The following is a 45636-nucleotide window of genomic DNA, read 5'->3' on the forward strand; positions in this document are numbered from 1 at the left end:
TTTGAATTGTTGTGAGATCGACTTTGCAGCCTGAAATAGCCTCAATGGCGCGAACATTCCGACCGTATTCTTCGGGAAGGATCACCAATGTTTCATTCAGGGTTGGGCGGTTGGCCACTGCTTGCCATGTATTGCCGCGGTTTGGGATTTGCCGGACCATATATTCTTTACCGTCAATCTTCACGACTTTTGCCTCCGCGAAAAAATCTGACGTGGTGCAAGCTGAAAAAAACAAGAAAACAGAAAAACCAGTGGCGATTAGCGTTGTGCGCATTTCTATCTACCCCTTCACCGCTTTCACAATCTTCTCTGCCGCATCCGACAAATTATCCGCTGCGATCACATCCAGACCTGATCCGTTGATAATGGCTTTGCCCTCTTCCACTTTGGTGCCTTCAAGGCGCACCACGAGGGGCACTTTCAGGCCGACTTCTTTGACTGCAGAAACGACGCCTTCGGCGATCACATCGCAGCGCATGATGCCGCCGAAGATGTTGACCAGAATGCCCTTCACTTGCGGGTCCGAGGTGATGATTTTGAATGCTTCAGTCACCTTTTCGGTGGTGGCGCCGCCGCCCACGTCCAAGAAATTGGCGGGGGAGGAGCCGTAGAGTTTGATGATGTCCATCGTGGCCATCGCCAGTCCCGCGCCATTGACCATGCAGCCGATTTCACCGTCCAGCGCGATATAGTTCAGGTCGAACTTCGACGCCGCCAGTTCTTTGGGGTCTTCTTCGGTTTCATCGCGCAGGGCCGCGATGTCGGCGTGGCGATACGTGGCGTTGGAATCGAATGCCATTTTGGCGTCGAGGCACACCAGATCACCATCGTTGGTGACAACCAGCGGGTTGATTTCCAGCATCTCGGCGTCTTTGTCGGTGAACAGTTTATAGAGCGTGCCCATCAAGGCGACGCATTGTTTGACCTGCTTGCCGGATAGCCCCAGTGCAAACGCGATGCGGCGGCCGTGGAAGCCCTGGTAGCCAGTCACGGGGTCGACGTTGAACGACAGGATTTTTTCAGGGGTTGATGCCGCGACTTCCTCGATGTCCATGCCGCCCTCGGTCGAGCAGACGAACGAGATGCGGGACGAGCCACGGTCCACCAGCAGGGCGAGGTAGAATTCTTTGTCAATCGCCGCGCCATCTTCGATATAGATGCGGTTGACCTGTTTACCAGCGGGGCCGGTTTGATGGGTGACCAATGTGCGGCCCAGCATTTTGCGGGCTTCATCCGCGGCCTCGGACACCGATTTGGTGATGCGCACGCCGCCCGCATCGCCTGCATCAGCCTCTTTGAATTTACCCTTGCCACGGCCACCTGCATGGATCTGTGCCTTGACCACCCAGACGGGGCCATCCAGTGCGCCCGCAGCGGTTTTGGCGTCTTCGGCTTTTAGAACGGCGCGGCCATCGGATACGGGGGCACCATAGGTGCGCAGAAGTTCCTTGGCTTGGTATTCATGAATGTTCACTGATTTGTCCCATCATTGTCTACTGTTCTTATGTAGTAAGCATGAAGGATGTAGGTAAAGAAACGGTTTTTCGTGGTTTCACGGTGAAATAATCGTGATTAATGGATTTTGTGATCACACTAACAATAAGTGTGATCACAAAGTTTTAATTCGATTCGTTTTCCAGCTTTCCAAATCAGTTCAGCAGGAACGACATCATGAAAATATTCCCGCCGGTCATATCTTCAAACCGGCTCAGGCTGTCCCCTGTTATGATCGGGCCGCGCTCCAGATAAGGCAACAGGCCAGAGCCTTGCACCCAAGTGACGATATCGACGATGGGCGGATCCATGAACATCTTTTTGACGTTCACGCCGCCAGCAGGCGAGATGCGCCAGTATTCGATCAGCAGGTCACCGTTTAGCAGGGCTTCGGCGTCGGCAAGCACGGCCTGCCAAGCGTCGCCGGTCCCAGGGGCCAATTCAAAGCCAAGAGCGGCGGTTTGGTTGTCATTCGGAATCCACTCCCGCTCGTTATCGGTTTCTAGTGCGAGCGTGGCCCAGAAGGTTTTATTTTCGGTAATCATGCTTAGAAAATGCGCGTGGGCGGCGCGGGTGTGGGTGGCGTCGGGTTGCTGGTTCAAGGCACCGTAAGCCATGGCGAACTGGTCAACCCAGCCACCGAACTGCATGTCCCAGCCGAAATCCTGCGGGGCGTCGCCGCGCAGTTCGATCATTTTGGCGTTGGCATCCATCACGTTGGTGATTGCTTCGGTCGGGTCAAACGCGACGACCATTTCGCCAGCCGCCGATACCATATGGGTATAGGCTGTGAGCCATGCCACATCGGCAGTGTCAAAGCGCACGTCCATGGGCGGAATGCTATCCGCATCACCCAGGTCGGGGCTGCCCATCAGGGTAAATGCGCCGACTTCGATCACGCCTTCGCCCAGATCACGGGTGCCGTTCATGTTGATGTCAAACCACAGGTCGGCAAGGTTAAGGTCCAGCGACACTTCAGATCCTTCGGGGACGCTGGCAAGTGCTGTGCGGCTGGCATCCATATCGGTCAGAATTTCGGTGAAAAGGCTGGTGATCAGATCGGCGCGGAATGGTTTGGCGTCCGGATTTGATGGCACGGGCAGGCGCAGAACGGGGATGTCGAGGTCATCCAGAACCGCGTTATGTTCCCATCGGACTTGCAAGGTTTTTTCGACCCCGCGCAGGAAGTGGACAGCCCCAAGGGCGAACTGGTCGGACGGGGTTTTGTCGGCTTGGGCAGACAGCTGTTCGAGCGCACCGGCAAGGCCGTTTTCAGCGATGAGGCTGTTCGTGTCGGCCAACGCAGGTGTGGCGAGGAATGCAAGGGTGAGGGGAAGGGCTAAGCGCATGAAATTACTCCTAGTAAAACAAAAGGCACCCCATAAGGATGGGATGCCTTTTGTCTGATTACAAGTAAGGAAAACCTAACCCAGAGAGGAATCAATCGCTTTGCAGGCATCAACTAGACCTTTGACCGCGTTGACCGAGGAGTCGAACATTTTCTGCTCGTCCTTGGACAGCTGGATGTCGATCACCCGTTCAATGCCGCCAGCACCGATCACGGTGGGCACGCCAACGTAGAACCCGTTAAGGCCAAGGGCGCCATCAACGTAAGCGGCACAAGGCAGCACGCGTTTTTGGTCTTTGAGGAAGGCTTCGGCCATTTCGATCGCGGACGTGGCGGGCGCGTAAAACGCCGATCCGGTTTTCAGCAGGCCAACGATTTCGGCACCGCCATCACGGGTGCGCTGCACGATGGCGTCGATTTTTTCCTGTGTAGACCAGCCCATTTTCACCATGTCGGGCAGCGGGATGCCGCCAACAGCGGAATAACGGGTCAGCGGCACCATGGTGTCGCCATGGCCACCCAGAACAAAGGCGGTGACGTCGCGCATCGAGACACCGAATTCGAGCGACAGGAAATGGCGGAAACGGGCGCTGTCCAGAACACCTGCCATACCACAAACCATATTGTGAGGCAGGCCGGAAAATTCGCGCAAGGCCCAAACCATGGCGTCGAGCGGGTTGGTGATGCAGATCACAAACGCGTTTGGCGCGTGTTTGGCGATGCCTTCGCCAACCGATTTCATTACTTTCAGGTTGATGCCGAGCAGATCATCGCGGCTCATCCCGGGTTTGCGGGCCACACCTGCGGTGACGATGCAAACGTCGGCGCCCGCGATGTCGGCGTAATCTGTGGTGCCCTTCATGGTGGCGTCAAAGCCTTCGGCAGGGCCTGCTTCGGCGATGTCGAGTGATTTGCCTTGCGGCACGCCATCGGCGATATCGAACATGATAACGTCGCCGAGTTCTTTCATTGCTGCGAGGTGGGCAAGTGTGCCGCCGATTTGTCCGGCGCCGATGAGGGCGATTTTGGCTCTGGCCATTGTGTGATCTCCTGATCCGATTATTTCGCTGTTTGCGTATCTATTCCTGCCGTCGCGCGCAAGGCATTTGAACAGGCAAATCGGGTGGCGTCAAATCCGTTGATTTGAATGTGATCGGTTGGCATAGACGCCCGCGCCTTATTGGAGGGCATCTATGCATAAATTCAGGCGTCGCTTTCGCTGTCCGGGATCAAGCGTTCGGCCATTGCTTCAAAGGCCTGGCCCGAGGCGACAAGACAGGTCATGCCGTCGGTTGTGGTGACCGTGATTGTCCATGTGCCGGTTTCATCCGAGGCGAACACCTCGATCACCGCGTTGTTTGCACCCAGCCCCATGCTGTGGCGGGTTTCGCCGTAAGCTGTCGCCAGGCGGGTCACAACGGCGTCGCGTTTGGCGCAATTGGCGCTTTGGCTATAGGCGTGTTGGGTGGTGAGCAGGATTGCCCCGATGCCCAGTGAAAGTGTCAGCAGTTTCTTGTTCATGTTCCATACCTTTCCTCAAAAGCCCTCCTCTTGCTGTTTCAACCTGCGCCGAGAGGTGAAAAGATATGGTTAATTTGGGGGGCGTTTTGGTTAATGAGAGGTAAAGCGTGATTGCAGGGATTGCGCCGCGCAAGCGCGTCGCCCCAAGCGCGTCGCCCCTGCGGGCCAAAGCGCGAATGCCTCCGGCGGGGATATTTGAGCAAAAAAGAAACGGAGGGACGGGGTCATAAAGGGCTTGCGGGTTGGTGCTGAAATGTTGCCTTCTGCGCAAGATTATTACCAAGAGGCAGAATCATGGATCAGCTCGCACATCCCTTTCGTTCCGTTTTATACATCCCCGCATCCAAAGAGCGCGCACTGGAGAAGGCGCGCGGGCTGAATGTGGATGCAATTATTTTTGATCTGGAGGATGCCGTTGCGGTCGAGGAAAAGGTGGCGGCGCGGGGGATGTTGACGGCGGCATTGGCGCAGGATTACGGCGCTCGGTTCAGGATTGTGCGGATCAATGGGCTGGATACCGAATGGGGGGCTGCTGATATTGCGGCGACCAAGGGGGCGGATGCGGTTTTACTGCCGAAGGTGAATCGTGCTGCGGATGTGGAGGCTTTGGCCGGATTGGTTGGCGACATGCCAATCTGGGCGATGATGGAGACGCCGCGGGGTATTTTGAATGCAGCCGAGATTGCCGCGCATCCACAACTGGCGGGCATGGTAATGGGCACCAATGATTTGGCCAAAGATCTGAATTGCCGGTTCAGGGCGGATCGTGAGCCATTGTTGGCCAGTTTGCAGATGTGTCTGCTGGCGGCGCGGAGCCACGGCGTGGCGGTGATTGACGGGGTTTATAATGCGTTCAAGGACGAGGACGGGTTGCGCGTGGAGTGCGAGCAGGGCCGCGATATGGGGTTTGATGGTAAAACCCTGATCCATCCGGCGCAATTGGCGGTGGCGAATGCGGCGTTTGCACCGAGTGCAGAAGAGGTGGATTTGGCGCGGCGCCAGATTGAAGCGTTCGAGAAGGCCGAGGCGGCGGGGCAGGGTGTGGCCGTGGTGGATGGCAAGATCGTTGAAAACCTGCATATTGTGACGGCACGCCAAACATTGGCCAAGGCCGATATGATTGCAAAACTGGAGGGTTAGGGATGACATTACTGATAGCAGGGGTGGCGCTGTGGATTGCGGCGCATTTTTTCAAGCGGGTGTTGCCGGGTGTTCGGGCCTCAATGGGGAATGCAGGCAAGGGGCTGGTGGCGGTTCTGACGGTGGCGTCAATTATTATGATGGTGATCGGGTATCGCGCTGCGGAGACCACGGCGGTTTACACACCGATGGCCGGAATGGGGCATCTGAACAACCTGCTGATGGTTCTGGCGCTGTTTATGTTTGGCGCGGGCACCTCAAAGGGGTGGGTCGCGGCCAAGGTTCGCCACCCGATGATGTGGGGCATGGTGATATGGGCCATCGCGCATTTGCTGGTGAATGGCGATAGCGCGTCACTGGTGCTGTTTGGCGGGCTGATGGTTTGGGCATTGGCGCAGATGGCGCTGGTGAACCGTGGCGAGGGGGCGTGGGACCGCCCCGAAGTCGGTCCGTTTTCAAAGGACGCAAAAAACCTGGTGATTGCGCTGGTTTTGTATGCGCTGATCACAGGGGTGCATATCTGGCTGGGGTATAGCCCGTTTCGGGGGACATACGGATGAAGCTGTATCGATTGCTGACCGAAGATGACACATCGGCCTTTTGCCACAAGGTTTCCGAGGCGTTGAGCAAGGGGTGGGAGCTGTATGGATCACCTACTTACGGCTTTGATCAGGCCAACGGGGTGATGCGATGCGGGCAGGCGGTGACCAAGGACGTTGAAGGTGAATACACGCCTGAAATGAAACTGGGGGCGCAGTAGATGGCCAAGACAAGTGCGGGGCGATTTTTCGAGGATTATGCGCTGGGCGAGGTGATTGACCACGCGGTGCCGCGCACGTTGTCGGGGGGCGAGCGGGCGCTCTATCATGCGCTGTATCCTGCGCGGCATGCGCTGGCCTCATCCGATGAATTTGCGCGCAACTGTGGGTTGGAAGCGTCACCAATGGACGATCTGATCACATTTCATGTGGTGTTTGGCAAAACCGTGCCGGATATTTCGCTGAATGCGGTGGCCAATCTGGGCTATGCCGAGGCGCGGTGGTTAAGGCCGGTTTATGCGGGCGATACGTTGCGATCCTCTAGCGAAGTGATCGGGTTGAAGCAGAATTCCAGTGGTAAAAACGGCGTGGTCTGGGTGCGGACAACCGGCACAAACCAGCGCGGCGAAGTGGTGCTGGAATATGTGCGCTGGGTGATGGTGAAAAAGCGTGATCTGGATGTGCCTGCACCTGACACTGTGATCCCTGATCTGGCCAATGTTGTGCCTGCGGGTCAGTTGGTGTTGCCGGAGGGGCTGGATTTTAGCGGTTATGATTTCGGGCTGGCGGGCGAGGCGCATCGGCTGGGGGATTACGCGGTTGGCGAGCAGATTGACCATGTGGATGGGGTGACGATTGAGGAAGCCGAGCACATGATGGCAACGCGGTTGTGGCAGAACACTGCCAAGGTGCATTTTGACGCCACAGCACGCACCGATGGCAAGCGGCTGATTTATGGCGGGCATATCATTTCACTGGCGCGCAGCCTTAGTTTCAACGGGTTGGCCAATGCGCAGATGATTGTCGGGATCAATGCAGGGGCGCACGCAAGCCCTTGTTTTGCGGGCGATACGGTGCGGGCGTGGTCCGAAGTTCTGGACGTGGCGCAGGCGAATGCCCCCGGGGTCGGGCTGATCCGGCTGCGCACGGTGGCGACCAAAGGTGCTGCGTTTGAATTGCGTGGTGAGGACGGGAAATACTTACCAGATGTGCTGCTGGACTTGGATTATTGGGCGGTGATGCCGGTTTGATCAGGCGTTAGGGAAGGCCATGATACAGAAAAACTGGCGAAAGAAACTTAATCACCGGATTGGTGAGCGCATATTTCTGGATGCCCATAAGGATTATGTGAAGGGGGATGTCAGCCGTACGCCGTCTACGTTGTATCTGGCCAATGGAATTGCGGGTCTTATCCTAAAACGCCGTTTCTTTTGATTGCGGCGGGTGTGTGGATTTTTATGCTCGATTTTCCCAATATCCTGTTCATCATACTGGGGGTGGTTGTTTGCATGGCAGGGTGGGCGCTGGTGCCGCGCCGGATGCGAAACCATGAGAAAATCTTCCGGCGAGGTGATCTTCCGGCATTGTTCGGATTTTTTGATACCATATCGGACGCGCTGGGCGCGGCGCGGGTTGATGGTATCCAGATCACGGATGATTTGAACGGCTATTTGTGGGAAACCGGTTTGGGGCGCAAACGGGAGCGGATCATTGGCATCGGCATGCTGTTATGAGATAGCGCAACGCGGATGAGCGAATTGCCTTTGCCGCGCACGAGCTGGCGCATCAGGTCAACAATGATCCGGCACGTGGACGCTTGATTTCCATGGCGCTATATACGCTGGAGCAATGGGACTTGTTGCTGTCACCATCGCGCTTTATCGATTTTGAAGATGACATTGCTACGGGTGAAACGCTGGCAGAAATGTTGCTAGTGGTGCCGCGGCTCGGGGTTGAACTGATTTGGGTCGCAATGGTACGGTTGAGCTTTGTTGAGCATCAACGGGCTGAATATCTAGCTGACGCATGTGGGGCAGGGGTCTCGGGGGCTGAGCCAGCAATCGGGCTGCTTGAGAAGTCATCGCTTAGCATACTGTTGGACACGGAAATGGCGGAGCTTCATCCTTCGGGCATGCAAAGCGGAACAGAGGTGATGATGCAATTGGCGCGGGCGATCTGTCATGCGTCAGAGGGGGAGCGTGACAGAGCACTGGAAGCGATGCGGCAGGAAGAAAGCGCTGTGGATTCCACCCACCCGCCGACCGCATTCCGGATCGCTATTTAACGTTGCTTGGGGATGTAGCAACTACTGTGACACCTGATCATGTGGGTTTTGACAGGATCGAAGCCGAGATTGCGCCATTGCGTAATGCGATGGGGGGTGCGCTGCTTAAAGGGATGGAGGTTCAATAGTTTGAGCCTTGACTATTGGGCCGCGATACCGGTCTAAATCGGGTATGAAAAAACTATCGTATATTTTGTCGATTGCCCTGCTGCTGCCGATTGCAGCCGTTGCTGAAGGTGGCGTGAACAAGCAGGTTGATAAAATCGCAAAGGAAACGATTTCGCAGGCGGAACACCAGGACGGGAGCAAGCAGGGTAAACCTGATGAAATCGCGCTGGACCCTGAGGGGTTTGAGTTTGTGCGCACCAATCTGGTGTCGACCTTTTACCATGAACTGGCCCATGCGTTGATTGACACTATGGAGCTGCCGGTTTTGGGGCAGGAAGAAGACGTGGCTGATGTGTTCAGTGTGATCATGGTGGACCGCCTATTTGACGAGCAAGAGGCGCTTGCGATCAATGGCGGGGCTGCGCGCGGGTTTCAAGTGGACGCGGTCAAGATGAATGGCAAGGGGCGTGAATGGGACTGGGCGGACGAGCATGGCCCCGACATGCAGCGCTATTACAACATTGTTTGCCTGACCTTTGGGGGGGCACCGAAACGCCGTGCCGAATTTGCCGAGGAAATGGGACTGCCAGAGGACCGGGCCGATATTTGCGAGGATGAGTTCATTCTGGCCAAACATAGCTGGGATCCGATTATTAAGCGGATGGAGGATGCAAAATCGGGCGAGACAATGCACTTTAGCCAAAGTGCCAGGTCCGGCCTGCAAATACGGGCTGCTGAAGTCATCGAGGCCGAAGTGAAAACCGTGAATGAAAAGTATAATTTGCCAAGGCGCCTGCGGGTCGTCGTGAAGCGGTGCGGGCGTGGCAGTAATTTTTACGCATTCTATTCATCGGGCCGTGAAAAGATCACCGTATGCACCAATTATATTGATGAACTGTATCGTGATGCGCCTAAATAACGGTTTGTGATCACGCATTGCTTGACTGTGATCACAAAATAACAGCATCACGAAAATATTTGCGCTAACATTGCGCTAGATCACGTGACTCAGGGCAGAAATGCGGTTATTCATCATTGGTAAGTTGGATAATATTATGCTGACCACAGGCAATTGATCCTGAAAGGAAATACTTCATGGCAGACGCAAATCAGGGCAATCGCCCGCTTTCGCCCCATTTGCAAATATACCGTCCGCAAATCACATCGGTCCTGTCGATCCTGAACCGGCTTACCGGCATCAGCATGGCGCTGGCCACAGTGCTAATCGCGTGGTGGTTTTTAGCGGCAGCGACAGGGCCGGGGTATTTCAAACTGGTCGACGGGTTTTTGACTTCGTGGTTTGGCCTGCTGATCCTTGTCGCGTCATTGTGGGCGTTCTGGTTCCATTTTTTCAACGGGCTGCGCCACTTGCGCTGGGACGCAGTCAACGGCATGGGCATGAAAACGGTTCGGCGTTCGGGCTGGGTCGCGTTCATATTGTCACTTGTCGCCACGGTGCTGTGCATCGTCTGGGCGATGTGAGGGGGAAATAGATGTCATATATTACCGATCGTAAACGTGTTGACGGGTTGGGAACATCCCACAGCGGCGTGGGCCACTGGATGTCACAGCGTCTGACGTCAATTGCGTTGATCCCGCTTTCCCTGATGTTCTTATTTCCCTTCATACGCACGCTTGGGGCGGACCACAGCACCATGTTGCAAACCTATGCACACCCGTATCATGCGTTGGTGGCGGTGATGTTCTTCATCGTTTTGTGCAAGCATTTGCAGCAAGGTTTGCAGGTGGTGATCGAGGATTATGTGCATGGCCAACGCATTTTGTTGGCTTCACTGATTATGAACAAACTGATTTGGGGAGGTGTTGCGGTCACCGCCGTTTTCGCCATCGCCAAAATCGCCTTTAGTGCCTGAGCCGGAGAAGTAACATGGCTGCATATGAATACGAGACCCACGAATACGATGTTGTTGTTGTGGGGGCAGGTGGTGCTGGTCTGCGGGCCACATTGGGGATGGCCGAGCAGGGGTTGAAGACCGCCTGCGTCACCAAGGTTTTCCCGACGCGTTCGCATACAGTTGCGGCGCAGGGCGGGATTGCTGCAAGCCTTGGCAATATGGAGCCGGACAGCTGGCAGTGGCATATGTATGACACGGTCAAAGGGTCCGACTGGTTAGGCGACAACGACACGATCGAATATGTTGCCCGTGAAGCGCCGCGTGCAGTTTACGAATTGGAACATTATGGCGTGCCGTTTTCCCGCACCGAGGACGGGAAGATTTACCAGCGCCCCTTTGGTGGTCACACCACCGATTATGGCGAAGGCAAGCCGGTGCCCCGTGCCTGTGCCGCCGCTGACCGGACTGGTCACGCGATGTTGCACACGCTGTATGGTCAAAGCCTGAAACACAACGCCGAATTCTATATCGAATATTTCGCGCTGGATCTGATCATGGATGACAATGGTGCCTGCACCGGGATCATGGCATGGAAGCTGGATGATGGCACCATGCACCGCTTCAACGCCAAGATGGTGGTTTTAGCCACCGGCGGGGCGGGGCGCACCTATTTCAGCTGCACATCCGCACATACCTGCACCGGCGATGGTGGCGGCATGGTGGCGAGGGCCGGATTGCCGTTGCAGGATATGGAATTCGTGCAGTTCCACCCGACCGGCATTTACGGTATGGGTGCGCTGATCACCGAAGGGGTGCGTGGCGAAGGCGGGTATCTGACCAACTCGGAAGGCGAGCGGTTCATGGAACGTTATGCGCCCACCTTCAAGGATCTGGCCAGCCGCGATGTTGTCAGCCGTTGCATGACAATCGAAATACGCGAAGGGCGTGGCGTTGGGCCGCTTAAGGATCATATCCACCTGAACCTAAGCCATCTGCCCGCCGAGGTGATTTACGAGCGCCTGCCTGGCATCGCCGAAAGCGCGCGTATTTTCGCCGGTGTCGATGTGACCAAAGAACCGATCCCTGTATTGCCAACTGCGCACTATAATATGGGCGGCATTCCGACAAACTACATGGGCGAGGTGATCAACCCCGCCAAAGGCAACCCCGACGCGATTGTTCCGGGTCTGATGGCCGCTGGCGAATGTGCCAGTGCGTCACTGCATGGGGCGAACCGTTTGGGCACCAATTCATTGTTGGATTTGGTGGTTATGGGCCGTGCAACAGCGATCAAGGCAGGCGAAATCATTGATCGGGATGCGCCGGTTCCTCATTCTTCAGAAGACAAGATTGACGTGATTTTCGAGCATTTCGATAAAATCCGCAATGCTGACGGCAGTAATTCCACCGCCGAACTGCGGCTGAAAATGCAGCGCGCCATGCAAGAAGACGCGGCAGTATTCCGCACCAGCAAAACCCTGAGCGAGGGATGCAAGCGGATGAGCGCAATCTGGGACGATATGAAAGACATCAAAGTGACCGATCGCTCGCTGATCTGGAACAGCGATCTGATGGAAACGCTGGAGCTGGAAAACCTGATGGCCAACGGGCTGACCACGATCTACGGGGCCAAGGCCCGCAAAGAAAGCCGCGGGGCGCATGCACACGAGGATTATCCGGATCGTGGCGATAAGGATTGGCGCAAACACACGCTGGCAACTGTGGACGTAGCCGGTAAGGTCAAGATCAAATACCGCCCGGTTCACGTTGACCCGTTGACGACGCTGGATGAGGGCGGCGTCGATATGAAAAAGTTTGCACCAAAGAAAAGGGTCTATTGATGCAGGGTTTTGCAGTTCGGTTATTGTTAACAACGGGATTTGGACTTGCAGCATGCGGGTCGACAACAGGCAACGGGATACCCAGTTATGCCTTGGCTGAACGATGCGCAGATGCGTCAGGCTTTACAGCGCGCGCACAGCTAGATCCGGATTACAAAACCGGTAAGGTCCACGCGACGGCGCAAGAACTGGCCGATATTAACCGCTGCGTTGCGGCTGCGGGTGGCACCACACGGCCACAAGGGACTACCGTGCGGACAGCCGCCACTGCTGTGCTGGGCACAATGCCATTCCCGACAGGTTTTCCGGTGTTGGAAGGTGATGTGGCGCTGTGGGCGACATTGACACAAGAACAACGTCGCCGTGCAATTCTGTTCTTGCAGACGGGCAGCACGATCCAGTCGTCATTGCAGGGGGATTAGGACATGATACGCGGAATAGTAATTGGGCTGGCGATGATTGGCCTGTCGGGCTGTGTTACCGACGGGATTGTTCAGGACACATCGCGCGAAGCGGCCAAGCGGGTCGTTACGCCGATCATCGTTGATAAATTCCCAGGCCGCAACACCGAGGCCTACAGCAATTGCGTGATCGATAACGCCACCACGGAAGAGATTTTCAGCCTTGCCAAAGCGGCCGTGACAGGCGTGGACCAAAGCACCGTAAATACAGTTGTCGGGATCAGTACCCGCGGCGACACGTTGAAATGTTTCGTAAAGGCCGAGCTTGGCTCGGGTCTGGGATAGGACTTAGATATGGTTGAACTAACGCTCCCGAAAAATTCGCGGATGGTCACGGGCAAAACATGGCCCAAACCTGTTGGTGCGACCAACATCCGCAAGCTCAGCATTTACCGCTGGAACCCAGATGATGGCAAGAACCCGCAGGTTGATACCTATTTCGTCGATATGGACAAATGCGGCCCGATGGTTCTGGACGCGCTGATCATGATCAAGAACGAGATTGACCCGACCCTGACGTTTCGGCGGTCCTGCCGCGAGGGCATTTGCGGGTCCTGCGCGATGAACATCGACGGGATCAACACGCTGGCCTGTATTTACGGCATGGATGAAATCAAGGGCGACGTGAAGATATATCCGTTACCACACATGCCTGTGGTCAAGGATCTGATCCCTGATCTGACCAATTTCTATGCCCAGCACGCCAGCATCATGCCGTGGCTGGAAACCAAAACCAACCGGCCCGCAAAGGAATGGAAACAGTCAATTGATGATCGCAAGAAACTGGATGGGCTGTATGAGTGCGTAATGTGCGCCGCCTGTTCCACGTCCTGTCCGAGCTATTGGTGGAATTCGGATCGTTACCTTGGGCCGGCTGCATTGCTGCACGCCTACCGCTGGATCATTGATTCACGCGACGAGGCGACAGGCGAGCGGCTGGACGAGCTGGATGATCCGTTCAAGCTGTATCGCTGTCATACGATTATGAATTGCACCAACACTTGCCCCAAAGGGTTGAACCCCGCTAAGGCGATTGCCGAGATCAAGAAATTGATGGTTCAGCGGTCGATTTAGATCGGTACAGTTTGGGCCGTGATGTAATAACCGGAGTAAATCCTGACAATGGCCGATCTGGAGCGTAACAAAAAGAACGTCATAGCGTTTTACGACATGATGTTTAATCAATGCGAGCCAGCCGCTGCAGTCGATAAATATGTGGGTAGTACATATATCCAGCATAATCCGCATGTCACATCCGGTGTTGCTGGCTTCATCACCTATTTCGAGAAAATGAAGCGCGAGCATCCTGACAAGAAAGTTGAGTTCAAGCGCGTGATTGCCGAGGGTGATCTGGTGGTGCTGCATTGTCACCAAATTTGGCCGGGTGGTGAGGATTATGCCGGTATTGATATATTCAGGCTCGATTCAGATGGCAAGATTCTAGAGCATTGGGATGTGTTGCAGGTTTTACCACGGGAAAGTGCCAATCCGAACGGGATGTTCTGAGGCTATTTTTCATTTTGGGGTGGGCAGGGAACGGTGTTACCCTATGTGAAATCCATTTAAGGAACTTTCCCATGCCCCACATCCCCAGCCTGCCCAACCCCGCGCATCTGTCGGATTTCTTTAAGCGGTTCCCCGATAACACCGCCCCCTTAATGGCCTACACTGATGGTATTTTGCGCAGCAAAGGCGAGTTGAGCATTGGCGAGCGCGAGTTGATTGCAACCTTTGTGTCGGGCCTGAATGCCTGTGCGTTTTGCCACGATTCCCACAAGGTATATGCCGAGGCTTACGGCATCGACGGTGGCCTGATCGCGGCCTTGGTGGCGGATGTCGAAACCGCCCCTGTATCTGAAAAACTGCGCCCTTTGCTGCGCTATGTGGCCAAGTTGAACACCCTGCCAAGCAAGCTGGTGCAGGCGGATTCGGATTCGGTTTATGCGGCGGGCTGGGGCGAGCAGGCGATGTATGAGGCGATTAGTGTTTGTGCCTTGTTCAACATGATGAACCGCTTGATCGAGGGTGCGGGGTTGAACTTTGACTATATCGCCAACCCCGAGGTGCATCCGGCGCAGGGGGGTTATTCAGCGAAATTGGAACGTTCATACCGCGCCTTTGGCGAGCGGTTGGAACTCGAGGGTAAAGATGAGTAATCCGCCCAAAGACGCCGATGTGCGCCGTGCCGTTGAGCCGGTGATATGCTATCCGGTGGAAACATTACCTGTGCCGGATATAGCGTTGTATCAGGCGGCGCGCATCGGGGCGCGCAAGGTTTCCGAGGTGCTGGTCGCCCCGCGCGAGGCCGCCTGTTTTCGCGCAGAAGCAGGGCAGTTTTTCCGTATCAGCTGTGTTGATGGCCCACAGGTTGGCGATTTGAACCTGTGGAATGCCGGTGATCTGGGCGAGCGGTTTTACAGCGGCAAAACCCGCGCGTTGCACGGGACGCATTTGACCACTGTCGACCGGATGTGGAGCAGTTTTCCGCAGCTGCGCCCGATGGCGACGATCATAACGGACACGCTGGATTGGTACGGGATCGATGCGTTTGGCGGGTCGGTGCATGATGTGATCGGCACGCGTTGTGATCCCTATACCCATAACCTGTTGACGGGCGGGCAGTATCATCATTGCTGCCATTCCAACCTGACCCGTGCGCTGAGTGATGAAATCGGGGTGACGCTGGCCGAGGCCGAGCGCCATGTGCATGATGTTTTGAACGTGTTCATGTGCACAGGGTTCACCCGCGATACGGGGCAGTATTTTATGAAATCCAGTCCGGTGCGGGCTGGTGATTATCTGGAGTTTTTTGCCGAGATAGACCTGTTGGGCGCTTTGTCGGCCTGCCCGGGCGGGGATTGTTCGGCGAAACACTCTTCCGATGAGGCGGCGTGTTATCCGCTTTTGGTCGAAGTGTTTGCACCGCAGGCAGGGGCGCTGGATGGGTGGCACCCGCCTGTGCGTAATGCGTATGGCGGTGGGCACGGAGCGTAAGAGATTTTATGCGCTCCGCGCGGGAGGTATTTAGGGCAAGAAGAAATTAAGGGCGGATGTAGTGCAGCGTGTCGAAGGTGCTGCGCCATTCGGAAACTTCGGTGGCGAGCGCTTCTGGATCATTGCGGCGCAGGGTGTTTGCGATCAGGGCCGCCATGCGGGGGGCGTCAGATTCCTGAATGCCCCAGCGCACCAATTCAGGGGTGCCGATGCGCAGCCCGTTCATGTCGCCTGCAACGGGGGCAATTGGCAGGCCAATACCGCAAGCAAGGAAGCCCGCGCGGCGCAGGGTTTTGGAGGCGGTTTGACCACCGCCAAAATCAGCCGCGACAATGGCGAACTGGTGCGAGGTGGTGAAGCCTTGGTCAGCAGCAAAGACTGGCAGGCCCTCGGCGGCAAGTGCTGTGGCCAGTGCGCGGGACAGCGAGACCATTTTGGCGGCGTAATCGGCGCCATAATCGCGCCAGTCCAGCATAGTCAGGGCAAGGGCGGCGGATTTGGCGGCGTCAAAGTTGGCGGTCATGCCGGGATATGCGATTGCGTCAAGGCGCTGGGCGATTTCGGCGTCATTGGTGACGATCAGGCCGGAGGGCGGACCGCCAAGGCTTTTGTAGGTGCTCATCGTCATCAGATGTGCGCCCTGATCCAGCGGGTTGTCCCATGCGCCGCCCGCGATAATGCCGCATTGGTGGGCGGCATCGAACAGCAGGTGTGCGCCGACCTGATCGGCGATTTCGCGGATTTCGGCGACGGGATGGGGGAACAGGTTTAAGGAACCACCAATGGTGATTAGCTTTGGTTTCACCTCATGGGCCAGTTTGCGCAGGGCCTCAACATCGATGGTGTAGCCATCAGCGTTTACCGGTGCGTCGTGACTGATCAGCCCATATAGGCCAGCGCATCCATCGCCGTGGTGGGTGACATGGCCACCGATGCTGGCTGGCGGCGTGATGATGTGATCACCGGCTTTGGTCAGCGCCATGAAGCCATAGAGATTGGCAATCGCACCGGATGGCACACGGATTTCGGCGTATTTGGCGTTAAAGATTTCGGCGGCCAGCTCGGCGGCGATCACCTCGATTTCGCCCACCGCCTCGAGCCCCATTTCGTATTTGTCACCGGGATAGCCCAATGACGGACGTGTGCCGAGGCCGGAGGCGAGCATTGCCTCGGCGCGGGAGTTCATCACGTTGGTGGCAGGATTCAGATTGAAACAATCCCGTTCATGGATTTGCCGGTTTTCACCGATTAGGTTGTTCAAATGCGCCTCGGTGTCGTCGCTGGTGGCGGCAGCAGTTTGACTGGCGACATCCTGAATATAGCTTTCAACGGCGGCGGGCACCCATGGGCGTGAATTGAGGTGGGTCATCAATAGCTCCTGTCTGGTTGGTGTGAGATAAACAGCTGTGGGGGCTTGGCACAAATGAGTTTTTGTGCATTCTAGGGGTAGTAAAACTAAGGCTATATCCATGTCCGTTTCCCCGCCCCGCCCCAAAGGCCCACCCCTGACTGCTTTGCGTACGTTCGAGGCGGCCGCACGTTTGGGCGGTTTTGCGCGGGCGGCTGAGGAGCTGGGAGTGACAGCAGGGGCGGTGACCCAGCAGGTCAAAGGGCTGGAAGACTGGATCGGGGCCGAATTGTTCGAGCGCCAAGCGCAGGGGGTGAAATTATCGGCGTTGGGAGCAAAGGTCGCGGCGGATTTCACGGCGGCATTTGACGATCTGGGCCGTGCGGTTCAGACCTTGCGCACGGCGGCGGCCAGCAAGGTGGTGCATATAGCAACCCTGCCCAGCATCGCGCAACTGTGGCTGTCGCCGCGCATGCCGATGATCCGGCGCGCACTGCCCGATGTGACCGTTTCGATCACCGCGATGGAGACTGCGCCAAACCTGCTGCGCGATACCTTTGATGTGGGGATTTTCTATAGTGATGCACCGGCAAGCCCCATAGTGATGCCGATCGAGCCGGATGAGATTTTCCCTGTCTGTGCGCCGGAACTGGCGGCGGGTTTGCATAGGCTCGGTGATCTGGCCAATGTGCCGCTGATTGGTGACAGCACATGGTCGCAGGATTGGGATATCTGGCTGGGTCAGACGGGGGCAGGCGTGCAGGGAGCGACCTATTCGCTGTATTCGCTGGCCGTGGCAGAAGCGGTGCAGGGCGCGGGCGTTCTGATTGGGCACAGGGCACTGGTGGCGACGCATTTGCAGGCGGGTAGTCTGGTTGAACCTTTTGGCAAACGGGTGGCTCTGGACCGGTCGCTGGCATTGCTGTTGCCACAGCCGTTGCAAGGCGGCGGGATAGTGGTGCGGATATGCCGGATGCTGGCCCAAGGGTAGGGAATAACAGACTTTGCGAGGGGCGAGGCTGTGCTAGGATGCGGTATGGGTAGATTAATGATGACCAGTGTAATTGTGGCACTATGGCTGGGTTTGCCTGCGTTTGCGGCAGGGGACATTCCGTTGTTAAAAGATAACCCGTCATCCGAGCATTATACGCTGGTACGGGTGAATGATTACTGGTCGCCTGCCGGTATCACCTATAGCCCCGCTGGAAATTTCTTTGTGCTGGACAGTTTGCAAATCAGCAAATTTGACGCCCTTGGCAACAAGGTGTTTTCGCTAAAACACAGTGAAGGAATAAGGTTACTGCCGTTTTCTTATTATATCGCAACGCCCAAAGGCCTGTATGATCTGTCAAAACCCCAACCAAAGCTGGAGCGGTTTGTGCAGGTTGTGAATGGCGACAAGACCCGCACGTTAACGGTGGAATCGTTTCACGAAATCTATGCGCAGGCCTATACAGATGCGGACATTGTGGTTTACGACGAGCCGAATTTTGAGGACGGCATCGACAAATACCGCGCTTATATGTGGATCACAGGCGACTGGGTTCTGTTTTATCTGTCGGACAGGGCGATCACGCTGGATTTCGACTACGATATGGGGGTAACCGTTGCGGAATATCCTGCCAAATTCAACCGTACCGTGTTGTTAAAAGATGTGCAGACCAAGACGTATTCCGCAAGTAACAGCGATTTGGCCGGGGATAATCCGCGGCTGATGGCATTGCTGCCCGAACGCAAGATGCGCTATCCGGCGCGTGGCAGGCTAAAGATGCTGCGGTTTCGCAAAGAACGGGTGGACGAGACGTATCGCGGGGTCCCCGTGGTTTTCTCGGGTATGACCGACCACCGGCTGCGCATTGGCGACGAGGATTTGTTTTTCCGCGAAATTGCAGTGAAAGCGCTGCGGCAAAAGCTGCAAACGCAACTGCATTGGTATGTGGTGCCTGCGCCCTATCAGGGCAAGACGCAGGTTGGTTTTCTGGAATTTATGCCGATCTCAAATATGTCCAGCGAGGGTAGCGGCGGAGTTTATGCACTGCGCCGCAAATAGCGGTCAGGAGAACGCCGCCTCAAGCGCGATTTCCACCATGTCGCCAAAGGTTTTCTCGCGCTGGTCCGAGGGCAGGGCCTCGTGCGTGATCAAGTGGTCCGACACCGTTAGGATTGCTAAGGCACGGCGAGAGTGGCGGGCGGCGAGATTATAGAGTTCGGCGGCCTCCATCTCGACCCCCAAGATGCCGTGGCGCATCATTTGGTCGGTCAGATCGGGGCGTTCGTCATAGAACACATCGGACGAATAGATGCCGCCAACATGGGTGGCGACATCGCGGCTGCGCGAGGCAGTAACGGCGGCTTCCAGCAGGGAATAATCGGCGCATGGGGCAAAGTTCAGTTCCTTGAAGATGCCGCTTGAGGGGGTCGACAGGGTCGTGGCGGTCATGGCGATGATCACGTCGCGCACCTTCACGTTTTCCTGCATCGCACCGCATGATCCGATGCGGATCAGGGTTTGCGCGTTATATTCGGTGATCAGTTCATTGGCATAAATCGACAGGCTGGGCATGCCCATGCCGGACCCCTGAATGGTAACACGGTTGCCGTTCCATGTGCCGGTGAACCCCAACATGCCGCGGACCTCGTTGATGCATTTGGCATCTTTCAGGAAGGTTTCGGCGGCCCATTTGGCGCGGTAAGGATCACCCGGCATCAGAACTGTTTGGGCAATGTCTTCGGGTTTCGCGCCAATGTGGATGGTCATGGGGTGGGCCTTTCGGTTTACGTTTTGTGGCAGACTACCGTGCGGTCTCGGTGGGGGGAAGGGGCGTTTAGGTAAGCCGCCCAACGGGGATGATTTCGGTCGTATCATTCGTCCAGCCCTGTCCGTGCCAGTCGCCATACCAATGGTCAACGGATAGCCCCGCCTGTTTGATCCATTGGCCAAGGTCGCTTTTGCTAGTGAACCGTATACGGGATGTTGCTTCAAGTTTTCGTTCAGCGGTTTTATAGCGGGTGTGATAGGTAGTGATACAGGTTGTTGCGTCGTATTCGGCCTCGGTCGTTGCCTCTGTTTCACCATAGGCGGGGTGTGCAAAGCTTCGTTTGGTGTTTTGGTTTGTCCAGCTTTCCCATGCACGGCGTTCTGGATTTCGGCTATCAAAAACAAAGCGACCTGTCGGGGAAAGATGCGCGGCGATGGTTCTGAGGGCGGCAAGCTGTGCATCTGGTGTCAGGAACACCTGAAAGCTGTGGCCAGTGAGCAGAACAAGGTCGAATTTACGCCCGAGTCGCAGGGTGGTCGCATCGCCCATAACCCAAGTTACCTTGTTGCTGCCTTTCCTTGTGCGCGCGATGTCCAGCATGGCGATGGCAGGATCAACGGCTGTTACCTGTTTGGTTCTGGCAAGATAAGTCGCCAGCTTGCCCGTGCCACACCCCAGATCAAGGACGCTTTTGGCATTTTGGGCAAGGTCGACACAGAAATCGTAATCAGCGGCCCAGCCGTTTTCCAGATCGTAAAAACTGGCCAACTCGCTATCCTGATAGAGTTCGTCTTGAGTTGAAGTGTTCATATGCGACAGTAACGCGGGCCGCCTTATAAAACAACAAACCCCCGAAGCTGGGCTACGGGGGTCTATATCGGCAACCCGAAGGTCACCTATTCGCATGTCGCCGAGGGGATGATTTACATCATACCTTCGCGCTGCTCTTTCTTACGAGCCAGCTTGCGAGAACGCCGGATTGCTTCTGCTTTCTGACGCGCCTTTTTCTCGGACGGCTTTTCGTAGGCCTGACGAAGCTTCATTTCACGAAATACACCTTCGCGTTGCAGCTTCTTCTTCAGGGCACGAAGCGCCTGATCGACATTGTTATCACGAACACTTACCTGCATGTGGTTACACCACCTTCCTAGGTTAGATTTGCAAAAAGTTGCAGGAACTGGCCCTATAGCAAGGCAAAGCTGCCCTGTCCACTACGGAGATTCGAAATATGACCCAGACACAGCCCCCTAAGGACGCCCTGCTTGATGCGATCCTGCCGCATGTGACCTTTGATGGCTGGAGTGATGCCAGTTTCCAGATGGCGGTAGCGGACGTGGGGATTGATCCGGTGGTAGCGCACGCCGTATGCCCGCGCGGGGCGGTCGATTTGGCGGTGGCGTTTCATCAGCGGGGGGATGCCTTGATGCTGGAGCGGTTTGCCGCGGCGGACCTATCCGAGATGCGATACCGTGACAAGATTTCAGCGTTGGTGCGAATGCGGATCGAGGTGGTCGAGGACCGTGAAGTGGTGCGAAAAGCATCGGCGCTGTTTGCCTTGCCAAAATATGCGGCGGACGGGGCCAAGCTGATTTGGGAGACGTGCGATGCGATCTGGAACGCGCTGGGCGACACATCGGATGATATCAACTGGTATACGAAAAGGGCTACGTTATCAGGTGTTTATGGGTCATGCGTATTGTTCTGGTTGGGGGACGAAAGTGATGGCAATGCCGATACGTGGGAGTTTCTGGAGCGCCGGATCGAGAACGTGATGCAGATTGAAAAGATCAAGGCAGACGTGCGCGGCAACCCGTTGCTGAAGGGGTTGTTAGTGGGGCCATTGTGGGCGATGGGGCATGTGAAAGCGCCGAAATCCGCGCCGATGCAGGATGTTCCGGGGCGTTGGGACAGCCAAGGAGAGACACCAAAATGAGCGTGCCAAAGGTAATGCGGGCCGTGGAAATTACGAAAGCTGGCGGGCCGGAGGTGTTGCAGATTTGCAGCCGCGATGTGCCTGTGCCAGCTTATGGTGAAATCCTGATCCGGCTGGAATATGCGGGGGTAAATCGCCCTGATGCATTGCAACGCGCTGGCGCTTATGCGCCGCCCCCGACCGCCAGTGATTTACCGGGGCTTGAGGGCGCGGGCGAGGTTGTGGCGCTGGGTGCGGGCGTTACTGAATGGGTCGTAGGCGATTCGGTTTGTGCGCTGTTGCCGGGTGGTGGTTATGCTGAGTATGTGACCTGCGCTGCAAAACACGCGCTGCCAATTCCAACAGGAATGACAATGAAATCAGCGGCTTGTCTGCCCGAGACATTCTTTACGGTTTGGTCCAACGTGTTCATGCGCGGAGGGCTAAAAGCGGGTGAGCGGTTCTTGGTGCATGGTGGTTCCAGCGGGATCGGCACGACGGCGATCCAATTAGCAAACGCGTTTGGTGCGCGGGTGTTTAGCACAGCCGGTTCGGATGGAAAATGTGAGGTTTGTCAGGCGCTTGGGGCTGAACGCAGTATCAATTACCGTGATGAGGATTTCGTTTCTGTGCTGCGCGAAGCGGGTGGTGCGAACCTGATTTTGGATATGGTCGGCGGCGATTATATCGGGCGCAATATCAAGGCGTTGGCGGACGAGGGGCGGCTGGTGCAGATCGCGTTTTTGACGGGACCAAAGGAGTAATTGAACTATGCCCAGATCATGATGCGACGCCTGACGGTGACTGGCAGCACGTTGCGTCCGCAAAGCGATTTGGCCAAGGCGCGGATTGCCGATCAGTTGCGCGAACAGGTCTGGCCGCAGCTGGACACGGGGCAAATTGCACCAGTGATGGACAGTGAATTTGCGCTGGCGGATGCGGCGGAGGCGCACGAGCGGATCGAGGATGGAGACCACATCGGCAAGATCGTTTTGAAGGTGCGTTAACTTATCAGTTTGGGGCCGGATTTGCAGTATATGAAAACCATATGAATTCCATATGACTCGCATATGAGCTTTTAACGGGGGGGGACGTTAAGGTTTGAACGCGGCTTCCATTTCGCGGCGCAGGTTGGTGGCAGGATCAGAGGCGTCAACGGCCACATCATCCCAGCACAAAACACGGCCTTGTTTTACAGGACGCACCACTTTGATGCCACCCGCCAACCCGATTGGCAGGGCACCAATGCGCTGGCTATCGGCGGCGGGCATCAACCTACCCCAGACGGTGTAGCCACCCTCGCCATCCAGCATATCGCCAACCGCCAGATCACGTTTGGCGCAGGCCACGGCGTCGGCGTTAAAGGCGCGTGATTGGCCTGTTGGTTCGCCGCGCAAGGCGGCGGACAGCACCGAGATGCCGAGCTCCAGACCGATCAGGTGAAACGGTTTATACATGGCCGCGTATTGGCCGGTTTTGTCGGTGGGCAGGCCGTATTGGGCAAAGCAGGCGGCGGCGTAATCGTTCGGGGCTTTTAGCACCACATAGACGCCCCAGCGCAGATCGTTGGGCACGTCAGTTCCATCACGGTTTAGCGACGAGACGACCTCGACCTGACCGGCGGAATCCAGTACGCCGCCATTGTCGCGCGGGATCAGTCGGTTTTGCAGATCAGTGGTCGAGCAAGGTGGAAAGGCGAGGCCATTTGCGGGGGCAGACAGATTGCAAGCGTTGGCAATCGCGGCCATTTCGATGGCGGATTTGGTGCCGTCAAGAAATGAATTGAACATCTGGCTGTTCATCCCCGCCTCGGCCGCCTGATCCGCGGTCAGGCCATAGTGCTGCCAGACATCATCGGGTGTGACGTTGTGGTATTCGGGCAGGTATTTGGTACCTTTGCCCGCTGCGATCACCTCGAATCCGGTGGCCCGCGCCCAATCGACCAATTCGGATGTGAGCGCGGGTTGATCGCCGTAGGCCATGGAATACACCAGTCCTGCCTTGCGGAATTTCGCGGCCATCAGGGGGCCAGCCAACACGTCTGCCTCGACGTTCACCATGATGATGTGTTTGCCGTGTTCTAGCGCCAGTTCGGCGTGGGCCAGGCCTGCAGCGGGGTGACCTGTGGCCTCGATCACAACTTCGACAGACGGGTCTTTGATAAGGGTGGCGGCATCACCCGTGAAACGCGTGGCGTCAATACGGGCATCGTCCCAGCCAACGGTTTTGCAGGCGGTTCGGGCGGCTGGGACGTTTAGATCGGCAATCACCGAAACCTCAAGCCCGTGGGTGGTGGGAATCTGGGCCAGAAACATCGAGCCGAATTTGCCAGCACCGATCAGGCCTGCGCGGACAGGGTGGCCGCAAGCAGCACGGGATTGGAGGAGGGAATAGAGGTTCACACCATGCAGCCTAACGGATCAAAAGCCCCGCGGGAAGGTTGAAATTGCGTTTGTATTGCCCATCTATGGAACGGATGCGCGCATCATGATTGATCTGGAAAGGATAAGATGATGCAAGACAACAAAACAGGCCATTTTGAAGTTCTGGAAGGTTTTCCGGATGATGTGGTTGCGGTTTCGGCCAAGGGCCGGATTGACCATGACGCCTATGCCAACGAGTTGCACCCGATGGTTGATGCATCGGTTGCGGATGATGGAAAGGTCAAGCTGTTCTATGTGATGGGTCCTGAGTTTGACGGGTTTACTGCGGGTGCTGCATGGGAAGACACCAAACTGGGGCTTTCGCACTGGAGCGACTATGAGCGGGTTGCTGTCGTGACTGATGTTGGCTGGGTTGAAATGGGTGTCAAAATGTTTGCCCCCTTGATGCGGGGGCGTGTGCGTTTGTTTGCTTATGATGACTGGGAGCAGGCAAAGGCATGGGTCACGCAGAGTGATGCACAGTCGGTTGCCTAGCGAATTGGATCAAACAGCGCATCCGTCATAGCACAATCGCGCACCACATCGGCCCCACATTCACGTGGTTCAAGGTCTTTGGTCAGGCAAACCCGCGCTTCCTGAATCCGGCCCCGCTTACAAGTGATGGTAATCATATCCGCCGTCATGTCGGGGTTGGATTGCAGGAACGCTTCCTCGATCACCGAGGCGGGGAGTTTTACTGTGTGATCCAGTTTGCGCAACACCGGCGGGCGCACCACAGCATTGTAGGCTTTGCGGGCGGCGGTGAAATATTCCTGCGAGGTCAGGCCGGAGCAGCGCCCGTGTTTTTTCCATTGGTGCCACGCGAGGCCACCGGATGCCATGACATCAACCATCGCCGCCGTTTCGCCCCGCGACGGGGGCTGGGCCGAGGTGTTGCAATAGCTGGGGTAGCCGGTTTCATATTGCGGCCACAGCCCATGTAATATCCAGCCGTAATCGTGACGTGCATCGCACTGGTCAGCACCGCGCGCATCGCCCTCAATGGCGCACCATGTCGGGGACCAGGATAGCGACAACATGTAGTAGTCAAACTCGCCTGCCTGTTCCCCTTCGGCGTGGGCGGCAGGGGCGATCAGGGCGGCCACAAACAGGATTGCCAAAATTGAACGCATTTGCTCTTTCCTCTTTCAGTCAAGCGCAGTATATAGCGTTTAAGTTCCCCTACAATGTGAACCCGCTTCAAAGTGAAGCTGCCCATTCAAGGGTGTAGGGAAGTTATGCTTTAGGAGATTTCAAGATGGCTAAACCGATCATGGCAAAAGCAACCGCCGTTTGGCTGGTGGACAACACAACGCTGACCTTCAAACAGGTCGCCGATTTTTGCGAATTGCACGAATTGGAAGTGCAGGGCATTGCCGATGGCGATGTGGCCGCTGGCGTGAAGGGGTTTGATCCGATCTCGAATAACCAGCTGACCGGTGACGAGATTGAGGCCGCCGAGAAAGATCCCAAGCACAGTCTGAAGCTGAAGTTCTATGCCGCTGCTGTGGGCGAGGAAAAGCGCCGTGGGCCGCGTTATACACCATTGTCAAAACGTCAGGACCGGCCAGCGTCGATCCTGTGGTTGGTCAAGTTTCACCCCGAATTGGCGGATGCGCAGATCAGCAAGCTGGTTGGCACCACTAAGCCGACCATTCAGGCATTGCGTGAGCGCACCCACTGGAACATCAACAATATTCAGCCGATTGATCCTGTAGCGCTGGGTCTGTGCAAGCAGAGCGAACTGGATGCGGCCGTGCAAAAGGCCAACCTGAAGAAGGCCAAAGAGGGTGGTGTGATGTCGGACGACGAGCGCCGCAAGCTGGTGTCGACCGAGCAATCACTGGGAGCGCCGGAAGAACCCAAGATGCCAACAGCAATTGCGGGGCTTGAGACCTTTACGTTGACCGATGATGCGGATGAGCCAGAGGAAAATCTGGTGGATGCTGACAGTCTGTTTAACCTGCCTGACGATAAAGACAAAGATGAGGGCGACGACGCAAAATAAGCGCCAGTCAATCATCGCCGGATTATGCCCCGTGGTTTGCGCTGCGGGGCATTTTATTTAGGGCTGTACGTTCATGGCATTCGCGATCTGGTCCATATCGCTTGCGCTAATCCTGAACAGGCCAAACCGCATCTGGTACCCCCAGTTTTGATTGCCACGGGTGAAATCCAGATGGTCCAGCAAGGGGCGGATTGGTGCCTCATTGGCCGTAAGCCATTCAACATCGCGCCGGAAGGGGTGGAATTTCCCTTCATGCATCGAGGCCTGATATGGCACTTTATCGCGCACGATCCCTATGGCTGTGAAGGATTGTAATCCGTCCGGTTTACGGAGCACCTCACTTGGAGAATAATACACCACGCGGTCCCTAGGATGGAGGCGGAGTAATGGTGCAAGTTTGCCGTGGTTCACCTGCATAAAACCTTGCTCGCGGCCAATATGAACATGGCTGGCCGAGGCGACGGCGATCCAGTTTTCCGACATGTATTCCTCCTGTGCTATGTTTTAAAAACTGTTATTGCATAGCGTCATGTCAGAAAATGGCAGGATCGAATTTATAAACATATGGCTTATTTCAGACACATCCAACTATAGTTTATATACGCGGCCTTTAATGTGTCCTTTGACTGCTCCTATCCGGCACAACGCTTGTCGGCGAGAGGGACAATCAAGGGGACGGAGAATAATGTTAGCTAAAAGAATTGGGTTGCGGGTATCCGCAGCAGCGGTTGTGTGCATTCTGGCTACATCAGCGCAAGCGGGGGATGGTTTTACAAAAGCAGGTGATTATTTGCAAATTGCTTTGCCGGTTGCTGCACTGGTTTGTGCCGCACGCAAGCGTGAATTTGCGCCAGTTACATGGCGGCTCGTTGGCCAAGAAGCCACTGTGCAAGCAAGCAAATACGCCTTGGGAGATGCAGCAATCAACCAGCGACCGAATGGGGGCACGCATGGGTTTCCGTCGGGACATACAGCAGCGGCTTTCTATGGGGCCAGCTATCTTTCGCGTCGGTGTATAAATGCAAAAGGTGGTAAATATCTGGCCTTTGGATTGGCGGCGCTGGTTGGTGCATCACGGATTGATGGTGACAATCACACCGTTGGCCAGGTGGTGGCGGGGGCTCTTGTCGGGGTGGCGTTTGACCGGGTCAAGGTTACGTTTGAAGAAAAGCGCGTGCATGTCGGGGTGCGTTACGAGTTCTAGAAACTTTTGCGCGCCTTCAAGGCGGCGCTTATGGTGCCATCGTCCAGATAATCCAACTCGCCGCCAATCGGCACGCCTTGGGCCAATGTGGTGATGATAACGCCACTACCCTCCAGCTCGTCCGCGATATAATGCGCGGTGGTTTGGCCATCGACTGTGGCGTTCAGCGCCAAAATCACTTCGGTGATGTTTTCGGCAACCACACGGGCGCGCAATTTGGGGATTTGCAAATCGTCGGGGCCGACGGCGTCCAGCGCCGACAGGGTGCCGCCCAACACGTGATAGCGCCCCTTGAACACGCCCGCGCGCTCCATTGCCCACAGATCGGCCACATCCTCGACCACACATAATTCGCCGGTGGCGCGTTTGTCGGCGGCGCAAATCTCGCAGATGTCGGTGGTGCCGACATTGCCGCAGTTCAGACACTCGCGGGCTGATACGGCGACCTCGGACAGAACATCGGCCAGTGGCGTCATCAACAGGGCGCGTTTCTTGATCATATGCAGCACAGCGCGACGGGCCGAGCGCGGGCCAAGGCCGGGCAGTTTGGCCATCAGATCGATCAGGTTTTCAATGTCGCATGTTGCGTTATTCATGGCCTGCACCCGCCTCTTTTTTTTCGTCTAAATATCCCCGCGCGGAGCGCATGGAATCTCTTTTTAACTCTGCCTAAAACGGCAGCTTCATATCGGCAGGCAACCCCAGACCTTCGGTCAGCTTTGACATTTCTTGTTGCGAACGTTCAGCAGCCTTAGCCTGTGCATCCTTGATTGCGGCAAGGATCAGATCCTCAACCACTTCCTTTTCATCCGGATGAAAAATCGACGGATCAATTTCCAGCGCGGTCAACTCGCCCTTGGCTGTGGCGGTCGCCTTGACCAAGCCAGCGCCAGATTCGCCAACCACGGTGATGTTGTCCATTTCTTCTTGCAGCTCGCCCATCTTCTCCTGCATATCCTTGGCCGTTTTCATCATCTTGGCCATGTCGCCCATGCCTTTGAACATCTTGTGTCTCTCCTGTGTTGACGGGTTGGACTATAGATACGGATGCAGGTGCTGTTTAACAAGGCTGTGCAGAAGAGATTTAGGGCCTCCGGCGGGGATATTTGTGGAACAAAAATGAGTAGGCTTAATCGTCCTCGAACGGATCCCACTCATCGTCAACTTCGGGTAAGGCGTCGGCGGCGGCGATGGCTTGAAGCGCTTTGGGAGTGGTGATGCTGGTGATCTTGGCGCCGGGGAAGGTGGTCAACACAGCTTGCACCAGCGGGTGATCACGGGCTTCTTCTTCTAGCGCTATTTGGTCAGCGTCACGAATTTCGGCAAGGGTTTGCGCCCCACCCTCATTGACCAATGTCACGGCCCAGCGTGTGCCGGTCCAGCCCTGCAGCCGTTGGCCAAGGCGTTGGGCCAAATCGCGCGGGGCGTTATCGGTGGGCTGGAATTCAATCCGGCCGGGGCTATAGCAGGCAAGGCGCAGGGTGGTTTCGACCTCGACCAGCAGTTTGACGTCGCGCATGGTGCGGATCAATTCAACCACGTCTTCAAAGCGGGCATACTGTGCCAGCGCGTTTTCGGGGGTGTGGGCCACAGCCAGTGCTGTTGTTCCGCCACCTGTCGGTTGCGACGGGGCCGAGCGCAGCGAGGCCCCCCCGTCTGTCGGCGCAGCCGCAGGCCCTTCTGTTCCGCCGCCGGGTGCGGGGTTTTGCGGTGGTGGTGTGGCATCTTGTAGTTTCTTGACCAATTCGCCCGGCGTTGGCAGGTCGGCCACATGCGTTAGCCGGATCACCGCCATTTCGGCGGCCATCATGGTGTTGGGGGCCATCGCCACCTCTTCCAGCGCCTTGAGCAGCATTTGCCACATCCGCGCCATCACCCGCATCGGAAGGGCGGCTGACATGGCTTGGCCACGGGTGCGCTCTTCCGGTGAAACGGTGGGGTCTTCGGCGGCTTCCGGCGTAATTTTAATCACCGACACCCAGTGGGTGATTTCCGCCAGATCGCGCAGCACGGCCATCGGATCGGCCCCGTCGGCGTATTGGCTGGACAGTTCGGTCAGCGCCCCCGCCGCATCGCCTTTGACGATCATGTCAAACAGGTCCAGCACACGGCCACGGTCCGCAAGCCCCAGCATGGCGCGGACCTGATCGGCGGTGGTTTCACCCGCGCCGTGGCTGATCGACTGATCCAGCAGGGATTGGGCATCACGTGCCGAGCCTTCCGAGGCCCGCGTGATCAACGCCAGCGCATCATCAGAGATTTCGGCATCTTCCGCGTCGGCGGTTTTACGCAGCAAGGCGATCATCACTTCGGGTTCAATCCGGCGCAGATCAAAGCGTTGGCAGCGCGACAGCACCGTCACCGGCACCTTGCGAATTTCGGTGGTGGCAAAGATGAATTTGACGTGTGCGGGGGGTTCCTCTAGCGTTTTCAGCAGCGCGTTAAAGGCGCTGGTGGAGAGCATGTGAACTTCGTCAATGATGTAAATCTTGTAGCGGGCTGAAGCGGCGCGGTAGTGGACAGAATCGATAATCTCGCGGATGTCGCCAACGCCGGTGCGCGAGGCGGCGTCCATTTCCATTACATCGACATGGCGGCCTTCCATGATCGCCACGCAGTGCTCGCATTTGCCGCATGGTTCAGTGGTTGGTTTGCCTTGGCCATCCTCGCCTATGCAGTTCATCCCCTTGGCGATAATCCGCGCGGTGGTGGTTTTGCCGGTGCCGCGGATGCCAGTCATGATAAAGGCTTGCGCGATCCGGTCTGCCTCAAACGCGTTTTTCAGGGTGCGGACCATGGCGTCTTGCCCCACCAGATCGGCAAAGCTTTCGGGCCGGTATTTGCGGGCCAGCACTTGATAGGTGGATTGTGTGGTGTCGCTCATGTGGCCCCTCGGATTCGCATCAGCTGTCAGGTTAAAGCCACAGTTGCCCCGCGTCCAGACGTGCGCTAGCATATAGCTGCCGATAGGGGCGGCATGCTGGTTCGCGCAAAGCTGTTGCAGCACCTCTGATCTGATTTCAAAAGACCATATTTGGTTTTTTCCAGCCCGTTTAGCGAACCGATGGGCATTTTGAGGAGAAAACTATGGACCATTCCCTGGATAAATTGCGCCGCGCGGCTAAAAAGCTGCGTAAATTTTATGAGGTGGGCGAAGCGGCGGCACATCAACGGTTGCGGTTGCATCCGCCCAAGCCCGAGGGAGAAGCGTTGCGGCATGCGGATTACCTGCATGTGATTGCGCAGGAAAACGGGTTTGCCAGCTGGCCGCAGTTGAAGCTGGCAATCGAGGTGTCAGGTATGGATCGTGCGCAAAAGCAGCAGCGGCTAAAGTTTGCGCTGGCGCATGGGCAAAATGCTGTGGTGGTGAAACTGCTGGGTAAGGCGCCGGATCTGGCGGACGGGTTTTTCGGGCTGCAATGTGCGTTATATAATGTGGATGCTGTGCGGCAGGGTTTGGTGGGTGATCCAAAGGCCGCTACGCGCAAATACGGGCCACGCACGCCGATCCTGCATTTGGCGTTCTCGAAATATATTCATGCGGTGCCGGAGCGTGAAGCGGATATGTTGGCAATTGCGCGGATGTTGGTGGCGGCGGGGGCGGATGTGAACGATGGCTATGTCGCCATGCCTGATACGGATGATAGGTTGTCGGCATTATATGGTGCGATTGGACATGCGGATAATATGGTGCTGGGCCAGTGGTTGCTGGATCAGGGTGCTGATCCGAATGACGGGGAATCATTGTATCACGCGTGCGAGTTGGGCCACCGAGAGGGGGTGCGGATGTTGCTGGCGGCGGGGGCGGACCCCAAGGGCACCAATGCGGTGCTTCGGGCGATGGATTTTCACGACATTGAAATGGTGAAAATGCTTCTGGAAGCAGGGGCGGACGCGGATGAATTCAATACCGATCCTATGCGGGTCGAGGAGGTCAACGTGCTGCCCGCCATGCATCAGGCCGCGCGACGGATGTGTCGCGGTGAGATGGCGGATATGTTGCTGAAGGCAGGGGCCGATCCGTCTGCCACGTTGCAAGGGGTATCTGCTTATGCGTTGGCGCGGGCTTATGGCAACGTTGATGTGGCCGAGGCGATTGTGCGGGCGGGCGGTTCGGTAGTGCTGTCCGAGCAAGAGGCGATTTTGACGGTGGCTGCCGAAGGGGATATGCAAGAAGGCGTTTTTGTTGATCCGGCGAAGTTGTCCCCGTTACTGCGCGGGATGGTGCGCGAACTGGTTTCGATGCCGGGCACATTGGGGCATATCAAACGGCTGGTGGCGTTGGGTATGGAGTATGATCGGGGGGATGAGCATGAGGATGTCACCCCTGTGCAGATCGCGGGGTGGGAAGGGTTGCCTGAAATGGTGGCCTATTTCATTACGCTGCGCCCTGACATGTCGCATATCAACGGGCATGGCGGCACGTTGCTGTCGACCATCATACATGGATCGGAAAATTGCCCTGCGCGGGGCAAGCGGGATCATGTTGAATGTGCGCGTCTGGTTCTGGAGCACGGTGTGGCCTTGCCGCGCTGGGCAATTGCTATGGCGGGGGACGAGGCTATGCTGGGGTTGCTGAAGGATTGGGCCGCCGCCCATCCAGGCCAAGTGACGGAGGCGTAATGGACAAGACTTCATTGATTGCCAAACTGGCGCGGATTTATCTGCCCGCATGGCTGGCAGGGTTACTGACGCCAAACCGCGAGCGGTATCGGGGGGCGCGGATTGGGGCCAAAGCGGTGGCGGTCGGACGGCTGGCCAATCACATGCGCGGCGCGGGGCCGATGCCAACGGTGGCAGAGAGCCGCGTGCAAATGGCGAAAATGGCGCGGATTCTGGACCGCAAGGGGCCGGAGTTGGCGCGGGTTGAGGACATTGAGGTGGCGGGGGCCGACGGGTCGATCAAGGCGCGGCTGTTTAGTGACCATATCGGTGGGCCCGCGCGTCCGGCGATGGTGTATTATCATGGAGGCGGATTTGTGCAGGGCGATCTGGATAGCCATCACGAGGTGTGTGCCAAGATAGCCAAATGGTGGGGCGGTGTGGTGATTGCCATTGATTACCGTTTGGCCCCCGAACATCCCTATCCGGCGGGCGTGGATGATAGCGTGGCGGCCTATCTGGATGTGGTCAGGCGGGCGTCTGAGTTGGGGGTTGATGCGATAAACATCGGTGTTGGCGGTGATAGCGCGGGCGGCTGTTTCGCCGCCGTTGTGGCGCAACAAATGCGGGACGCGGGTGGGCCGGTGCCACGGTTTCAGGTGCTGATATACCCCGTTACCGATGGCCATATCAATTCGCCTTCGATCAATGATCTGAAAGATGCCTATATCCTGCCCAAGGCGCGGATGGAGTGGTATCGGGATATGTATGCCGGTGAATTTCGCGATTTCGATGATGCGAAATTCTCGCCGCTGCTGGCCGATGATTTCACCGGATTACCCGACAGTTATATAGTCACCGGCGGGTTTGATCCGTTGGTGGATGATGGCGCGGGTTATGCCGACAAGCTGCAAGCGGCAGGGGTGCGCGTGGTGCACCGGCATTTTGCAGGGCAGGTGCATGCGTTCGTTAATTTGACAAAGGTGGTGCCGGACGGGACAGTCGCGCTGCGCGAGATTGCGGTGTGGTTGCGCGGGATTTGCTGAATTGGGTCGGTAAGGGACGTGATGCGCCTGTAGCGGCCCCTATTCCCATTCCATCTGACTGAACACTTCTTGGGCATTGCGGCCCGCCAATCCTTCGAAATTTACCAGATAGGAAAACGCCGATTGGTCCACTTTGACGGATTCGATAATGTCGCCGCCGTCTTCGATGTAAGCCGCCATTTTGGTGCGGATATTGATCAGGTAGTCATAGGTGTCACGGGTTGCGCCCGCCAGATCAGTGGGGGAGCCGTGGCCGGGCACGATGTGGATTGGGTTTAGGGCGGCCAGCGTCTCGAAGCTTGCGACCCATTCCAGTGTGTTTGATTGTGAGCCGATGCCGAGGATGCGTTCCATATAAACGATATCACCGGTGAACAGGACCGAACGATCCGCCAGCCAAACCGTGCTATCACCCGGGGTGTGGGCAGCACCCTCGTGGTGTAGGTCCAGCGTGACATCGCCCAATGTCAGGGTGTAGTCGCTGGCAAATGTGATGTCGGCATAAGACGGCTCGGTCCCTGCCAGCATATCCTCGCCAATTAGCACGCTCAGACCTGTTAGCTGCAATGATTCACGATCATGGTGATCCGCCACAGCATCGTCCGAGGCAATCACCTGTGCGCCTTGCGCCTGCCAGTATCCGTTGCCCATCCAGCGGTGATCTTGCCCGCCGGTATCAACCACGTATTTCACCGGTTGATCGGTGATGCCCTTGATCACATCGTGCAGTGCCTCGGCCCCTTTGTAACTGCCGCCCGGGTCCATCAGGATTGCACCTGCATCGGTGACAACCAGCCCGAAGGTCGCGTTGTTGCCCAGATTCTCAGGGTTGCGTTGCTCCAGAGGGCCGACGATGGCATAAACGTTTGGCGCAATTGCGACCACGTTCAGAACATCGGCATTTGCAGAGGTGGCGAACAGGGTGGCGGCGACGAGTGTCAGGTATTTCACGGGCGTTTCCTTTGGCTGGTTTCGCCGCAGGGTATCAGCCATATAGATGAATTGGAATACGTCGAATGACATCGGCAGATTTGCGCGCCCGTGCAATGGTCCACGCGCCCTGAATGGTCAGCAGCAACAGCTCGGCGGCGGCTTCGGCCTTGGCGCCGTCCATGCCCAATCGGCATCCGTGTTCAGCCGTTTGTGTGCTCCAACTGGTCAGGATCTGGTCGGCATGGTTGCGAAAGGCGTCATTGTCCGGCCCGTCAAACAGCATTGATGAAATCGGGCAGCTTTGCCAATGGTCGTTCATATCGAACAGCTTGGCCAGCTTGTGACAAAACGTGGTGGCCCCTGTGGCAAAACTGTCGGCATCGGTGAATGCATCGTCGATCACGCCGATCATGCCCTGCGACACCCAGCTGGCGGCGGCCATCGCCAGATCGGATTTACCCGCAGGGAAGTGATGATACAGCGACCCTTTGGGTGTGCGGCTGTCGGTTAGAACCTGCGCCAGTCCGGTGCCGTGATAGCCGTTCTGGCGAAACAGGCGGGCAGCGCTGGTGATCAGGCGGTCGCGGGTTGTGGCGGGTTGGTTTGTCATGGGGGGTATTATACAGGGCTAGACCGATTGGTCCAGTCATGCTACTAGACTGAACGGTCTAGAAGCGGAGAACAGGATGCATGTATCGAAATTGCGCGTAATTCCAGCCACGGCAGAGGTCGAGGGTGTCAAATTTCGCGCGGATCGTGCGCAGTTATCTGGCACGTTGCACCGCCCCGCAGGCACGCCAATTGCGGCGATTGTGCTGCATGGGGCCACGGGTGTGCCGCACCGGTTTTACCGGCATTTCGCGGGTTGGCTGGCGGGGCAGGGATACGCCTGCCTGACTTATGACTACCGCGACTTTGGGGCATCCGCGAGCGGACATTTGAAACGTTCAAAGGCCACGATGGCAGACTGGGGCGTGCTGGATCAGAGTGTGGCCCAACGCACATTAGAGGCCGCAGTGCCGAACGTGCCCCTGTGGGTGATCGGCCATTCCTTAGGCGGGCTGATGGTGCCGTTTCAGCAGGGAGCAAACCGGATTGCGCGCCTGATCACCGTGGCCAGCGGGCCCGTGCATCTGTTTGACCACCCTTGGCCGTATCGCGCGGCTGCGACCGCGTTCTGGTATGGGCCGGGGGCGTGGGGAACCCGCCTGATGGGATACCTGCCCGCCAAGGCGTTGCGCATCGGGGCGGATTTGCCCGCTGGGGTTTACTGGCAATGGCGCCGCTGGTGCACCACGCGCAGTTTTTATCTGGGGGATGTGGGGCGTGGCTTGCCGGTACCCGACTGGAAGGCCTTTACTGGAGCAATGAAAGTGGTGGCGATCGAGGGCGACGATCTGGTGCCACCTGCCGCCGTCTGGCGCGGGATGGAGCATTACCCCGAAGCGTCAAAGCGCCAGTTTACAGTGCGCCCTTCGGATTATGGGCTGAAACAGGTTGGCCATATCGGGGTGTTCGCCCCGCAGAATGCTGTGATCTGGCCCAGCCTGATGGCGCAGGATTAAGGGCCCCTGACCCTAAACCAGTGCCCTCAATGCATTTACCAACTGCCCGATTTCATCCTCGGTGTTGTAATAATGCGGTGCAACCCGCAGCAGCACCGGCAGGTTACGGGCCTCGGCATCCAGCCGTGTGCTGTCGGGATCAGACGCGCCAATATTGATCCCTTGCGCCCGCAACGCGGCCACCGTTTTGCGCGGGTCCAGCCCGTTAATGGTAAAGCTGGCAATCGCGCAGGTCTCGCCGCCCGCGTCGCGCAGCTTGGCCCCCTTGATCGTACCGACCTGTTCCCGAAACAAATCTGCCAACCCCCACGTCCGCTTCTGGATATCCTCAATCCCGATCTCCATCGCATAAGTGGCTGCGGCCCCCAATCCGGTCCGCAAGGCATAGGCGTTTTCCCAGTTCTCGAACCGTCGCGCATCTGGTCGCAGCTCATAGCGGTCGGTTGACACCCACGGGGCGGCAAAATGGTCGATCATCGCGGGCTCGGTTGCTGCAATCAGCGCCTCGCGGATATATAAAAACCCGGTGCCCCGCGGTCCGCGCAAAAACTTGCGCCCCGTGGCGGTCAGAAAGTCACATCCGATTTCCCACACATCCACCGGCATTTGCCCAACCGCCTGACAGGCGTCCAGCAGATATGGCACCCCGTGTTTGCGGGCCAGTTTGCCCACCGCTGCCGCCGGATTGACCAGCCCGCCGTTGGTCGGCACCCATGTGATCGAAATCAGCGCGGCGGGCTGCTCTAGCATCACTGCAAGTGCGGCAACATCCAGCGCACCGGCCGCGTCATTCGGGATCACCTCGATCACCACGCCGTCGCGTTTGGCGCGTTGCAGATAGGCGACGTAATTGGCGGCATATTCGGCCTGACAGGTCAAAATCCGGTCGCCCCGCCGCAACGGCAGTGAATAAAACGCCTGACACCATGCGGCGGTGGCGTTTTCCATCAGAGCAATTTCCTGTGGTTTGGCCCCGATCAGGATTGCGATGCTGTCATAAACCGCGTTCAGCGGTTCGGCCATTTCCTCCGCCGCCTCGTATCCGCCAATGCGGGCCTCAAGTTCAATGTGGTTGATGATCGCGTCGATCACCGGTTGCGGCATCAGGGCGGACCCCGATGCTAACAGGTGATTGACGGTTTTCAGTCCCGGCGTTTCAGCGCGGATTTTGTCGATGTCGATGGTCATGCGGCCTCTCACAATTCATAAACATTTCCAGCATGATGATGTGAGGGGCCATAGGCAATAGCCCGATTGTATCGCACATTGTACTAGCGGTTTTTGCGCCCCTTCGCATCGGCCTGCGCGCGCTTATAGAATTTGCCCAATGCCTTGTCGCGGCCACGGGATTGGGCCAATGTTTCGCTGTTTCGCTGTTTCGCTGTTTCGCTGTTTCGCTGATCTTCGCGCTCCAGTTTCTGCCAGCGGCGCAAACGATCTGGGTCAAGCCTTCCGGCAGCGATTTCGGCCTGAATGGCGCATCCCGGCTCGCGTTCGTGGGCGCAATCGCGAAAACGGCATTGTTCTGCAAGATCTGCGAGCACCGCCTCGATCCCGTCCCCTGCGTCGGCCAACCGCAGTGCCCGCATCCCCGGCGTATCCAGCCTTTTGTGGATCATTCCGGTTTGATCCGCCAGCACCCAATCCCCAACGGTGATTGTGGTGCCATTGCCCAGCTTGACAATAAGGGTTTGGGGGCCGGATAGGGACAAGGCATCAAAGCCATTGCGGTGGACGGCAATGATACGGGCGGGGGTGAGTGTTTCCAGCTCTTCGATTGAAAGCTGCATCATGAAATGGGATGACCATCCAAGGTCGGGTAGGGGATATTGCATCTGTTTTCCTGTCATGGGAACAATAGCCGTTTGCGCACCGCCATATGCTGGTGCAAAACAAAATGTTCAGGCAGGAAGACGGGGGTCAGCCCCGTTACGCCCCTGCCTGGGGAAAACATGTGACAATCATAAAATCCCTCCTGGGTCAGCGGGGTTAGGTTTAGGTGAGAGGCTGAACACGACCCAAACGGATCTCGTTACGGTTGCTCCCTTCCGGGCCTGGCCGAGTTGGCGAGGCGCTCGCCCGCGCCAACCTCTCAGGGTGTATTTAGGGGGTTGGGTCGAGTCTTGCAAGGGGGGTTGAAACAGGGTTGAACCCTTGTCATCATTGTTCCATAAGTATCCCCGTCGGAGGCACGGCGACGCACGTCAGCGCGGCGCAACCTGATTGCTATTAACCAGCCCGCCATTCCCCGCTCGCGATCCCCTCAATCGTCCATGATCCAATCCGGTGGCGGATCAGGCGCAATGTGGGGTGGTTTATGGCAGCGGTCATGCGGCGGACTTGGCGGTTGCGCCCCTCGGTAATGGTGATTTCCAGCCAGCTGTCTGCAACGGTTTTTCGAAACCGCACCGGCGGGGTGCGGGGCCAGAGGTTTTCTGGTTCGTCCATCATCTGCACCTTGGCGGGGCGGGTGATGCCGTCTTTCAGGCGCACACCATCGCGCAGGGATTGCAGGGCGGCATCCTCTGGCACGCCTTCAACCTGCACCCAGTAGGTTTTGGACATCTTGTGTTTCGGGTCACTGATTTTGGCCTGCAATTTGCCGTTATCCGTCAGCACCAACAGCCCTTCGCTGTCTTTGTCGAGACGGCCAGCGGCGTAGACGTTGGGCACATCAATGAACTCGGATAGGGTTTTGCGGGTGCTGCCTGTGCTGCCCGCATCGGTGAACTGCGACAACACGTTAAACGGTTTGTTGAACAGGATTATCATTGGCACTGTCAAAAGAATTCAGCCTCCAGATCGTCGATGACCTGACTGAAGAACGCTGTCAGGCGGGGGGATGGTTGGCGGATCACATAGGCATCGGCCAGCGGGTCGGGTGCGGTGATGGCGCTGCCAGACATTTGTTCCAGCACGGCGTGGCCGCAGAACGGCACGTAGGATTCCGAGTAGCCGCCCTCGTGCACCAGAACCAATTTGCCATCACACAGGGCGTCAGCCGCTGCCATCATCTGCGCCGTCATCTGGCGGAATGTATCGGCAGTGCAGAGCATCCGGCCCAGTGGATCATCAATGGCGGGGTCATAGCCGCAGGCCACGATGATCACGTCGGGTTTGAAGGCGGTCAGGGCGGGCACAACGAGGCGCTCCATCGCCTCAAGATAGGTCGCATGACCGACGCCTGCGGGCAACGGGATGTTCATATTGAAGCCAACACCGGCACCTTCGCCACGATCCGCAGAGGCCCCTGTGTCCAGCGGGTAGTTGCGGTCCTGATGCAGGCTGATGGTCAGCACATCGTCGCGGTCGTAGAATATTGCCTCGGTGCCGTTGCCGTGGTGCACGTCCCAATCGACCACCGCGACCCGTTTGCACAACCCGTCGGCCAATGCGGCCTCGATTGCGATGGGGATGTTGGCGAGTAGGCAAAACCCGTTGGGGAAATCGGGCAGGCAGTGGTGGCCGGGCGGGCGGGACAGGGAATAGGCGTTAGCGTATTCGCCCGTCAGAACCGCATGCAATGCGTCCTTGGCCAGCCCTGCCGATAGCGCTGCAATCTCGTATCCGTCTTGTGCGAATGGCGCACGCAGGCCGATTTCGCCGCCGCCGCTGTCCGACATTTCCTTGAACTGGGTCAGGTAGCTTTGCGGATGCACCCGCGCCAAATCTTCCTCGGTTGCGGCAGGCGCGCTGCGGGCGTTCATTTCGCCAATCAACCCCGTCACGTCCAGCAGGTTCTTTAGCCGCCGTTTGCTCTCGGGTGTTTCAGGCAATCCGCCTGCCACCATTGGCTGCACCAGCCCGCCGGTTGGAAACCGCGCTGCGTAGTTGCCGCCGGTATGCCAGAAACATTTCTCATCCCAGAAAAAAGCCGTGGTCATATGTGTCTCCTGAATGTGTCTGACTGCTCGCTAATCATAGGCTACGTCTTCAAGAAGAATCCAGCCACGTTTATCTTGACCGTATTCGATCAGGAACAATGAATAGGTGTGGCGAGCCGATGTGCGGGGGTGTTAGGGTGTGCCGCAGATATAACAGGAGGATTTGATCCGTGGAAAAAGGGGCGCTATCGGAATTGGCCGTTGACGGAGCGCGGATCTCCGTGCGGGTGACACCCAAAGCATCGCGCAACCGGATCATACGCGAGGATGGTGTGATCCGCGTCTATGTCACCACCGTGCCCGAAGGGGGCAAAGCGACCAAGGAGGTGGTAAAGCTGTTGGCGCGCGCGTTGGGGGTGCCGAAATCACGGCTGGAATTGCTGCGGGGGGCGACATCGCGCGATAAGGTGTTCGGCATCAAAGCCTAGCCATGCGCAACACGCACTATTTGGGCATTTCAAACCTGTAACTGCCCTCGGGCAAATCCAGTGCTGCTTGCAGATCACGCAATTGCCTCATCGACAGGGTGACCTTCTGCATCTTTCGTGTTCGTTCATCGTATTGCTCGACTGCCACCACGTTGGCAAAGGTGTTGATGATGACGTCTTCTTGCAAGGGCAGCTGATCGTCATCGACAAGGGTGACAACAGTGGCGTCAAATTCGTGCTCTATGGTGAACATATCGGTAGCATAAATGCGCAACAGCTTTGATTGCAAGCAAAGTTGTGCATTGTGGGGCTAGTGGAAAAATTGAGCAGGGCAATCGCGCTAAAATGCCAAGATGTAACTGATCTTCAGCGTTGTTGACTCATAAAGAGGAGAAGGCAATATTCTATCAGGATGTTTTAGAACAACGTTAAAGCTGTCGTGGGTTACTTCACCGCGGATCATGCTGCGCGGGTTAACGGTATATTGCAATCCTACCCCCACCGTGACTCCGGCGTTGATCCCCAGACTGGTTTGGTTTTCCACTGTCATTCCCCTGCCTTTCATCAACCCAAGGCCAAGCGCAAAATATACTTCCAGCCCTCTATCCAGTTTGCGCCCATAAATGCCGCGCAACCGGTATGTGGTTCGGCGCGAACAGTAATAGGATGTGCTCTGAACGGCCTCGCAGTCAGTATCTCTCGCCGTATCGGTCATCGTTCCGCGCAAAAACCGCTCGATGTTGATCTCGGGTCCGTAGAATATTTTTATTGTGTCCGTTCGGTACCCGAGCACCAGATCGTGGCTCGCGCGTTTGCGCTGCACATATCGTTTTTCGGACTTGAAGTTGTGTGAACTCATCAGACGATAGGAAAAACCAGTTCCGAAATAATAGTTCGATTCAGCAATGACACGGACAGGCGTCAAACAAATTCCGCCTGTAGCAATACATATAATTGCAACCTGTCTCATCAGTAGCATTCTGATCCCGATCTACTACCGCCTAGGATGATTCGCGTATGCTCCCCTCAACCAAACCTACAAATTTATTCCCCTTTCAACAATAATTAGCAGCAGATGGAATGGATATGAGCGAATTTTCCCCACTGGGGAATGTAGAAAACCAGGCGCAGGGTCGAATGTCTGCACAACCAAGCACAGGAATGCCCACGGGGCTGTTCATTGGCTGTAATTTTGATAGATTTAGCCGTGAGGCTAGCAGAGGAATGATAAATGCGTAAGATTGTGATGGCTGTTGTGGCCCTGACCCTATCCGGTTGTGCCACCGTGACCGGCCCTGATCCACAGCAAAATCCGCCCGCCAAAGTCACAACAGTTGCCGCCCCACCGCCCGTCAGCCAAAATCGCGCGGCGCGTAATTTTCTTGCGGTGGTGGAGCGAATGGAGCCGGTTGCCGAGCGGGAATGCAGGACCCGCACCAGCGGCACCAATTGTGATTTCAAAATCGTGGTTGATGACCGCAAGGGCCAGCCCTCAAATGCCTATCAGACGCTGGATCAAAATGGCCGCCCGGTGATCGCCTTTACCAGTGCGCTGATTGCCGAGGCCCGCAATCAGGATGAACTGGCGTTTATTCTGGGCCACGAGGCGGCACATCATATCAGGGGCCACATCCCCAAAACCCAGCAAAGCGCTGTTGCAGGCGCAGTGGTTGGTGGCCTTTTGGCCGCCGTTCTGGGGGCAGGGGACGCTGGCATTCAAGAGGCGCAGCGTCTGGGGGGGGCGGTGGGCGCACGGACGTATTCCAAGGACTACGAGTTGGAGGCTGATGAGTTGGGCACGGTGATTACAGTGCATTCCGGATATGACCCGATCAAGGGCGCTGCATTCTTTAATCGTATACCCGACCCGGGTGATCGTTTCCTTGGGTCGCACCCGCCCAATGCCGCACGTATCCAGACTGTGCGTCGTACAGTGGCCAATATGTAGTCTGGCACTTATCTAAAGGTAAATTCACTATGGAAATGAGCCAAGTCGAAGCCCACTATGTGGATCGCATTGGGTGGCTGCGGGCCGCTGTTCTGGGTGCCAATGACGGTATCGTTTCAACCGCAAGCCTGATTGCCGGGGTTGCCAGCGCGGGGATGACGGCCTCCGAAATCCTGCTGGCAGGCGTTGCGGGCCTTGTGGCTGGTGCGATGTCGATGGCTGCGGGGGAATATGTGTCGGTTTCCTCGCAAGCCGATAGCGAGAAAAGCGATCTGGCCCGCGAGGCACGTGAACTGGCGGAGCAACCGGAATTCGAGCGCAAAGAGTTGGCGCAGATATATGTCGAGCGTGGCTTGTCCCCCGAACTGGCCGATCAGGTGGCGGCGCAACTGATGGACCATGACGCGCTGGGCGCACATGCCCGGGACGAACTGGGTATTTCCCATGTGATCACAGCGCGCCCCATTCAGGCCGGGCTTGCCTCGGCTGCGGCATTTACCGCGGGCGCGGCGTTGCCGGTGGTGTCGGTGCTGCTAACACCCGAGGTATTGATTACCGAAGTCGCAACCGGTGTGTCACTGGTGGCACTGGCGTTGCTGGGGGCTGTGTCGGCTCGTGCCGGTGGGTCGGCCATAATACCTGCCGTTTTGCGTGTGACATTCTGGGGTGCTTTGGCGATGGCGGCCACGGCTGGGGTTGGCTATTTGTTTGGCACAACGACAGTTTAGGCGGTGGTTTAGGACATGCGGCAATTCGAGAATGTTGTCAGGGATAAAGGGTCAAAATACGCGGTCAGCGGCGCACCTGTCGCGGATCGCGACGAGGCCAAGGCATTTTTGCGCGCGTTGAAACGTCATAAAAAATACGGTCGTGCCACACATAATTCATGGGCTGTGCTGTTTCGCAGCGGACGGGGTGAATTGGTGCGGGTTAAGAACGACGATGGCGAAGGCGGGGCGGGCAATGTGATCCTGCGCAATCTGGAGCGCGAGGGGCTTGAGCAGCATATCATCGTGGTTACACGCTGGTATGGCGGGGTGAAACTGGGCGGTGACCGGTTTCGCCATATCCAGCGCTGTGTGCGCCATTATCTGGATCATTGGAAACATTAAGGGCCGTCCAGAATGGTGATCTTTTTGCCCTTAACCCCCGCAAGATTTGTTTTAGCCGTCCAACAGGGGAGGGCAGACATGTATACGCCTATATTGGATAATATCGAAACTAACATGGTAACATTTCCAATCTTCTGACCGAATGTTATTGGGAGCGGCATGTGGTCGAGCCGCGTAATCGGGGAACGGGATATCCAAAATTCACGTCTTAGCCATAAATGGCTTGAGGTCTTCCGGTTGGCGGCGCAATCAGGCTCGATGCAAACTGTTGCTACGGAAACTGGTCTGTCGGTTTCAACCGTATCGCACCATTTGCGCAGCCTTGAGGACCAGTTGGGTGTCAGCCTGATTGATCGTAGCCGAAGGCCAATGGCGCTGACCCTGACTTGCAACGTCTTCTTGAACGATATTGAGGAGGCGCTGCGCCTGATCCGCAAAGCCGAGGTTGAGGCGACCTCGGGTAATATGAGCGAGGCGCGCAGTTTGCGGTTGGGGCTGGTCGAGGATTTTGACAGCGAAATCGCGCTGGAGCTTGCGCGGCTGTTGGCGGCTGGCATGCAGAGCTGTGAAGCCACCCATTATACCTGCGGAAACGATATACGTTTCCGCACTTTTACGAATACCGGTACAAGCGGAAAGTCGGCGTATCTTTTCCACGACCAACCCAAAATTTTATGCCCATGTCCGGAATTCAAACCGCGGCTTGATCTCAGTCATAATCGTTTCTCCATTCGTTTTGGCAAGGGTCTGAACGCTTCACTTCAAGTGGCAGAACAAGCAGCTATTTCTCCCCTGAGAAGGCCTGACTATCAGCTCTGACACTAGTGCCACGGTGAAATGGAAATCTAATTAGCAGGGGCAATAGGACCAATAAGAGATTTTAATGAGGGACGATTTGGAAATTGATTTCAAGGCAATCTATTTACTAAATCAAACGATTGTTTTATGTCACGCTAAATCCCTTCCGCGTAATTGTAAATCAAAAGGGCTCTAGATGGCAAAGAACCAGCATACGAAAAATCCCACCCGCGCAGCCCTTATAAATGCTGGGTTGCATTTGTTTGGCGAACAGGGCTTTGATGCCACATCGACCCGTCAGATAGCAAAGGCTGCCGAGGCAAACATTTCGGCAATTTCATACTATTTTGGCGGGAAAGAGGGGCTGCGGTTTGCCTGTGCTGAATATGCCGTCGAGATGCTGACAAACGTAACGAATGAACGTCTGCCCGAGATCAGGGAACTGGATCAGCAAAGCGCAGTAATGGCGCTGGAGCAGATACTGTCAGGTCTGGTCAATATGCTGTTGCAACAACCGCAGGCCAAAGACCTGTCCCAGTTTATCTTACGGGAAGTGGCGCAAGCCGGAGAGGTATTGGATGCTATATTCCCGAAGTTTATTGAGCCGGCCCACAAGTCTCTATGTGCATTGTGGGCGCGGGCGACGGGGCAAGATGCCCAAAGCGAGGAGGTCATTCTGACATTGTTTTCCCTACTTGGGCAGGTGGTCTATTTCAGGATTGGTCAGGACATTGTGAACAAACGGATGGGCTGGGATAGTGTTGGTCCCGCACAGGCCGCTATGATAGAAAATGTTATCCGTGCAAATCTACGCGCCACCCTAGAACTGGTCAAGAAAGGATCAGATCAATGAGTTTCCTTTGTTCCATCCCGTTACTCAATTCATTGCTTGCCGCCTGCGTGGTTCCGCTGCCGCTGGCAACAGGATATGTTGAAGGGGAATACATTCTGCTGGCACCGATCGAAATCGCGCAAATTTCGGATGTTCGGGTCAAGAGGGGTGATTTAATCGTTTCCGGTCAGGAATTGGCGGTGCTGGAACATCGCGACTCCGAGATCGCCGTTTCCCAGGCGCAGGCAACACTGGCGCAAGCCAAAAGCAAACTGGCCGATATTTCGCAAGGGCGTCGGCCACAGGAAATTGCGGTGATCGAGGCGTCATTACGGTCGGCTAATGCGCAGGCAAAAGAGGCAATACGGGAACTGGAACGTCAAAGCGATCTGGTTCGGCGCGGGGCTATCTCGCAATCCAAGTACGATCTGGCACAAACCCAAAGCGAAGTAGCAAGTGCGCATGTGGCCGAGCTTGACGCCAATCTGGCAGTCGCAAAACTGCCGGCTCGCCCCGATGCGATTGCGGCGGCACAAGCAACGGTTTCACAGGCACAAGCAACATTGGAAAATGCGCTTTGGCGGCTTTCAAAACGCACTATGGTGGCCAGTAACAACGGCACTGTAATCGATGTGATCCGCAACGCTGGCGAAACCGCAGGACCACAGGCACCCGTGCTTTTGGTATTGCCAAACGGGGCAATAAAACTGCGCCTGTATGTGGCGGAAAGCTATTTATCCACGATTCATCTCGGGACCGATCTGGCCGTGGAATGTGATGGGTGTGCAGACGGTATCACCGCAACAATCAGTTATATTTCAGCGGGGCCTGAGTTTACACCGCCTGTGATCTATTCGCTCGAGAACCGGCAAAAGCTGGTCTATCTGCTCGAGGCACGACTAGAGGGTGACAGTGCCCTGAAACCCGGCCAAATCGTCAATGTCGATTTGCTTGGGGTCGAAAAATGAAAGCCATCGACGTTCACGGTCTGGTAAAACGTTACGGCGACAAGACCGTTGTCGACAAGGTTTCCATGTCCGTTGAACAAGGCGAGATATCGGGCTTTCTGGGGCCGAACGGGTCTGGAAAAACCACCACTATTCGGGTGATGTGCGGGCTGCTGACACCGGATGCGGGCGGCGGCACTGTGCTGGGTATGGACCTGCGCCGTGATCAGTTGAAAATCAAGCGTGAGGTTGGGTATATGACCCAGCGGTTTTCCTTTTACGAGGACATGTCGATCGAGGA

Annotated in this window: 56 protein-coding genes, 1 other RNA gene and 2 pseudogenes; 35 read left to right on the forward strand and 24 right to left on the reverse strand. The window is 56.6% G+C overall.

The genetic code is table 11. The features are described 5' to 3' along the window. The 5 genes from ACWB12_RS15430 to ACWB12_RS15450 form a co-directional block, all read right to left on the reverse strand. On the reverse strand, positions 1-274 hold a 274-nt coding region (locus tag ACWB12_RS15430), incomplete at its 3' end, for a hypothetical protein (protein WP_479530987.1). A gap of 6 nt (positions 275-280) precedes the next feature. Next, positions 281-1474 (reverse strand): ADP-forming succinate--CoA ligase subunit beta, encoded by a 1194-nt coding sequence (gene sucC, locus ACWB12_RS15435; RefSeq protein WP_479530988.1) that lies wholly within the window; start codon positions 1472-1474, stop codon positions 281-283. A 175-nt stretch (positions 1475-1649) separates the two neighbouring features. Further along, entirely contained in the window at positions 1650-2843 is a 1194-nt protein-coding gene (locus tag ACWB12_RS15440; protein ID WP_479530989.1) for a hypothetical protein, read from the reverse strand. A 75-nt stretch (positions 2844-2918) separates the two neighbouring features. Beyond that, complete coding sequence (gene mdh / locus ACWB12_RS15445) at positions 2919-3881, reverse strand: malate dehydrogenase (RefSeq protein ID WP_479530990.1); 963 nt, start codon at positions 3879-3881, stop codon at positions 2919-2921. 164 nt (positions 3882-4045) lie between these two features. Further along, the gene (locus ACWB12_RS15450; protein WP_479530991.1) at positions 4046-4363 is read right to left on the reverse strand and encodes a hypothetical protein; all 318 of its coding nucleotides are present in this window, start codon (positions 4361-4363) and stop codon (positions 4046-4048) included. Positions 4364-4657: 294 nt separating this feature from the next. On the opposite strand from ACWB12_RS15450, the gene ACWB12_RS15455 reads away from it, so the two are divergent. The 17 genes and pseudogenes from ACWB12_RS15455 to ACWB12_RS15535 all read left to right on the forward strand — a co-directional run bounded on the left by ACWB12_RS15455 (position 4658) and on the right by ACWB12_RS15535 (position 15586). After that, complete coding sequence (locus ACWB12_RS15455) at positions 4658-5503, forward strand: HpcH/HpaI aldolase/citrate lyase family protein (RefSeq protein ID WP_479530992.1); 846 nt, start codon at positions 4658-4660, stop codon at positions 5501-5503. Between the two features lie 2 nt (positions 5504-5505). Further along, a complete protein-coding gene (locus tag ACWB12_RS15460; protein WP_479530993.1) occupies positions 5506-6063 on the forward strand; it encodes an NnrU family protein in 558 nt (185 codons plus the stop codon). Beyond that, positions 6060-6263 carry a DUF1737 domain-containing protein gene (locus tag ACWB12_RS15465; protein WP_479530994.1) on the forward strand — a complete coding sequence of 68 codons (204 nt, stop codon included), beginning with the start codon at positions 6060-6062 and terminating at the stop codon, positions 6261-6263. Before ACWB12_RS15460 ends, ACWB12_RS15465 begins: the two co-directional genes overlap by 4 nt. Then, positions 6264-7292, forward strand: a complete 1029-nt coding sequence (locus ACWB12_RS15470; RefSeq protein WP_479530995.1) for a MaoC family dehydratase — start codon at positions 6264-6266, stop codon at positions 7290-7292. It begins immediately after the preceding gene. A 19-nt stretch (positions 7293-7311) separates the two neighbouring features. Beyond that, positions 7312-7476 carry a hypothetical protein gene (locus ACWB12_RS15475; protein ID WP_479530996.1) on the forward strand — a complete coding sequence of 55 codons (165 nt, stop codon included), beginning with the start codon at positions 7312-7314 and terminating at the stop codon, positions 7474-7476. A 23-nt stretch (positions 7477-7499) separates the two neighbouring features. Continuing rightward, entirely contained in the window at positions 7500-7775 is a 276-nt protein-coding gene (locus ACWB12_RS15480; RefSeq protein WP_479530997.1) for a hypothetical protein, read from the forward strand. A 20-nt stretch (positions 7776-7795) separates the two neighbouring features. After that, positions 7796-8326, forward strand: a pseudogene (locus tag ACWB12_RS15485) (hypothetical protein); the annotation flags it as partial. Between the two features lie 172 nt (positions 8327-8498). Next, positions 8499-9353 (forward strand): DUF4344 domain-containing metallopeptidase, encoded by an 855-nt coding sequence (locus ACWB12_RS15490; protein WP_479530998.1) that lies wholly within the window; start codon positions 8499-8501, stop codon positions 9351-9353. A 176-nt stretch (positions 9354-9529) separates the two neighbouring features. Beyond that, the gene (sdhC, locus tag ACWB12_RS15495) at positions 9530-9916 is read left to right on the forward strand and encodes a succinate dehydrogenase, cytochrome b556 subunit (protein ID WP_479530999.1); all 387 of its coding nucleotides are present in this window, start codon (positions 9530-9532) and stop codon (positions 9914-9916) included. Between the two features lie 11 nt (positions 9917-9927). Then, positions 9928-10308 carry a succinate dehydrogenase, hydrophobic membrane anchor protein gene (sdhD, locus tag ACWB12_RS15500; RefSeq protein WP_479531000.1) on the forward strand — a complete coding sequence of 127 codons (381 nt, stop codon included), beginning with the start codon at positions 9928-9930 and terminating at the stop codon, positions 10306-10308. 14 nt (positions 10309-10322) lie between these two features. Then, the gene (gene sdhA / locus ACWB12_RS15505; protein ID WP_479531001.1) at positions 10323-12131 is read left to right on the forward strand and encodes a succinate dehydrogenase flavoprotein subunit; all 1809 of its coding nucleotides are present in this window, start codon (positions 10323-10325) and stop codon (positions 12129-12131) included. 92 nt (positions 12132-12223) lie between these two features. Beyond that, positions 12224-12553 (forward strand): hypothetical protein, encoded by a 330-nt coding sequence (locus tag ACWB12_RS15510; RefSeq protein WP_479531002.1) that lies wholly within the window; start codon positions 12224-12226, stop codon positions 12551-12553. A gap of 3 nt (positions 12554-12556) precedes the next feature. Further along, a complete protein-coding gene (locus ACWB12_RS15515) occupies positions 12557-12877 on the forward strand; it encodes a succinate dehydrogenase (RefSeq protein WP_479531003.1) in 321 nt (106 codons plus the stop codon). A gap of 9 nt (positions 12878-12886) precedes the next feature. After that, positions 12887-13666 (forward strand): succinate dehydrogenase iron-sulfur subunit, encoded by a 780-nt coding sequence (locus ACWB12_RS15520; RefSeq protein ID WP_479531004.1) that lies wholly within the window; start codon positions 12887-12889, stop codon positions 13664-13666. A 48-nt stretch (positions 13667-13714) separates the two neighbouring features. Further along, positions 13715-14098, forward strand: coding sequence for a nuclear transport factor 2 family protein (locus ACWB12_RS15525; protein ID WP_479531005.1), 384 nt, complete (start codon positions 13715-13717; stop codon positions 14096-14098). A gap of 71 nt (positions 14099-14169) precedes the next feature. Next, positions 14170-14748: a carboxymuconolactone decarboxylase family protein gene (locus tag ACWB12_RS15530; RefSeq protein WP_479531006.1), complete on the forward strand. Its 579-nt coding sequence runs from the start codon at positions 14170-14172 to the stop codon at positions 14746-14748. Then, a complete protein-coding gene (locus ACWB12_RS15535) occupies positions 14741-15586 on the forward strand; it encodes an urea carboxylase-associated family protein (protein WP_479531007.1) in 846 nt (281 codons plus the stop codon). Before ACWB12_RS15530 ends, ACWB12_RS15535 begins: the two co-directional genes overlap by 8 nt. A gap of 46 nt (positions 15587-15632) precedes the next feature. On the opposite strand, the gene ACWB12_RS15540 is transcribed toward ACWB12_RS15535, so the two are convergent. Continuing rightward, positions 15633-16955, reverse strand: coding sequence for an aminotransferase class I/II-fold pyridoxal phosphate-dependent enzyme (locus ACWB12_RS15540; protein ID WP_479531008.1), 1323 nt, complete (start codon positions 16953-16955; stop codon positions 15633-15635). Positions 16956-17055: 100 nt separating this feature from the next. On the opposite strand from ACWB12_RS15540, the gene ACWB12_RS15545 reads away from it, so the two are divergent. After that, positions 17056-17925, forward strand: coding sequence for a LysR substrate-binding domain-containing protein (locus tag ACWB12_RS15545; RefSeq protein ID WP_479531009.1), 870 nt, complete (start codon positions 17056-17058; stop codon positions 17923-17925). Between the two features lie 57 nt (positions 17926-17982). Further along, positions 17983-18984 carry a hypothetical protein gene (locus ACWB12_RS15550; RefSeq protein WP_479531010.1) on the forward strand — a complete coding sequence of 334 codons (1002 nt, stop codon included), beginning with the start codon at positions 17983-17985 and terminating at the stop codon, positions 18982-18984. Positions 18985-18987: 3 nt separating this feature from the next. Here the strand turns inward: ACWB12_RS15550 and deoD are convergent, their stop codons facing one another. The 3 genes from deoD to rpsU form a co-directional block, all read right to left on the reverse strand. Next, positions 18988-19692: a purine-nucleoside phosphorylase gene (gene deoD / locus ACWB12_RS15555; protein ID WP_479531011.1), complete on the reverse strand. Its 705-nt coding sequence runs from the start codon at positions 19690-19692 to the stop codon at positions 18988-18990. Between the two features lie 67 nt (positions 19693-19759). After that, positions 19760-20503 carry a class I SAM-dependent methyltransferase gene (locus ACWB12_RS15560; RefSeq protein ID WP_479531012.1) on the reverse strand — a complete coding sequence of 248 codons (744 nt, stop codon included), beginning with the start codon at positions 20501-20503 and terminating at the stop codon, positions 19760-19762. Between the two features lie 113 nt (positions 20504-20616). Next, the gene (gene rpsU / locus ACWB12_RS15565; RefSeq protein WP_479531013.1) at positions 20617-20823 is read right to left on the reverse strand and encodes a 30S ribosomal protein S21; all 207 of its coding nucleotides are present in this window, start codon (positions 20821-20823) and stop codon (positions 20617-20619) included. Between the two features lie 98 nt (positions 20824-20921). Between rpsU and ACWB12_RS15570 the strand changes: the two genes are divergently transcribed. Further along, positions 20922-21626, forward strand: a complete 705-nt coding sequence (locus ACWB12_RS15570; protein WP_479531014.1) for a COQ9 family protein — start codon at positions 20922-20924, stop codon at positions 21624-21626. Between the two features lie 2 nt (positions 21627-21628). Next, positions 21629-22612 (forward strand): annotated as a pseudogene (locus tag ACWB12_RS15575) (NAD(P)H-quinone oxidoreductase). A gap of 87 nt (positions 22613-22699) precedes the next feature. Here the strand turns inward: ACWB12_RS15575 and ACWB12_RS15580 are convergent. Beyond that, positions 22700-24007: an NAD(P)H-dependent oxidoreductase gene (locus tag ACWB12_RS15580; RefSeq protein WP_479531015.1), complete on the reverse strand. Its 1308-nt coding sequence runs from the start codon at positions 24005-24007 to the stop codon at positions 22700-22702. Positions 24008-24118: 111 nt separating this feature from the next. On the opposite strand from ACWB12_RS15580, the gene ACWB12_RS15585 reads away from it, so the two are divergent. Next, on the forward strand, positions 24119-24523 hold the full coding sequence (locus ACWB12_RS15585) for a SpoIIAA family protein (protein ID WP_479531016.1): 405 nt from the start codon (positions 24119-24121) through the stop codon (positions 24521-24523). Here ACWB12_RS15585 and ACWB12_RS15590 read toward each other — a convergent pair. Next, positions 24520-25161 (reverse strand): ribonuclease T2 family protein, encoded by a 642-nt coding sequence (locus ACWB12_RS15590; RefSeq protein WP_479531017.1) that lies wholly within the window; start codon positions 25159-25161, stop codon positions 24520-24522. The genes ACWB12_RS15585 and ACWB12_RS15590 overlap by 4 nt on opposite strands. A gap of 125 nt (positions 25162-25286) precedes the next feature. Between ACWB12_RS15590 and ACWB12_RS15595 the strand changes: the two genes are divergently transcribed. After that, entirely contained in the window at positions 25287-26036 is a 750-nt protein-coding gene (locus ACWB12_RS15595; protein ID WP_479531018.1) for a DUF1013 domain-containing protein, read from the forward strand. A 57-nt stretch (positions 26037-26093) separates the two neighbouring features. Here ACWB12_RS15595 and ACWB12_RS15600 read toward each other — a convergent pair whose 3' ends face one another. Next, entirely contained in the window at positions 26094-26519 is a 426-nt protein-coding gene (locus ACWB12_RS15600) for an EVE domain-containing protein (RefSeq protein WP_479531019.1), read from the reverse strand. Between the two features lie 202 nt (positions 26520-26721). Between ACWB12_RS15600 and ACWB12_RS15605 the strand changes: the two genes are divergently transcribed. Beyond that, positions 26722-27240 (forward strand): phosphatase PAP2 family protein, encoded by a 519-nt coding sequence (locus ACWB12_RS15605; protein WP_479531020.1) that lies wholly within the window; start codon positions 26722-26724, stop codon positions 27238-27240. Here the strand turns inward: ACWB12_RS15605 and recR are convergent. The 3 genes from recR to ACWB12_RS15620 all read right to left on the reverse strand — a co-directional run bounded on the left by recR (position 27237) and on the right by ACWB12_RS15620 (position 30124). Continuing rightward, the gene (gene recR, locus ACWB12_RS15610) at positions 27237-27836 is read right to left on the reverse strand and encodes a recombination mediator RecR (RefSeq protein ID WP_479531021.1); all 600 of its coding nucleotides are present in this window, start codon (positions 27834-27836) and stop codon (positions 27237-27239) included. The two genes, ACWB12_RS15605 and recR, sit on opposite strands and share 4 nt — an antisense overlap. A 73-nt stretch (positions 27837-27909) precedes the next feature. Further along, positions 27910-28245 carry a YbaB/EbfC family nucleoid-associated protein gene (locus tag ACWB12_RS15615; protein ID WP_479531022.1) on the reverse strand — a complete coding sequence of 112 codons (336 nt, stop codon included), beginning with the start codon at positions 28243-28245 and terminating at the stop codon, positions 27910-27912. A 124-nt stretch (positions 28246-28369) separates the two neighbouring features. Next, positions 28370-30124 carry a DNA polymerase III subunit gamma/tau gene (locus tag ACWB12_RS15620; protein WP_479531023.1) on the reverse strand — a complete coding sequence of 585 codons (1755 nt, stop codon included), beginning with the start codon at positions 30122-30124 and terminating at the stop codon, positions 28370-28372. Between the two features lie 203 nt (positions 30125-30327). Between ACWB12_RS15620 and ACWB12_RS15625 the strand changes: the two genes are divergently transcribed. Beyond that, entirely contained in the window at positions 30328-31863 is a 1536-nt protein-coding gene (locus ACWB12_RS15625; protein WP_479531024.1) for an ankyrin repeat domain-containing protein, read from the forward strand. Beyond that, complete coding sequence (locus ACWB12_RS15630; protein WP_479531025.1) at positions 31863-32888, forward strand: alpha/beta hydrolase; 1026 nt, start codon at positions 31863-31865, stop codon at positions 32886-32888. The genes ACWB12_RS15625 and ACWB12_RS15630 overlap by 1 nt, the downstream gene beginning before the upstream one ends. A 39-nt stretch (positions 32889-32927) precedes the next feature. Here ACWB12_RS15630 and ACWB12_RS15635 read toward each other — a convergent pair whose 3' ends face one another. Then, on the reverse strand, positions 32928-33839 hold the full coding sequence (locus ACWB12_RS15635) for an MBL fold metallo-hydrolase (protein ID WP_479531026.1): 912 nt from the start codon (positions 33837-33839) through the stop codon (positions 32928-32930). A gap of 34 nt (positions 33840-33873) precedes the next feature. Then, a complete protein-coding gene (locus ACWB12_RS15640; protein ID WP_479531027.1) occupies positions 33874-34431 on the reverse strand; it encodes a TetR/AcrR family transcriptional regulator in 558 nt (185 codons plus the stop codon). A 76-nt stretch (positions 34432-34507) separates the two neighbouring features. Here ACWB12_RS15640 and ACWB12_RS15645 point away from each other — a divergent pair, with 76 nt between their 5' ends. Then, entirely contained in the window at positions 34508-35386 is an 879-nt protein-coding gene (locus tag ACWB12_RS15645; RefSeq protein WP_479531028.1) for an alpha/beta hydrolase family protein, read from the forward strand. Between the two features lie 12 nt (positions 35387-35398). Here ACWB12_RS15645 and ACWB12_RS15650 read toward each other — a convergent pair whose 3' ends face one another. From ACWB12_RS15650 to ACWB12_RS15670, 5 genes are all read right to left on the reverse strand, one after another. Further along, positions 35399-36574, reverse strand: coding sequence for an aminotransferase class V-fold PLP-dependent enzyme (locus ACWB12_RS15650; RefSeq protein WP_479531029.1), 1176 nt, complete (start codon positions 36572-36574; stop codon positions 35399-35401). 83 nt (positions 36575-36657) lie between these two features. Beyond that, a complete protein-coding gene (locus tag ACWB12_RS15655; RefSeq protein ID WP_479531030.1) occupies positions 36658-37221 on the reverse strand; it encodes a hypothetical protein in 564 nt (187 codons plus the stop codon). Between the two features lie 162 nt (positions 37222-37383). Next, an RNA gene (ffs, locus tag ACWB12_RS15660) (signal recognition particle sRNA small type) lies at positions 37384-37481 on the reverse strand. A 134-nt stretch (positions 37482-37615) separates the two neighbouring features. Beyond that, a complete protein-coding gene (locus ACWB12_RS15665) occupies positions 37616-38158 on the reverse strand; it encodes a pseudouridine synthase (protein WP_479531031.1) in 543 nt (180 codons plus the stop codon). Between the two features lie 8 nt (positions 38159-38166). After that, complete coding sequence (locus ACWB12_RS15670) at positions 38167-39270, reverse strand: class II histone deacetylase (protein WP_479531032.1); 1104 nt, start codon at positions 39268-39270, stop codon at positions 38167-38169. A 170-nt stretch (positions 39271-39440) separates the two neighbouring features. On the opposite strand from ACWB12_RS15670, the gene ACWB12_RS15675 reads away from it, so the two are divergent. Then, positions 39441-39698 (forward strand): DUF167 domain-containing protein, encoded by a 258-nt coding sequence (locus ACWB12_RS15675; protein WP_479531033.1) that lies wholly within the window; start codon positions 39441-39443, stop codon positions 39696-39698. Positions 39699-39714: 16 nt separating this feature from the next. Here ACWB12_RS15675 and ACWB12_RS15680 read toward each other — a convergent pair whose 3' ends face one another. Together ACWB12_RS15680 and ACWB12_RS15685 are read right to left on the reverse strand one after the other, a co-directional pair. After that, the gene (locus ACWB12_RS15680; protein ID WP_479531034.1) at positions 39715-39951 is read right to left on the reverse strand and encodes a hypothetical protein; all 237 of its coding nucleotides are present in this window, start codon (positions 39949-39951) and stop codon (positions 39715-39717) included. Between the two features lie 87 nt (positions 39952-40038). Continuing rightward, complete coding sequence (locus ACWB12_RS15685; protein WP_479531035.1) at positions 40039-40677, reverse strand: outer membrane beta-barrel protein; 639 nt, start codon at positions 40675-40677, stop codon at positions 40039-40041. Positions 40678-40929: 252 nt separating this feature from the next. On the opposite strand from ACWB12_RS15685, the gene ACWB12_RS15690 reads away from it, so the two are divergent. The 7 genes from ACWB12_RS15690 to ACWB12_RS15720 form a co-directional block, all read left to right on the forward strand. Beyond that, complete coding sequence (locus ACWB12_RS15690) at positions 40930-41646, forward strand: M48 family metallopeptidase (RefSeq protein WP_479531036.1); 717 nt, start codon at positions 40930-40932, stop codon at positions 41644-41646. Between the two features lie 29 nt (positions 41647-41675). After that, positions 41676-42374 carry a VIT1/CCC1 transporter family protein gene (locus tag ACWB12_RS15695; RefSeq protein WP_479531037.1) on the forward strand — a complete coding sequence of 233 codons (699 nt, stop codon included), beginning with the start codon at positions 41676-41678 and terminating at the stop codon, positions 42372-42374. Between the two features lie 15 nt (positions 42375-42389). Continuing rightward, positions 42390-42758, forward strand: a complete 369-nt coding sequence (locus tag ACWB12_RS15700; protein WP_479531038.1) for a YigZ family protein — start codon at positions 42390-42392, stop codon at positions 42756-42758. 159 nt (positions 42759-42917) lie between these two features. After that, positions 42918-43577 (forward strand): LysR family transcriptional regulator, encoded by a 660-nt coding sequence (locus ACWB12_RS15705; protein WP_479531039.1) that lies wholly within the window; start codon positions 42918-42920, stop codon positions 43575-43577. A gap of 175 nt (positions 43578-43752) precedes the next feature. Beyond that, on the forward strand, positions 43753-44409 hold the full coding sequence (locus ACWB12_RS15710; protein WP_479531040.1) for a CerR family C-terminal domain-containing protein: 657 nt from the start codon (positions 43753-43755) through the stop codon (positions 44407-44409). Continuing rightward, on the forward strand, positions 44406-45356 hold the full coding sequence (locus ACWB12_RS15715) for an HlyD family secretion protein (RefSeq protein WP_479531041.1): 951 nt from the start codon (positions 44406-44408) through the stop codon (positions 45354-45356). The genes ACWB12_RS15710 and ACWB12_RS15715 overlap by 4 nt, the downstream gene beginning before the upstream one ends. Continuing rightward, a partial coding sequence (locus ACWB12_RS15720; protein WP_479531042.1) for an ATP-binding cassette domain-containing protein occupies positions 45353-45636 on the forward strand: 284 nt, incomplete at its 3' end. The genes ACWB12_RS15715 and ACWB12_RS15720, both read left to right, overlap by 4 nt.

The sequence above is a fragment of the Profundibacter sp. genome (genome assembly GCF_056498605.1).

Excerpts from the sequence above, each read along its gene's own strand:
- ACWB12_RS15440 (WP_479530989.1), bottom strand. The coding sequence starts at position 2,843 with ATGCGCTTAGCCCTTCCCCTCACCCTTGCATTCCTCGCCACACCTGCG.
- mdh (WP_479530990.1), bottom strand. The coding sequence starts at position 3,881 with ATGGCCAGAGCCAAAATCGCCCTCATCGGCGCCGGACAAATCGGCGGC.
- ACWB12_RS15450 (WP_479530991.1), bottom strand. The coding sequence starts at position 4,363 with ATGAACAAGAAACTGCTGACACTTTCACTGGGCATCGGGGCAATCCTG.
- ACWB12_RS15455 (WP_479530992.1), top strand. The coding sequence starts at position 4,658 with ATGGATCAGCTCGCACATCCCTTTCGTTCCGTTTTATACATCCCCGCA.
- ACWB12_RS15460 (WP_479530993.1), top strand. The coding sequence starts at position 5,506 with ATGACATTACTGATAGCAGGGGTGGCGCTGTGGATTGCGGCGCATTTT.
- ACWB12_RS15465 (WP_479530994.1), top strand. The coding sequence starts at position 6,060 with ATGAAGCTGTATCGATTGCTGACCGAAGATGACACATCGGCCTTTTGC.
- ACWB12_RS15470 (WP_479530995.1), top strand. The coding sequence starts at position 6,264 with ATGGCCAAGACAAGTGCGGGGCGATTTTTCGAGGATTATGCGCTGGGC.
- ACWB12_RS15475 (WP_479530996.1), top strand. The coding sequence starts at position 7,312 with ATGATACAGAAAAACTGGCGAAAGAAACTTAATCACCGGATTGGTGAG.
- ACWB12_RS15480 (WP_479530997.1), top strand. The coding sequence starts at position 7,500 with ATGCTCGATTTTCCCAATATCCTGTTCATCATACTGGGGGTGGTTGTT.
- ACWB12_RS15490 (WP_479530998.1), top strand. The coding sequence starts at position 8,499 with ATGAAAAAACTATCGTATATTTTGTCGATTGCCCTGCTGCTGCCGATT.
- sdhC (WP_479530999.1), top strand. The coding sequence starts at position 9,530 with ATGGCAGACGCAAATCAGGGCAATCGCCCGCTTTCGCCCCATTTGCAA.
- sdhD (WP_479531000.1), top strand. The coding sequence starts at position 9,928 with ATGTCATATATTACCGATCGTAAACGTGTTGACGGGTTGGGAACATCC.
- sdhA (WP_479531001.1), top strand. The coding sequence starts at position 10,323 with ATGGCTGCATATGAATACGAGACCCACGAATACGATGTTGTTGTTGTG.
- ACWB12_RS15515 (WP_479531003.1), top strand. The coding sequence starts at position 12,557 with ATGATACGCGGAATAGTAATTGGGCTGGCGATGATTGGCCTGTCGGGC.
- ACWB12_RS15520 (WP_479531004.1), top strand. The coding sequence starts at position 12,887 with ATGGTTGAACTAACGCTCCCGAAAAATTCGCGGATGGTCACGGGCAAA.
- ACWB12_RS15525 (WP_479531005.1), top strand. The coding sequence starts at position 13,715 with ATGGCCGATCTGGAGCGTAACAAAAAGAACGTCATAGCGTTTTACGAC.
- ACWB12_RS15530 (WP_479531006.1), top strand. The coding sequence starts at position 14,170 with ATGCCCCACATCCCCAGCCTGCCCAACCCCGCGCATCTGTCGGATTTC.
- ACWB12_RS15535 (WP_479531007.1), top strand. The coding sequence starts at position 14,741 with ATGAGTAATCCGCCCAAAGACGCCGATGTGCGCCGTGCCGTTGAGCCG.
- ACWB12_RS15540 (WP_479531008.1), bottom strand. The coding sequence starts at position 16,955 with ATGACCCACCTCAATTCACGCCCATGGGTGCCCGCCGCCGTTGAAAGC.
- ACWB12_RS15545 (WP_479531009.1), top strand. The coding sequence starts at position 17,056 with ATGTCCGTTTCCCCGCCCCGCCCCAAAGGCCCACCCCTGACTGCTTTG.
- ACWB12_RS15550 (WP_479531010.1), top strand. The coding sequence starts at position 17,983 with ATGATGACCAGTGTAATTGTGGCACTATGGCTGGGTTTGCCTGCGTTT.
- deoD (WP_479531011.1), bottom strand. The coding sequence starts at position 19,692 with ATGACCATCCACATTGGCGCGAAACCCGAAGACATTGCCCAAACAGTT.
- ACWB12_RS15560 (WP_479531012.1), bottom strand. The coding sequence starts at position 20,503 with ATGAACACTTCAACTCAAGACGAACTCTATCAGGATAGCGAGTTGGCC.
- rpsU (WP_479531013.1), bottom strand. The coding sequence starts at position 20,823 with ATGCAGGTAAGTGTTCGTGATAACAATGTCGATCAGGCGCTTCGTGCC.
- ACWB12_RS15570 (WP_479531014.1), top strand. The coding sequence starts at position 20,922 with ATGACCCAGACACAGCCCCCTAAGGACGCCCTGCTTGATGCGATCCTG.
- ACWB12_RS15585 (WP_479531016.1), top strand. The coding sequence starts at position 24,119 with ATGCAAGACAACAAAACAGGCCATTTTGAAGTTCTGGAAGGTTTTCCG.
- ACWB12_RS15590 (WP_479531017.1), bottom strand. The coding sequence starts at position 25,161 with ATGCGTTCAATTTTGGCAATCCTGTTTGTGGCCGCCCTGATCGCCCCT.
- ACWB12_RS15595 (WP_479531018.1), top strand. The coding sequence starts at position 25,287 with ATGGCTAAACCGATCATGGCAAAAGCAACCGCCGTTTGGCTGGTGGAC.
- ACWB12_RS15600 (WP_479531019.1), bottom strand. The coding sequence starts at position 26,519 with ATGTCGGAAAACTGGATCGCCGTCGCCTCGGCCAGCCATGTTCATATT.
- ACWB12_RS15605 (WP_479531020.1), top strand. The coding sequence starts at position 26,722 with ATGTTAGCTAAAAGAATTGGGTTGCGGGTATCCGCAGCAGCGGTTGTG.
- recR (WP_479531021.1), bottom strand. The coding sequence starts at position 27,836 with ATGAATAACGCAACATGCGACATTGAAAACCTGATCGATCTGATGGCC.
- ACWB12_RS15615 (WP_479531022.1), bottom strand. The coding sequence starts at position 28,245 with ATGTTCAAAGGCATGGGCGACATGGCCAAGATGATGAAAACGGCCAAG.
- ACWB12_RS15620 (WP_479531023.1), bottom strand. The coding sequence starts at position 30,124 with ATGAGCGACACCACACAATCCACCTATCAAGTGCTGGCCCGCAAATAC.
- ACWB12_RS15625 (WP_479531024.1), top strand. The coding sequence starts at position 30,328 with ATGGACCATTCCCTGGATAAATTGCGCCGCGCGGCTAAAAAGCTGCGT.
- ACWB12_RS15630 (WP_479531025.1), top strand. The coding sequence starts at position 31,863 with ATGGACAAGACTTCATTGATTGCCAAACTGGCGCGGATTTATCTGCCC.
- ACWB12_RS15640 (WP_479531027.1), bottom strand. The coding sequence starts at position 34,431 with ATGACAAACCAACCCGCCACAACCCGCGACCGCCTGATCACCAGCGCT.
- ACWB12_RS15645 (WP_479531028.1), top strand. The coding sequence starts at position 34,508 with ATGCATGTATCGAAATTGCGCGTAATTCCAGCCACGGCAGAGGTCGAG.
- ACWB12_RS15650 (WP_479531029.1), bottom strand. The coding sequence starts at position 36,574 with ATGACCATCGACATCGACAAAATCCGCGCTGAAACGCCGGGACTGAAA.
- ACWB12_RS15655 (WP_479531030.1), bottom strand. The coding sequence starts at position 37,221 with ATGCAATATCCCCTACCCGACCTTGGATGGTCATCCCATTTCATGATG.
- ACWB12_RS15665 (WP_479531031.1), bottom strand. The coding sequence starts at position 38,158 with ATGATAATCCTGTTCAACAAACCGTTTAACGTGTTGTCGCAGTTCACC.
- ACWB12_RS15670 (WP_479531032.1), bottom strand. The coding sequence starts at position 39,270 with ATGACCACGGCTTTTTTCTGGGATGAGAAATGTTTCTGGCATACCGGC.
- ACWB12_RS15680 (WP_479531034.1), bottom strand. The coding sequence starts at position 39,951 with ATGTTCACCATAGAGCACGAATTTGACGCCACTGTTGTCACCCTTGTC.
- ACWB12_RS15685 (WP_479531035.1), bottom strand. The coding sequence starts at position 40,677 with ATGCTACTGATGAGACAGGTTGCAATTATATGTATTGCTACAGGCGGA.
- ACWB12_RS15690 (WP_479531036.1), top strand. The coding sequence starts at position 40,930 with ATGCGTAAGATTGTGATGGCTGTTGTGGCCCTGACCCTATCCGGTTGT.
- ACWB12_RS15695 (WP_479531037.1), top strand. The coding sequence starts at position 41,676 with ATGGAAATGAGCCAAGTCGAAGCCCACTATGTGGATCGCATTGGGTGG.
- ACWB12_RS15700 (WP_479531038.1), top strand. The coding sequence starts at position 42,390 with ATGCGGCAATTCGAGAATGTTGTCAGGGATAAAGGGTCAAAATACGCG.
- ACWB12_RS15705 (WP_479531039.1), top strand. The coding sequence starts at position 42,918 with ATGTGGTCGAGCCGCGTAATCGGGGAACGGGATATCCAAAATTCACGT.
- ACWB12_RS15710 (WP_479531040.1), top strand. The coding sequence starts at position 43,753 with ATGGCAAAGAACCAGCATACGAAAAATCCCACCCGCGCAGCCCTTATA.
- ACWB12_RS15715 (WP_479531041.1), top strand. The coding sequence starts at position 44,406 with ATGAGTTTCCTTTGTTCCATCCCGTTACTCAATTCATTGCTTGCCGCC.